Source organism: Pseudomonas sp. MT92 (assembly GCF_058792515.1).
On record NZ_JBXAFA010000001.1, the window covers coordinates 503645 to 559442 of the forward strand.

Annotated in this window: 56 protein-coding genes (2 of these 56 cut by a window edge); 20 read left to right on the forward strand and 36 right to left on the reverse strand. The window is 60.0% G+C overall.

The window, feature by feature from the left end; all coding sequences use genetic code 11:
• The 5 genes from AC1Q6D_RS02385 to AC1Q6D_RS02405 form a co-directional block, all read right to left on the reverse strand.
• Window positions 1-729 carry the 5' portion of a TonB-dependent siderophore receptor gene (locus AC1Q6D_RS02385; RefSeq protein WP_103404151.1) on the reverse strand. 1701 nt of this gene lie to the left of the window's left edge, so 729 of the gene's 2430 nt are visible here — the first part of the coding sequence; its start codon is at window positions 727-729; the stop codon falls past the left edge of the window.
• 214 nt (window positions 730-943) lie between these two features.
• Window positions 944-1927 (reverse strand): FecR domain-containing protein, encoded by a 984-nt coding sequence (locus AC1Q6D_RS02390; protein WP_103404150.1) that lies wholly within the window; start codon window positions 1925-1927, stop codon window positions 944-946.
• A complete protein-coding gene (locus AC1Q6D_RS02395; protein WP_103404149.1) occupies window positions 1924-2442 on the reverse strand; it encodes an RNA polymerase sigma factor in 519 nt (172 codons plus the stop codon). Before AC1Q6D_RS02395 ends, AC1Q6D_RS02390 begins: the two co-directional genes overlap by 4 nt.
• A 185-nt stretch (window positions 2443-2627) precedes the next feature.
• Complete coding sequence (locus AC1Q6D_RS02400; protein ID WP_103404148.1) at window positions 2628-3335, reverse strand: 3'-5' exonuclease; 708 nt, start codon at window positions 3333-3335, stop codon at window positions 2628-2630.
• A complete protein-coding gene (locus AC1Q6D_RS02405; protein ID WP_103404189.1) occupies window positions 3332-5272 on the reverse strand; it encodes a putative nucleotidyltransferase substrate binding domain-containing protein in 1941 nt (646 codons plus the stop codon). The genes AC1Q6D_RS02400 and AC1Q6D_RS02405 overlap by 4 nt, the downstream gene beginning before the upstream one ends.
• Before the next feature lie 253 nt (window positions 5273-5525).
• Here AC1Q6D_RS02405 and AC1Q6D_RS02410 point away from each other — a divergent pair, with 253 nt between their 5' ends.
• Window positions 5526-6035, forward strand: coding sequence for a response regulator (locus AC1Q6D_RS02410; RefSeq protein ID WP_103404147.1), 510 nt, complete (start codon window positions 5526-5528; stop codon window positions 6033-6035).
• 42 nt (window positions 6036-6077) lie between these two features.
• Here AC1Q6D_RS02410 and AC1Q6D_RS02415 read toward each other — a convergent pair whose 3' ends face one another.
• Entirely contained in the window at window positions 6078-8255 is a 2178-nt protein-coding gene (locus AC1Q6D_RS02415; RefSeq protein WP_047534262.1) for a malate synthase G, read from the reverse strand.
• A gap of 511 nt (window positions 8256-8766) precedes the next feature.
• Here AC1Q6D_RS02415 and AC1Q6D_RS02420 point away from each other — a divergent pair.
• Window positions 8767-9285 carry a glycine cleavage system transcriptional repressor gene (locus AC1Q6D_RS02420; RefSeq protein ID WP_103404146.1) on the forward strand — a complete coding sequence of 173 codons (519 nt, stop codon included), beginning with the start codon at window positions 8767-8769 and terminating at the stop codon, window positions 9283-9285.
• A gap of 215 nt (window positions 9286-9500) precedes the next feature.
• Here AC1Q6D_RS02420 and rarD read toward each other — a convergent pair whose 3' ends face one another.
• The 5 genes from rarD to AC1Q6D_RS02445 form a co-directional block, all read right to left on the reverse strand.
• Entirely contained in the window at window positions 9501-10388 is an 888-nt protein-coding gene (gene rarD, locus AC1Q6D_RS02425) for an EamA family transporter RarD (protein WP_103404145.1), read from the reverse strand.
• A gap of 183 nt (window positions 10389-10571) precedes the next feature.
• Complete coding sequence (locus AC1Q6D_RS02430) at window positions 10572-11546, reverse strand: serine/threonine protein kinase (protein ID WP_103404144.1); 975 nt, start codon at window positions 11544-11546, stop codon at window positions 10572-10574.
• 179 nt (window positions 11547-11725) lie between these two features.
• Entirely contained in the window at window positions 11726-13627 is a 1902-nt protein-coding gene (locus AC1Q6D_RS02435) for a PhoX family protein (protein WP_103404143.1), read from the reverse strand.
• A 67-nt stretch (window positions 13628-13694) separates the two neighbouring features.
• A complete protein-coding gene (locus AC1Q6D_RS02440) occupies window positions 13695-14459 on the reverse strand; it encodes a TOBE domain-containing protein (protein ID WP_103404142.1) in 765 nt (254 codons plus the stop codon).
• 63 nt (window positions 14460-14522) lie between these two features.
• Entirely contained in the window at window positions 14523-15263 is a 741-nt protein-coding gene (locus tag AC1Q6D_RS02445; RefSeq protein WP_103404141.1) for a ComFC family protein, read from the reverse strand.
• 90 nt (window positions 15264-15353) lie between these two features.
• On the opposite strand from AC1Q6D_RS02445, the gene bioB reads away from it, so the two are divergent.
• The 10 genes from bioB to AC1Q6D_RS02495 all read left to right on the forward strand — a co-directional run bounded on the left by bioB (window position 15354) and on the right by AC1Q6D_RS02495 (window position 27868).
• Window positions 15354-16409, forward strand: coding sequence for a biotin synthase BioB (gene bioB / locus AC1Q6D_RS02450; RefSeq protein ID WP_047534246.1), 1056 nt, complete (start codon window positions 15354-15356; stop codon window positions 16407-16409).
• 193 nt (window positions 16410-16602) lie between these two features.
• Window positions 16603-17781, forward strand: a complete 1179-nt coding sequence (bioF, locus tag AC1Q6D_RS02455) for an 8-amino-7-oxononanoate synthase (protein WP_103404140.1) — start codon at window positions 16603-16605, stop codon at window positions 17779-17781.
• Complete coding sequence (locus AC1Q6D_RS02460) at window positions 17774-18505, forward strand: alpha/beta fold hydrolase (RefSeq protein ID WP_103404139.1); 732 nt, start codon at window positions 17774-17776, stop codon at window positions 18503-18505. Before bioF ends, AC1Q6D_RS02460 begins: the two co-directional genes overlap by 8 nt.
• Window positions 18498-19310, forward strand: coding sequence for a malonyl-ACP O-methyltransferase BioC (bioC, locus tag AC1Q6D_RS02465; RefSeq protein ID WP_103404138.1), 813 nt, complete (start codon window positions 18498-18500; stop codon window positions 19308-19310). Before AC1Q6D_RS02460 ends, bioC begins: the two co-directional genes overlap by 8 nt.
• Window positions 19307-19987, forward strand: a complete 681-nt coding sequence (gene bioD / locus AC1Q6D_RS02470) for a dethiobiotin synthase (protein ID WP_103404137.1) — start codon at window positions 19307-19309, stop codon at window positions 19985-19987. The genes bioC and bioD overlap by 4 nt, the downstream gene beginning before the upstream one ends.
• A gap of 107 nt (window positions 19988-20094) precedes the next feature.
• Complete coding sequence (locus AC1Q6D_RS02475) at window positions 20095-20391, forward strand: pyrroloquinoline quinone biosynthesis protein PqqE (RefSeq protein WP_103404136.1); 297 nt, start codon at window positions 20095-20097, stop codon at window positions 20389-20391.
• 278 nt (window positions 20392-20669) lie between these two features.
• Window positions 20670-22475 carry a phenylacyl-CoA dehydrogenase gene (locus AC1Q6D_RS02480; RefSeq protein WP_103404135.1) on the forward strand — a complete coding sequence of 602 codons (1806 nt, stop codon included), beginning with the start codon at window positions 20670-20672 and terminating at the stop codon, window positions 22473-22475.
• 251 nt (window positions 22476-22726) lie between these two features.
• A complete protein-coding gene (locus AC1Q6D_RS02485) occupies window positions 22727-24019 on the forward strand; it encodes a GGDEF domain-containing protein (protein ID WP_103404134.1) in 1293 nt (430 codons plus the stop codon).
• Between the two features lie 86 nt (window positions 24020-24105).
• Window positions 24106-25902: an acyl-CoA dehydrogenase C-terminal domain-containing protein gene (locus tag AC1Q6D_RS02490; protein ID WP_103404133.1), complete on the forward strand. Its 1797-nt coding sequence runs from the start codon at window positions 24106-24108 to the stop codon at window positions 25900-25902.
• A 187-nt stretch (window positions 25903-26089) separates the two neighbouring features.
• Window positions 26090-27868, forward strand: a complete 1779-nt coding sequence (locus AC1Q6D_RS02495) for an acyl-CoA dehydrogenase C-terminal domain-containing protein (RefSeq protein WP_103404132.1) — start codon at window positions 26090-26092, stop codon at window positions 27866-27868.
• A gap of 227 nt (window positions 27869-28095) precedes the next feature.
• Here AC1Q6D_RS02495 and AC1Q6D_RS02500 read toward each other — a convergent pair whose 3' ends face one another.
• The gene (locus AC1Q6D_RS02500; protein WP_103404131.1) at window positions 28096-29025 is read right to left on the reverse strand and encodes a LysR family transcriptional regulator; all 930 of its coding nucleotides are present in this window, start codon (window positions 29023-29025) and stop codon (window positions 28096-28098) included.
• A 169-nt stretch (window positions 29026-29194) separates the two neighbouring features.
• On the opposite strand from AC1Q6D_RS02500, the gene AC1Q6D_RS02505 reads away from it, so the two are divergent.
• The 4 genes from AC1Q6D_RS02505 to AC1Q6D_RS02520 all read left to right on the forward strand — a co-directional run bounded on the left by AC1Q6D_RS02505 (window position 29195) and on the right by AC1Q6D_RS02520 (window position 31644).
• Window positions 29195-30478, forward strand: coding sequence for an aspartate aminotransferase family protein (locus AC1Q6D_RS02505; protein ID WP_103404130.1), 1284 nt, complete (start codon window positions 29195-29197; stop codon window positions 30476-30478).
• Between the two features lie 253 nt (window positions 30479-30731).
• Window positions 30732-31088: a type II toxin-antitoxin system RelE/ParE family toxin gene (locus tag AC1Q6D_RS02510; RefSeq protein WP_103404129.1), complete on the forward strand. Its 357-nt coding sequence runs from the start codon at window positions 30732-30734 to the stop codon at window positions 31086-31088.
• Entirely contained in the window at window positions 31081-31401 is a 321-nt protein-coding gene (locus tag AC1Q6D_RS02515; protein WP_090466753.1) for a helix-turn-helix domain-containing protein, read from the forward strand. The genes AC1Q6D_RS02510 and AC1Q6D_RS02515 overlap by 8 nt, the downstream gene beginning before the upstream one ends.
• An 84-nt stretch (window positions 31402-31485) precedes the next feature.
• Window positions 31486-31644: a YqaE/Pmp3 family membrane protein gene (locus tag AC1Q6D_RS02520; protein WP_003228885.1), complete on the forward strand. Its 159-nt coding sequence runs from the start codon at window positions 31486-31488 to the stop codon at window positions 31642-31644.
• Between the two features lie 49 nt (window positions 31645-31693).
• Here the strand turns inward: AC1Q6D_RS02520 and AC1Q6D_RS02525 are convergent, their stop codons facing one another.
• From AC1Q6D_RS02525 to AC1Q6D_RS02570, 10 genes are all read right to left on the reverse strand, one after another.
• Complete coding sequence (locus AC1Q6D_RS02525; RefSeq protein ID WP_103404128.1) at window positions 31694-33517, reverse strand: alpha/beta hydrolase family protein; 1824 nt, start codon at window positions 33515-33517, stop codon at window positions 31694-31696.
• On the reverse strand, window positions 33483-34622 hold the full coding sequence (gene pqqE / locus AC1Q6D_RS02530; RefSeq protein ID WP_259334686.1) for a pyrroloquinoline quinone biosynthesis protein PqqE: 1140 nt from the start codon (window positions 34620-34622) through the stop codon (window positions 33483-33485). The genes AC1Q6D_RS02525 and pqqE overlap by 35 nt, the downstream gene beginning before the upstream one ends.
• Window positions 34615-34890, reverse strand: coding sequence for a pyrroloquinoline quinone biosynthesis peptide chaperone PqqD (gene pqqD / locus AC1Q6D_RS02535; protein ID WP_047534197.1), 276 nt, complete (start codon window positions 34888-34890; stop codon window positions 34615-34617). Before pqqD ends, pqqE begins: the two co-directional genes overlap by 8 nt.
• Window positions 34887-35639 (reverse strand): pyrroloquinoline-quinone synthase PqqC, encoded by a 753-nt coding sequence (pqqC, locus tag AC1Q6D_RS02540; RefSeq protein ID WP_103404126.1) that lies wholly within the window; start codon window positions 35637-35639, stop codon window positions 34887-34889. The genes pqqD and pqqC overlap by 4 nt, the downstream gene beginning before the upstream one ends.
• Window positions 35640-35778: 139 nt before the next feature.
• Window positions 35779-36690: a pyrroloquinoline quinone biosynthesis protein PqqB gene (gene pqqB / locus AC1Q6D_RS02545; protein WP_103404125.1), complete on the reverse strand. Its 912-nt coding sequence runs from the start codon at window positions 36688-36690 to the stop codon at window positions 35779-35781.
• Between the two features lie 86 nt (window positions 36691-36776).
• Window positions 36777-36851 carry a pyrroloquinoline quinone precursor peptide PqqA gene (gene pqqA / locus AC1Q6D_RS02550; RefSeq protein WP_009045898.1) on the reverse strand — a complete coding sequence of 25 codons (75 nt, stop codon included), beginning with the start codon at window positions 36849-36851 and terminating at the stop codon, window positions 36777-36779.
• 154 nt (window positions 36852-37005) lie between these two features.
• The gene (pqqF, locus tag AC1Q6D_RS02555) at window positions 37006-39423 is read right to left on the reverse strand and encodes a pyrroloquinoline quinone biosynthesis protein PqqF (RefSeq protein WP_103404124.1); all 2418 of its coding nucleotides are present in this window, start codon (window positions 39421-39423) and stop codon (window positions 37006-37008) included.
• A gap of 38 nt (window positions 39424-39461) precedes the next feature.
• Window positions 39462-40256, reverse strand: coding sequence for a carbon-nitrogen hydrolase family protein (locus AC1Q6D_RS02560; RefSeq protein ID WP_103404123.1), 795 nt, complete (start codon window positions 40254-40256; stop codon window positions 39462-39464).
• Window positions 40257-40268: 12 nt separating this feature from the next.
• Window positions 40269-41951, reverse strand: coding sequence for a flavin monoamine oxidase family protein (locus AC1Q6D_RS02565; RefSeq protein ID WP_047534184.1), 1683 nt, complete (start codon window positions 41949-41951; stop codon window positions 40269-40271).
• A 221-nt stretch (window positions 41952-42172) separates the two neighbouring features.
• On the reverse strand, window positions 42173-42634 hold the full coding sequence (locus AC1Q6D_RS02570) for an Lrp/AsnC family transcriptional regulator (protein WP_007980298.1): 462 nt from the start codon (window positions 42632-42634) through the stop codon (window positions 42173-42175).
• Between the two features lie 175 nt (window positions 42635-42809).
• On the opposite strand from AC1Q6D_RS02570, the gene AC1Q6D_RS02575 reads away from it, so the two are divergent.
• Entirely contained in the window at window positions 42810-45164 is a 2355-nt protein-coding gene (locus AC1Q6D_RS02575) for a glucose/quinate/shikimate family membrane-bound PQQ-dependent dehydrogenase (protein ID WP_103404122.1), read from the forward strand.
• 113 nt (window positions 45165-45277) lie between these two features.
• Entirely contained in the window at window positions 45278-45892 is a 615-nt protein-coding gene (locus AC1Q6D_RS02580; protein ID WP_103404121.1) for a peptidase M41, read from the forward strand.
• 278 nt (window positions 45893-46170) lie between these two features.
• On the opposite strand, the gene AC1Q6D_RS02585 is transcribed toward AC1Q6D_RS02580, so the two are convergent.
• Window positions 46171-46497, reverse strand: coding sequence for a helix-turn-helix domain-containing protein (locus tag AC1Q6D_RS02585; RefSeq protein ID WP_103404120.1), 327 nt, complete (start codon window positions 46495-46497; stop codon window positions 46171-46173).
• Between the two features lie 8 nt (window positions 46498-46505).
• The gene (locus AC1Q6D_RS02590; protein ID WP_103404119.1) at window positions 46506-46847 is read right to left on the reverse strand and encodes a type II toxin-antitoxin system RelE/ParE family toxin; all 342 of its coding nucleotides are present in this window, start codon (window positions 46845-46847) and stop codon (window positions 46506-46508) included.
• Window positions 46848-47071: 224 nt separating this feature from the next.
• Between AC1Q6D_RS02590 and AC1Q6D_RS02595 the strand changes: the two genes are divergently transcribed.
• Both AC1Q6D_RS02595 and AC1Q6D_RS02600 read left to right on the forward strand, forming a co-directional pair.
• Window positions 47072-47335, forward strand: coding sequence for a hypothetical protein (locus tag AC1Q6D_RS02595; RefSeq protein WP_103404118.1), 264 nt, complete (start codon window positions 47072-47074; stop codon window positions 47333-47335).
• The gene (locus AC1Q6D_RS02600) at window positions 47332-47640 is read left to right on the forward strand and encodes a hypothetical protein (RefSeq protein WP_103404117.1); all 309 of its coding nucleotides are present in this window, start codon (window positions 47332-47334) and stop codon (window positions 47638-47640) included. Before AC1Q6D_RS02595 ends, AC1Q6D_RS02600 begins: the two co-directional genes overlap by 4 nt.
• 29 nt (window positions 47641-47669) lie before the next feature.
• Here the strand turns inward: AC1Q6D_RS02600 and AC1Q6D_RS02605 are convergent, their stop codons facing one another.
• From AC1Q6D_RS02605 to AC1Q6D_RS02660, 12 genes are all read right to left on the reverse strand, one after another.
• Window positions 47670-48329, reverse strand: coding sequence for a patatin-like phospholipase domain-containing protein (locus tag AC1Q6D_RS02605; RefSeq protein WP_103404116.1), 660 nt, complete (start codon window positions 48327-48329; stop codon window positions 47670-47672).
• 1 nt (window position 48330) lies between these two features.
• Window positions 48331-48513 (reverse strand): hypothetical protein, encoded by a 183-nt coding sequence (locus AC1Q6D_RS02610; protein WP_103404115.1) that lies wholly within the window; start codon window positions 48511-48513, stop codon window positions 48331-48333.
• A 2-nt stretch (window positions 48514-48515) separates the two neighbouring features.
• The gene (locus tag AC1Q6D_RS02615; protein WP_103404114.1) at window positions 48516-48959 is read right to left on the reverse strand and encodes a hypothetical protein; all 444 of its coding nucleotides are present in this window, start codon (window positions 48957-48959) and stop codon (window positions 48516-48518) included.
• A 442-nt stretch (window positions 48960-49401) separates the two neighbouring features.
• Complete coding sequence (locus AC1Q6D_RS02620) at window positions 49402-50385, reverse strand: hypothetical protein (RefSeq protein WP_103404112.1); 984 nt, start codon at window positions 50383-50385, stop codon at window positions 49402-49404.
• Window positions 50382-50726 carry a hypothetical protein gene (locus AC1Q6D_RS02625; RefSeq protein WP_103404111.1) on the reverse strand — a complete coding sequence of 115 codons (345 nt, stop codon included), beginning with the start codon at window positions 50724-50726 and terminating at the stop codon, window positions 50382-50384. The genes AC1Q6D_RS02620 and AC1Q6D_RS02625 overlap by 4 nt, the downstream gene beginning before the upstream one ends.
• A complete protein-coding gene (locus tag AC1Q6D_RS02630; RefSeq protein ID WP_103404110.1) occupies window positions 50727-51215 on the reverse strand; it encodes a hypothetical protein in 489 nt (162 codons plus the stop codon).
• Window positions 51212-51682 (reverse strand): hypothetical protein, encoded by a 471-nt coding sequence (locus tag AC1Q6D_RS02635; protein WP_103404109.1) that lies wholly within the window; start codon window positions 51680-51682, stop codon window positions 51212-51214. The genes AC1Q6D_RS02630 and AC1Q6D_RS02635 overlap by 4 nt, the downstream gene beginning before the upstream one ends.
• Before the next feature lie 98 nt (window positions 51683-51780).
• Window positions 51781-52146: a hypothetical protein gene (locus AC1Q6D_RS02640; RefSeq protein ID WP_103404108.1), complete on the reverse strand. Its 366-nt coding sequence runs from the start codon at window positions 52144-52146 to the stop codon at window positions 51781-51783.
• Between the two features lie 430 nt (window positions 52147-52576).
• Complete coding sequence (locus AC1Q6D_RS02645; RefSeq protein ID WP_103404107.1) at window positions 52577-52867, reverse strand: hypothetical protein; 291 nt, start codon at window positions 52865-52867, stop codon at window positions 52577-52579.
• Window positions 52868-52990: 123 nt separating this feature from the next.
• A complete protein-coding gene (locus tag AC1Q6D_RS02650; protein WP_103404106.1) occupies window positions 52991-55435 on the reverse strand; it encodes a phage/plasmid primase, P4 family in 2445 nt (814 codons plus the stop codon).
• A gap of 35 nt (window positions 55436-55470) precedes the next feature.
• Window positions 55471-55668 (reverse strand): hypothetical protein, encoded by a 198-nt coding sequence (locus tag AC1Q6D_RS02655; protein ID WP_103404105.1) that lies wholly within the window; start codon window positions 55666-55668, stop codon window positions 55471-55473.
• A gap of 68 nt (window positions 55669-55736) precedes the next feature.
• Window positions 55737-55798, reverse strand: partial view of a hypothetical protein gene (locus AC1Q6D_RS02660; RefSeq protein ID WP_103404104.1) — the end only. The gene runs 469 nt beyond the window's last position; only the last 62 of its 531 coding nucleotides appear in the window; the start codon falls outside the window, past its right edge — the gene reads right to left on this strand; it ends in the stop codon at window positions 55737-55739.

Consider the following 55798-nt stretch of genomic DNA (forward strand, 5'->3'; position numbering starts at 1 on the left):
GGCTGGGCCACGCAACAGGGCCAGGCGGTCGAGGTTCCAGGTTTCCTGTTTTGGGTTGGCGTATACGCCATTAGGCAGTGGCAGGCCGTCGAGGAATTGGGTGGGTTCGAAACCACGTACACGCAACCAGTCTGCACGGGTGTCGCTGCCGTAACTGCTGGCGGTGATGCCCGGCATATAGCGCACGGCATCGTCGAGGCTGTGAACGTTGCGATCGTCCATCTGCTCGCGAGTGGCAACCGAAATCGAGCGCGGCACTTCGGCCAGAGCGGTGTCGGTCTTGGTCCCGGCGGCGGTGCGCTTGGCCAGGTAGCCTTGCACCGGTCCCCAGGCGCTTTCAGTGTCTTGTGTGCCGATCACACTGGTCGCCGGCAGGGCCAAGGCGCCCTCGGGCACGGCCGCCAGGCTGTAGGTGCCGTTGCCGCTCTGCTCCAGTTGCAGGCCGCTGCCGCGCAAGGCTTCACGCAGGGCGCCAGGGGCGTCGAACGGGCCTTTGACCGGTGCCGAGGTCTTGCCTGCCGCCAGCGACGGATTGAGCGTCAACGCCAGGCCGGCCTGGCTGGCGATCTGGTTCAACGTGCTGGCCAGGGGGGCGGCCGGCAGGTTGTAGGCGCGAACGCTGGAGGCTTGTTCAGCGGCAATCAGTTGGCTACTGGCCAGGGGGGCGCAAAGCGCAATGGCAACCGCCAGCAAACGGGGGCGCAACAAGGTGTCTGGTGAACGGGACATACGGCGGCTCCTGAAAGGGAATACTTCTCAATTGCCTAGGTGCCGAGCGAAAACTGAAAAGTGATAGGGCGGGATGAAAATAATTTCGATTCAGTTATTTCGAGGTCATCGCGGACCAGCAGGAGCCGGTTTGCCCAGCTATGCCCTTTAAGGCCCCGCGTTTATCCAATGAGCATGGCGTTATCGTTAACGACCATCGCTGGCAGGCCAGCTCCTACAGGGGATTGCGCTTGGCCTCAGTCTTCGCCGCCACCGTCACCCACCACGAGGTGTGCTGCTCAATCTGCACCGGCAGGGTCGGCAGCAATGCGTTCAGCGCCAGATTGGTGTCCTTGAGCGGGAAGCTGCCGGTGATCCGCAGGTCGGCCACCTCCGGCGTCACACCCAGATGCCCACGGCGATAGCGGCCGAGTTCGTGCACCAGGTCTCCCAGCCGCGCGTTGTCCACCACCAGCATGCCGCGTGTCCAGGCATCGGCGCCCTGGCCGAGCGCAGCCACCGGGCCCAGGCTGTCGTTGCGTATCAGCACTTGCTGGCCTTCGCGCAGGATCTGCTCTTGCGGGCTCGACTCAGGGTGTGCGGCCACCGCCGACTGCAGCACGCTCAGGCGCGTCCCTTCTGCTTCGCGCTTGACCAGAAAACGCGTGCCCAGGGCGCGCATGCTGCCTTCGCGGGTTTCGACGATAAACGGTCGGGCATCGCCATGGGCGGTTTCGACCAGGATCTCGCCTTCCTGAAGAATGACCCGGCGCTGCTTCTCGTCGAAGCGAACGTCCACGGCGCTGTGGGTGTTGAGGTTGATCAGCGTGCCGTCGGCCAGGCGCAGGGTGCGTTGTTCGCCGGTGGCGGTGCGCTGGTCCGCCAGCCAATAGTCGAGCGGCAGGTAACGATCTGCGGTGAACAGCGCCAGGCCCACCACCGCGACGACGCTGGCCAGGCCGCTGCCAAGCTTGCGCACGCGTCGGCGAAGGCTGTCGCGCGATTGCAGCAGGGCGGTGCGGGCCGGGCCGCTGGCGACGCTGAAACGCTGGTCGAGCATGCCCAACTGGCGCCAGGCGCGAGCGTGTTCTTCGTGGGCGGCATGCCATTTGGAGAACGCTTCGCGCTCGACCGGGTTGCCGGAATCCAGCGACAGCTGCCAGGCAATCGCGGCGTCCAGTACCTGTGCCGATACCGGCCTGGAACTGATCGGGTTCATGTCGGCTCGCCGTACAGCGCGATGTAGCACTGCCGAATGCCCTGGGCCAGGTACTGGCGTACCCGTGGCACCGATACGCCCAGGCGTTCGGCGATTTGCGCGTGATTGAGGCCGTCGAGACGGTTGTAGAGAAACGCCGCCCGCGCCTTGCTCGACAGTTTGCCGAGCAGGCGATCGATGTTTTTCAGGTCTTCAAGGATCATTTGCTGTTCTTCCACCGAGGGTTGCTCGGCTTCGGGGATCAGCATCAGTTCGTTGAGGTAAGCCTGTTCCAGTGCGGCTCTGCGGAAGTGGTCAAACAGCAGGCCTTTGGCAATGGCCACCAGAAAGGCCCGTGGCTCGCGCGGTTCCTTCAATTGCTCACGGCCGAGCAAACGCACGAACGTGTCCTGACTCAGGTCTTCGGCCCGTTGCGGGCAGGCCACGTTGCGCCGAAGCCAGGCCAACAGCCAACCGCGATGGTCGCGATATAACGCACCGACGAGCTCATTTTGGGGGCTTGGGACTGACGTCACGTAGCATTACCGATTGGGAAGCGTTAACTAACGAGAATGGTTCGCGATTGTGTCAGAGGCGGGGGAGATAAAGCAATCGGCGTTGGTCGGGAGACCGCGTCATCGTTCATCGCGGGCAAGCCACGCTCCCACAGGGATTGTGCATAACCTTGTGGGAGCGATGAGGCCGGAACAGAGGCCGAAGATCAGAAGGACGGTGTGTGCTGCCGGCGCTTCCACTGATTCAGGCGCTGCTGCAGATTCAACGGGCTGTGAATCTGCTGCTGCCGTGCCCGGCTGAACAGGATCAGCGCCAATTCGGCGGTCGCCAGGGCATCGGCGCTGGCGTTGTGGCGCTCGAAGACTTCGAGCTTGAACCAGTCGATCCACTCGTCCAGCCCGGCCTCGCGGATGTTGGCTTGCGGGCACAACAGCGGGGCGATGTCCGCCACATCCAGAAAGGGATGCTGCAATTTGTAGCCCAGATGATCTTTCAAGGCGCGGCCGAGCATGTGTTGGTCGAACGGCGCATGAAAGGCCAGGATCGGACTGTCACCGACGTACTCCATGAATTCGACCAATGCCAGCGCCGGGTCACTGCCGGCGGCAATCGCGCTGGGGCCGATGCCGTGGATCAATACGCTGGGACCGAGTTTGACTTCGGTGCATTGCAGGGTGCGTTCGAACTGTTGGCTGAAATCGATCGCGCCGTCCTCGATCACCACGGCGCCGATGGACAGCACGCGGTCCTTGTTCAGGTTCAGCCCGGTGGTTTCCAGGTCCAGCACGACCCAGCGCTGTTCGCGCAGGCTGCATTCACTCAGCCCGGTCGCTGTTGGCAAGCGTTGCAGGCGTAGTTGCAGCTCCCCGGACAGGATCGGGCCGGCCGGGCGCAACCATGAAAACAGGCTCATAGCTGATACCGCAGGGTCAGGCTGCTTTGCAGGCGTTGGGCCTGGCGCAGGGATTCACGCAGGATGCGTCGGTCCAGATGATTGAGGCTGTCCGGGTCCACGCGGTTGGAGTAGGGCAGGTTTTCCCGGGTCTGGCGTTGATGTTGCTGCATGCGGGTTTGCTGGATGAAGTGATACGCCTCTTCATACGCTGCACCGTCCAGGGCGTCGATGACCTCCTTGTCGACCAACTGGCGAAAGCGCTCCAGCGTGTTGTTCGCTTCGACGCCGTTGGCCAGGGCCAGCAAACGTGCAGCATCGACGAACGGGGTCAGGCCCTGGACCTTCAGGTCGAGGGTGGCCTTCTCGCCATTTTTCCGGGCCAGTACAAACTCACGGAAACGGCCCACGGGCGGACGATTGCGCAAGGCGTTCTCGGCCATCATGCGCTGGAACAAGCGGTTGTCGCCGACTTGATCGAGAATTGCGCGGCGCAACTGTTCGCAGCCTTGCTCGCTGCCCCAGACCACGCGCAAATCGAAATAGATACTCGAACCGAGCAGGTTCTCCGGCGTTGCCTCGCGGATAAACGCTGCAAAACGCCGAGCCCATTCGGTTCGGGACAAACACAGCTCGGGGTTGCCGGCCATGATGTTGCCCTTGCACAGGGTGAAGCCGCACAGGGCCAGGCTCTGGTTGATCTGCTGGGCGATGGGCAGCAACTTGCCGCGAATTTCAGCGGCGTGGGCGGCGTCCCGCGCTTCAAAAATGATGCCGTTGTCCTGATCCGTGTGCAGGGTTTGCTCGCGGCGGCCTTCGCTGCCGAAACACAGCCAACTGAACGGCACGCCGGGGTCGCCTTTCTCGGCCAGGGTCAACTCGATCACCCGGCACACGGTGTGGTCGTTGAGCAGGGTGATGATGTGGGTGATCTGGGTCGAAGACGCGCCGTGGGCCAGCATGCGCTCCACCAGTTGACCAATCTCGCCGCGCAGGGTGACCAGGTTTTCCACGCGCTGGGCGCTGCGAATGGTGCGCGCCAGGTGCACCAGGTCGACCCGTTGCAGGGAAAACAGGTCACGTTCCGAGACCACACCGCACAGGCGCTGGTTCTTGACCAGGCAGACGTGGGCGATGTGGCGCTCGGTCATGGCAATGGCGGCGTCAAAGGCGCTGTGATCCGGCGACAGGAAAAACGGCGCATGGGTCATGTGCCGTTCGATGGTTTCGTTGAAGTCATTCGTGCCGTTGGCCACGACCTGACGCAAGTCACGCAGGGTGAAAATCCCCAGCGGCGCCTTTTGCGCATCGACCACCACAATGCTGCCCACCTGCTGTTCATGCATCAGGGTCACGGCTTCGCGCAGCGGTGTCTCCGGGCTGCAGGTCACCGGATGGCGCATGGCCAATTCGCCGAGGCGGGTGTTGAGCGAGTATTGGGTGCCGAGGGTTTCCACGGCCTTTTGCTGGACCTGCTGGTTGACCTGATCCAAAAGGCTACTGACGCCGCGTAGGGCAAAGTCGCGGAAGGTGCTGGAAATGGCGAACAGTTTGATGAACGCGAGCTTGTTCAGCTGTAGGCAAAAAGTGTCTTCGGCGGCGAGATGCTCGGTGCGGGTCGCCCGCTCGCCCAGCAACGCGGCGAGGGGAAAACACTCGCCGGTGGTGATTTCGAAGGTCGTTTCAGTGCCGCCCTTGGCCGTGTGCGGACGTTCGCCCACGACCCGGCCCTGCTTGACGATGTAAAAGTGCTCAACCGGGCCATCGGCAGGCTTGATGATGCTCTCGCCGGGCGCATAAAAACGCAGCTGACACTGCTCAACCAGGTACGCCAGGTGCGCGTGTTCCATTTGATTGAAGGGCGGGAAGCGCTGAAGGAATTGCAAGGTGCCCTGGATGTTCTGCAACACCGCGGTTTTCCCTGCCTGTGTGAAGGCGTCCGCTTTACTCATAACCATAACCGCAGTCTTGTTGGATTTTTTGTCGTCGGATGACTCGGCCATGGTCGGCCCCTGCGGTCCGGGTGCCCATTGGACGTAAGTCTAGGTAGGTGATGTGTGTGAGGGAATGTCGGAAAAGCCTTACGCAATTGTGCGAAAAACCTCTCGGCATCCCTATTGGAAAAATATCCGACGAAGTGCACATTGAAGGTCTGCTTAGCGATGTCTGACCACTGTGCTAGGGAATTGAACTGAACATGTAGAGAAAGCCATGTCCGACCACGATATTTTGAGTGACGCCGAGCGCGAGGCGCTCAGTGCCGTCATGCTGGAACCTGACCTGCCGCCGCAGCGCGTGCTGATCGTCGATGACGATAAAGACGCCCGGGAATTGCTGTCAGAGATTCTGGCGCTGGACGGGATTCGCTGCCTGACCGCCGCCAGTGGCGAGACCGCACTCAAAATGCTGGCAGAGAAACCGGCGATTGGCCTGGTGATCACCGATCTGCGAATGGGCCACATAGACGGCCTGGATCTGATCCGCCGGGTGCGTGAGTCGGAGCGGGCGGCGATGCCGATCATCATCGTCTCGGGGGATGCCGACGTGAAAGACGCCATTGCGGCGATGCATTTGAGTGTGGTGGATTTCCTGCTCAAGCCGATTGATAGCGGTCAGTTGCTGGCGCTGGTGAAGCATGAGTTGGGGATGGAGTCTGAGGTCAGACCTGTCAGCGCCGCTCGCTCCCACAGGGAACCGCATTTGCAAAAGAAAAAGCCCTGATCGTTCGATCAGGGCTTTTTCATGTCCGGCGAAAACGCTCAGTTACAGGCCATTGGCAGCCTTGAACTCGCGACGACGACGGTGCAGGACCGGCTCGGTGTAGCCGTTTGGCTGCTGGGTACCTTCGATCACCAGTTCGACGGCTGCCTGGAAGGCGATGTTGCTGTCGAAGTTCGGTGCCAGCGGACGGTACAGCGCATCCCCGGCATTCTGACGGTCCACCACCGGCGCCATGCGCTTGAGGCTTTCCATCACTTGCTCTTGAGTGACGATACCGTGACGCAGCCAGTTGGCGATGTGCTGGCTGGAAATACGTAGCGTCGCACGGTCTTCCATCAGGCCGATGTCGTTGATGTCCGGCACTTTCGAACAGCCGACGCCCTGGTCGATCCAGCGCACCACGTAACCGAGAATGCCCTGGGCGTTGTTGTCCAGTTCGTTCTTGATCTGCTCGGCAGTCCACTGCGGATTGACCGCCAGCGGGATGGTCAGGATGTCGTCCACCGAGGCGTGAGCACGTTTGGCCAGTTCGGCCTGGCGGGCGAACACGTCAACCTTGTGGTAGTGCAGCGCGTGCAAGGCAGCGGCGGTCGGCGAAGGGACCCAGGCGGTGTTGGCGCCGGCCAGTGGATGAGCGATTTTCTGTTCGAGCATCGCGGCCATCAGGTCCGGCATGGCCCACATGCCTTTACCGATTTGTGCGCGACCTTGCAGGCCGGTGCTCAAGCCGATATCGACGTTGGAGTTCTCGTAGGCGCCAATCCATTTTTCCGCCTTCATGTCGGCCTTGCGCACCATCGGGCCGGCTTCCATGGAGGTGTGGATTTCGTCGCCGGTGCGGTCGAGGAAGCCGGTGTTGATGAACACCACGCGCTCACTGGCAGCCTTGATGCAGGCCTTGAGGTTGATCGTGGTACGACGCTCCTCGTCCATGATCCCGACTTTGAGGGTGTTGCGTGGCAGGGCCAGCACGTCTTCGATGCGACCGAACAGCTCGTTGGTGAACGCCGCTTCTTCCGGGCCGTGCATCTTCGGTTTAACGATGTAGATCGAACCGGTGCGGGTGTTCTTGCGCGACGTGTTGCCGTTCAGGTTGTGCAGCGCGGCCAGGCAAGTGACCAGGCCATCGAGGATACCTTCCGGCACTTCGTTGCCGTCTTTATCGAGGATCGCGTCGATGGTCATCAGGTGACCGACGTTGCGCACGAACAGCAACGAACGGCCATGCAGGCTCAGTTCACTGCCATCGACGGCGGTGTAGGTGCGGTCGGCGTTCATGGTGCGGGTAAACGTCTGACCACCCTTGGCGACTTCTTCCGACAGATCGCCCTTCATCAGGCCGAGCCAGTTGCGGTAGATCACCACTTTGTCATCGGCATCGACTGCAGCGACCGAGTCTTCGCAGTCCATGATGGTGGTCAGCGCCGCTTCCATCAGGATGTCTTTGACACCGGCGGCATCGGTCTGGCCGACCGGGGTGCTGGCATCGACCTGGATTTCGAAATGCAGGCCGTTGTTTTTCAGCAGGATCGCGGTGGGTGCCGAGGCAGCGCCCTGGAAGCCGATCAGTTGGGCATCGTTGCGCAGGCCGGTGTTGCTGCCGCCTTTGAGGGCGACCACCAGTTTGCCGTCAACGATTGTGTAGCGGGTAGAGTCGACATGGGAGCCGGCCGCCAATGGCGCCGCTTCGTCGAGGAAGGCGCGGGCGAAGGCGATGACCTTGTCGCCGCGAACCTTGTTGTAGCCTTTGCCTTTTTCCGCGCCGTCAGCTTCGCTGATCGCGTCGGTGCCGTAGAGCGCGTCATACAGCGAACCCCAGCGGGCGTTCGAAGCATTGAGTGCGAAACGGGCGTTCATGACTGGCACCACGAGTTGCGGGCCGGCCATACGGGCGATTTCATCATCGACGTTTTGCGTCGTTGCCTGGAAATCGGCCGCTTCTGGCAGCAGATAACCGATGTCTTGCAGGAAGGCTTTATAGGCCACGGCATCGTGTGGTTGACCGGCACGGGATTGGTGCCAGCCATCGATACGAGCCTGGAAATCATCGCGTTTGGCGAGTAGGGCTTTGTTCTTCGGCGCCAGGTCGTGAATGACCTTGTCGGCACCGGCCCAGAACGTGTCGGCGGTGAGGCCGGAACCGGGAATGGCTTCGTTGTTCACGAAGTCGAACAGGACTTTGGCGACCTGCAGGCCACCGACTTGAACGTGTTCAGTCATTGCTTGCCTCACTCTGCTCAGCTATTTCGCTTTTCAGCTCTTCAATTTAACAATGAAGCCTTTGGCATTTAAACCACAAACCCTGGGACCAGTACATGCCATTTCTGACGGCTGGGTGGGGACCCATCAACGGCGCGGAGACCGTGCTGACGGGGCTTTCAGGGATGCGACTGCGCCTGAGGCAGACATCGATCCAACGTTATGTAGTGCGCGCTGCGGCATACTACATGATGAATTGCGGTTGTGAAAATTAGACTAATTACGTCGTTCTGCGACCCCATGACGCATTGCAGTCACGTCGAGGATCGGGATGTTCTCAAAAAAGCATGAGATTGTTCCAGTTAAATATAAAAAGTTGTACACATAATCTTTGGTGGCCCGGCGATGGGGCTTTGTTTTCTGTGGCGAGGGAGCCAGCTCCCTCGCCACAGAACAGCAGTGCCAAGCCGATTCCGGCGCCTTGCCTATACTTGGTTTTCTATAACAAAAGTCATGACCAGAGGGCTGCGCCATGGACCACCTCGTACTCACTGTTTTCGCTCCAGACAAGCCAGGGCAGGTCGAGCGCATCGCCCAATGCATTGCCGAGCACGGCGGCAACTGGCTGGAAAGCCGCATGTCGCGCATGGCCGGGCAATTTGCCGGGATCCTTCGGGTCGGCGTACCGGCAGAGGCCTACGATGAACTGGTCGATGCCCTGCAAGGTCTGTCCGCCCAAGGCATTCGCGTCTTGATTGCCGAAAGCGGCATTGAGCAATCGTGCACCTGGAAACCCATCGCCATGGAGTTGGTCGGCAATGACCGGCCGGGAATCGTGCGTGATATCACCCGACTGTTGAGTGAGCAGGGCGTGAACCTGGAACGGCTGGTGACTGAAGTGCGGCCGGCGCCGATGAGCAGTGAGCCGCTGTTCCACGCCGAAGCGATTCTCGCGGTCCCCTTGACCTTGTCCCTGGATGTACTGCAATCGCGCCTGGAAACCCTGGCCGACGATCTGATGGTGGAATTGGTGCTGCGCAGTGACCCTTGATCCGGTTATCCAAGTTAAACGTGCACCTGCCTGTGGATAACCTGTAGAGACAGCCCGCCAGGCCATGCTGGCCGGGGCTCTTCTGGAATTGATCAAAAAACCAGCAGTTTCAGCGACTTGCGCACATTCGCCGGGGATCAGGTTGTGGATAACCTTGGGAAGAAACGACGCAGGCCACGGTAGACGTGGCCTGCATAGATTTGTGCGTTTTTTGATCAGCTTCGGCGGCGCAGGCTGACCCAGGCATCGACGCTGTAAACGGCCAGGCCGGCCCAGATAAAGATGAATGCCAGTAACGTGCTCGACGACAGGTGTTCGCCAAACAGCAGCACGGCTTGCAACAACACCAATGTCGGCGCCAGGTACTGGAGGAATCCCAACGTGGTGTAGGGCAAATGCCTTGCAGCGGCGTTGAAGCAGACCAGCGGCACCAGCGTCACCGGGCCGGCAGCGACCAGCCACCAGGCTTCGGACGTCGTCCAGAATTCAGGTTGAGCGCTTACAGCCGTCGGATTGAACAGCAACCAGGCGACGGCAATCGGCACCAGCATCCAGGTTTCCACCACCAGCCCCGGCAAGGCCTTGACCGGTGCCTGTTTGCGGATCAACCCGTAGCAACCGAAGGTCAGGGCCAGCACCAGCGACACCCACGGCAGGCTCCCGACCTGCCACACCTGCTGCGCCACGCCGACCGTCGCCAGCCCCACGGCGATCCACTGCATGCGCCGCAATCGTTCGCCGAGGATCAGCATGCCCAGCAGCACATTCACCAGTGGGTTGATGTAGTAACCCAGGCTGGCTTCAAGCATGCGTCCGTTGTTCACCGACCAGACGTAGGTCAGCCAGTTGGCGGCGATCAGCGTGCCGCTCAGGGCCAGGATCGCCAGCCGTTTCGGGTTCTCCCGCAGCTCGCGCCACCAGCCCGGATGTTTCCAGACCATCAGCAGCAAAGTGCCGAACAGCGCCGACCACAACACGCGGTGGATGATGATCTCCGCGGCTGGCACGTTGGCGATGGCTTTGAAATAGAGCGGGAAAATTCCCCAGATGATGTAGGCACTCAGGCCCAGGATGTACCCCCGGCGGAGGTTGGCAGCTTGCATGCAGAATCCTTGCTTAGGCAGCTAACAAAAAGGGGATTGTAAGGAGATTTTTCCCGATGTGCTGATCCTTGTGGGCGCGAGCCTGCTCGCGATGAACTCAAAGGCGCCGCGGGGTATCAGGTTCCCCGCGTTATCGTTCACGACCCTCGCGAGCAGGCTCGCTCCTACAGGGGGCGCTGCTGTTTAGAAGAGTTTCAGCGGCTCTTCGTTGAGGGCCGCCAATTGTTCACGCAACGCCAGCACCTGGTCGCCCCAATACCTTTCGGTCCCGAACCACGGGAAACTGCGCGGGAAGGCCGGGTCGTCCCAGCGGCGGGCGAGCCAGGCGCTGTAGTGCATCAGGCGCAAGGCGCGCAGCGGTTCGATCAAGGCCAGTTCGCGCGGGTTGAAATCGTGGAACTCGTTGTAACCGTCCATCAATTCCGACAACTGCCCCAGGCAATCCTGGCGATCCCCCGCCAGCATCATCCAGATGTCCTGCACCGCAGGGCCCATGCGGCAGTCATCGAGGTCGACGATGTGGAACATTTCGTCGCGGCACATCATGTTGCCGGGGTGGCAGTCGCCGTGCATGCGGATGTTCTGGTGCGGGGTGGCGTCGTAGACCTCTTCCACGCGCTTGAGAAGATCGCGGGCCACTGACTCGTAAGCGGGCAACAGGCTGCGGGGGACGAAGTTGCCTTCGAGCAAGGTTGTCAGCGAGTCGTAACCGAAGTTCTTCACACCCAGGGCTTCACGGTGCTGGAACGGTTTGGTCGCGCCCACCGCGTGCAGGCGCCCGAGCAATTGCCCGAGGCGATACAGCTGATCGAGGTTGCCCGGCTCCGGCGCGCGACCGCCACGGCGGGGGAACAGGGTGAAACGAAAGCCGTTGTGTTCGTGCAGGGTTTCACCGTTATGGATCAGCGGCGCGACGACGGGCACCTCGACATCGGCGAGTTCGAAGGTGAACTGGTGTTCTTCGAGAATCGCTTCGTTGGTCCAGCGCTGCGGACGGTAGAACTTGGCGATCAGCGGCTCGGAGTCTTCGATGCCGACTTGATAGACGCGGTTCTCATAACTGTTGAGCGCCAGAATGCGCGCGTCGCTGAGAAAGCCGATGCTTTCGACGGCATCGAGCACGAGGTCTGGGGTGAGGGTTTCAAACGGATGGGCCATGCTGACTCCTGCGCGCAGCAGGCTGCCGCGTCCGGCCAAGCATGGTAGCGCAGACGGGGCTTCTTTAGTGACTGGGCTTGAGATGTGTGTGGTTTGGGCTGACATCACCGCGAGCAAGTTCTCCCCCACAGGTTCGGTGTTGACCATGTGGGAGCGAGCCTGCTCGCGATGACGCCGGATCAGGCGCCGACGATTCCGCCATCCTCGCGGGTAATCGCCATCACCGAAGAGCGCGGCTTGCCGTTCGGCAAATGCTCGGGGAAGGTCGATCCACCGTTTTCGCCAGGATGCTGAATCCCGACGAACAGCGTCTTCTGATCCGGCGAGAAGCTGATCCCTGTTACCTCGCACCCAATCGGACCGACCATGAAGCGGCGAATCTCACCCGTCTTCGGGTCGGCGCAGAGCATCTGGTTGTTGCCCATGCCGGCAAAGTCGCCGGCATTGCTCATGTCGCCGTCGGTCAGAATCCACAAGCGCCCGGCCTTGTCGAAACCCAATCCGTCCGGGCTGTTGAACATGTTCTGGGCGGTGATGTTCGACGACCCGCCTTTTGGCGTCCCGGCGTGCACCTGCGGGTTGCCCGCGACCACGAACAAGTCCCAGGCGAACGTGTTCGCGCCATGGTCGTCGTGGTCGGTGCGCCAGCGCAGGATTTGCCCGTAGACGTTCTTCTCCCGCGGGTTCGGACCGCCTACCGGTTGGCCGTCTTCACCGCGTTTGGCGTTGTTGGTCAACGTGCAGTAAACCTGGCCGTCCATGGGGCTGACGACGATCCACTCCGGGCGATCCATGCGCGTGGCTTTGACCACGCTGGCGGCCAGGCGCGCATGAATCAACACCTCAGCCTGATCGGCAAAACCGCTGCTGGCGTCGATGCCGTTCTTGCCGTGGGTCAGTTCGATCCATTCACCCTGGCCCTTGGGGTGATCAGCGTTCCCGTCACCGGCGTCGAAACGCGCCACGTACAAGGTGCCGTGGTCCAGCAGATCGCGGTTGGCCTTGGGGTTGTTGTGGTTGATTTTGTCGCGGCTGACGAATTTGTAGATGAACTCGCCGCGTTCGTCGTCGCCCATGTACACCACGGCGCGACCGTCACCGGTTTCCGCCAGGGCCGCGTTTTCATGTTTGAAACGGCCCAGCGCGGTGCGTTTGACCGGGGTCGATTTCGGGTCGAACGGGTCGATCTCCACCACCCAGCCGTGACGGTTGAGTTCGTTGGGGTTCTTGGCCAGGTCGAAGCGCTCGTTGTGCGGGTGCCAGCTGATGTCTTTACTGGTCGCCACCGCGCCGTAGCGCTTCTGTGCGGCATCGAATGTCTGTTCGGCGTTGCTGCTGCCGAAGCAGTCGGTGAAGTTCTCTTCGCAGGTCAGATACGTGCCCCAGGGCGTCTTGCCGTTGGCGCAGTTCTGGAATGTCCCGAGGACGTTCTTGCCGTGTGGATCGGCGCTGGTTTTCAACAGATCGTGGCCAGCGGCCGGGCCGCTCAGGCTGATCGGCGAATTGCCGTGGATGCGTCGGTTGTAGTGCGAGCCCTGGACGAACTGCCAGTGACCGTTCTTGCGCTGCACCTCGATCACCGACACGCCTTCGCAGGCCAGTGCCTTGCGCACGTCTTGCGCCGACTGCGGCATGCCGCCGTGGGGATAGAGGTAGCGGTAGTTGGTGTATTCGTTGTTGATCGCCATCAGCGCCCGGTCTTTTTCACCGGGGAATTCGAACAGGCTCATGCCGTCGTTGTTGTCGCCGAACTGCACTTCCTGATGTTCGGCCGTGCCGTTGCCGCTCGGGTCGAAGGCCGGGCCGTTTTTCTGCAGCGGTTGGCCCCAGCTGATCAGTACCGATGATTTGTAGCCTGGCGGCAGGGTGATCGCGTCGCTGGTGGCGGCGGGGATGCTGTCGAAACCCAGTAACTGGCTGGTGCCGGCGCTGACGCTGGCGGCCAGTACGCTGCGGCTCAGCAGGTTGCCACCCAGAAACATCGCAGCACCGCACAGGGCGCCTGCGCTGATGAAACCGCGACGGCTGAAGCCGACCATTTGTTCGAGGTCGGTGGGTTGGTTGTCTTTTAATAGGCTCACATCAGGCTCCCTGCGAATTTTGCAGTCACCTTAATGATGGGCGATGAAGCTTTTGTTGCAGTTGTCCTTACAACGGTGTGCCGAGCAGGACGTTGGACGGCGAGAACTGTACGCGTACCGGTTTGCCGACGCTCAGCTGGCGTGATTGCAAATGCCGGGACCCGGCCAGTGCGCAGAGTGTCAGGCCGTTGGGCAGGCCGATGCGCACTTCGCATGGGCCGTCCTCGGCGTCGAGAATTTCCTCGATCACGCCTGCCAGGCAATTGTTTCCGGCTGTTGCCTCGTCGTCGCCGCCCAGCACTTCGAGCCAACCGGCCTTGATCAGGGCCACGACTTCGGTACCGGTTTGCAGGTCCAGGCGCAGGGTGCTGTCGTGAGTGATTTGCGCATCGAGGCTCAAGCCAGCGGCCAATTCGAGGCGAATCCGGTCGTTGTAGCCCTGGGTTTCAATGGTCGCGACCTTACCGTGCAACTGATTGCGTGCGCTGGTCCGGAGCATCAGCCGGCCAAGCAGGTCGAGGTCGCTGGCGTCCTCGGCGGCCTCCAGTACCTGGGCCTGCAGCGCCTGCAGCTTCTTATAGAGGCGCAACACGCGCTCGCCTTCGGCGGACAGTTTGGCGCCGCCACCACCCTTGCCGCCGACACTGCGTTCCACCAACGGTTTCTGCGCGAGGTTGTTCAGCTCGTCGATGGCATCCCAAGCAGCTTTGTAGCTCAGCCCCGCGCTTTTCGCCGCGCGGGTGATCGAACCTTGCTCGGCGATGTGTTGCAGCAAGGCGATGCGTTGCGGGCGGCGGACAATGTGCTGGGACAACAACGTAGGCAAGGACATGGCAAGACGCTTTGGGCTGTGACGAGGGTGAGGACGTTGGCGGCTCGGGGCCCGGGAGTCAAGTCACGGCGACTCGCCAGGCTTGGGCGTGCGCGCCAGGCAATAAACATCGACGCGGGAGGCCCCGGCCTCCATCAGCAGGCGGGCCAGAGCGTGCGCCGTGGCGCCGGTGGTCAGTACGTCATCCACCAGCGCCAGATGGCGTCCCTCTGGGGCAGCATCGGCGGCCAGGGCGAAGGCCTTGCGCAGGTTTTTCTTGCGAGCCTCGGCATTCAGGTCTTGTTGAGCGTCCGTGTCCCGGGGTCTCAGGAGCAACCGTTCATCGGAAGGGATCTCGAGGCGAATGCTGAGCCAGCGCGCCAGCATGGCCGCCTGATTGAAACCCCGTTGGCGCAGGCGTCGGGCGGCCAGGGGCACCGGTACCAGCGTGTCGGGTCGAGGCAGGTCATTGTCGAAGCGATGTTGCAGCGATTGGGCAAGAAGTTCGCCGAGCAGGTGGCCAAATGGCCATTTGGCGCTGTGCTTGAAGCGGGTAATCAGGCTGTCGATCGGGAAGCTGTAAGTCCAGGGCGCGATCACCTGTTCGAAGGCCGGCGGCTGGTTCAGGCATTGGCCGCACGTCAGGCCGGCAGCGGGCAAGGGCAGGGCGCAGGTCTGACAATGATCGCCGAGCCAGGGCAGCTCGGTTTCGCAGGCCATGCAGATGGGCGTGACGCCATCAGTCCGCTCATCACACAGCAAACAGGTCTGTTTGTTTTTTAACCAGTTGTAAACCGGCCCTTTGTGTCGTGGTTGACAGCGCATCGCTCTTCCTTAAATATGCCGAAACATCTGTGATGCGCCTGCGGGGTTCCGTTCCCGGCGCTTGCCAAGCATAAAACAAAGGAAACACCCATGAGCGCCAGCACCTCTGCAACCCTGCGTCATGACTGGTCTTTGGCCGAAGTCAAAGCACTCTTCGTTCAGCCATTCAATGACCTGTTGTTTCAGGCTCAGACGGTGCACCGCGCGCATTTCGACGCCAACCGCGTCCAGGTATCGACCCTGCTGTCGATCAAAACCGGCGCCTGCCCGGAAGATTGCAAATATTGTCCGCAGTCCGGTCACTACAACACCGGCCTGGAAAAAGAAAAACTGATGGAGGTGCAGAAGGTCCTCGAAGAGGCTGCTCGCGCCAAGGCCATCGGTTCGACCCGTTTCTGCATGGGCGCGGCGTGGAAACACCCGTCGGCCAAAGACATGCCTTACGTGTTGAAGATGGTCGAAGGCGTAAAAGCCCTGGGCCTGGAAACCTGCATGACCCTCGGTCGCCTGGATCAGGAACAGACCGAAGCGCTGGCCAAGGCTGGCCTCGACTATTACAACCACAACCTCGATACGTCGCCTGAGTTCTACGGCAGCATCATCACCACCCGCACCTATAGCGAGCGCCTGCAAACCCTGGCGTACGTACGTGATTCGGGGATGAAAATCTGCTCCGGCGGCATTCTCGGCATGGGCGAGTCCCTTGATGACCGCGCCAACCTGCTGATCCAGCTGGCCAACCTGCCGGAGCATCCGGAGTCGGTGCCGATCAACATGCTGGTGAAAGTCGCCGGAACGCCGCTGGAAAATGCCGACGACGTCGACCCGTTCGACTTCATCCGCATGCTCGCCGTTGCGCGGATCCTGATGCCGAAATCCCACGTGCGCCTGTCCGCCGGCCGCGAAGCCATGAACGAGCAGATGCAGGCCCTGGCGTTCTTTGCCGGCGCCAACTCGATTTTCTATGGCGAGAAATTGCTGACCACCGCCAACCCGCAGGCCGACAAGGACATGCAGCTGTTCTCGCGTCTGGGCATCCTGCCGGAAGCCCGTGAAGAGCACTCGGACGAAGTTCATCAGGCCGCCATCGAGCAGGCGCTGGTGGAGCAGAAGAGCAGCGAGCAGTTCTATAACGCGGCGGTTTGATGACTGCACCTGTTCCATTGCTGGAATGCAAAATACTGTGGGAGCGAGCCTGTCGAATCGTCGCACCGGCGCGATGGTCGTCAACGATGACGCGGAAAATCTGATACCCCGCGGCGTCCTCAAGCCCATCGCGAGCAAGCTCGCTCCCACACGGAACCGCGATTGCTTCTGAAACCTGACCATCGAGGCCTGCATGTCTTTCGATCTCGCCGCACGCCTTGCTGCCCGTCGTGCCGACAATCTCTATCGTCAGCGTCCGCTGCTTGAAAGCCCGCAAGGCCCGCAAGTGGTGGTCGATGGTCAGCCGTTGCTGGCGTTCTGTAACAACGATTACCTGGGCCTGGCCAATCACCCGCAAGTGATCGAGGCCTGGCGCGCTGGCGCGTCGAAGTGGGGCGTCGGCGGCGGGGCCTCGCATCTGGTGATCGGTCACAGCGGCCCCCATCACGCGCTGGAAGAAGCGCTGGCCGACCTGACCGGTCGTCCACGCGCCTTGCTGTTCACCACCGGCTACATGGCCAACCTCGGCGCAGTGACGGCGTTGGTGGGGCAGGGCGATACCGTGCTCGAAGACCGGCTCAATCACGCGTCGTTGCTGGATGCCGGGCTGTTATCCGGCGCGCGCTTCAACCGCTATCTGCATAACGATGCGGTGAGCCTGGCCAAGCGCCTCGAGAAGGCGACCGGCAATACGCTGGTGGTCACCGACGGCGTGTTCAGCATGGACGGCGACATCGCCGACTTGCCGGCGCTGGCCCGGGAAGCCAAGGCCAAAGGCGCCTGGCTGATGGTCGATGACGCCCATGGTTTCGGTCCGCTGGGGGCCAACGGTGGTGGCATCGTCGAACATTTCGGCCTGAGCCAGGACGAGGTGCCGGTGCTGGTTGGCACCCTTGGCAAGGCGTTTGGCACCGCAGGCGCCTTTGTCGCTGGCAGTGAGGAGCTGATCGAAAGCCTGATCCAGTTCGCCCGCCCCTACATCTACACCACCAGCCAGCCTCCGGCCCTGGCCTGCGCCACCCTGAAAAGCCTGGAGCTGCTGCGCAGCGAGCACTGGCGGCGTGAGCATCTGAAAACGCTGATCAGCCAATTCCGCCGAGGTGCCGAGCAGATCGGCCTGGAGTTGATGGACAGCTTCACGCCGATCCAGCCGATCATGGTCGGCGACGCCGGGCGCGCGGTGCGTCTGTCGCAGATGTTGCGCGAGCGCGGCCTGATGGTGACCGCGATCCGCCCACCGACCGTGCCCGCCGGCAGCGCCCGGTTGCGCGTGACCCTGACCGCCGCCCATAGCGAGGCGCAGGTGCAGCTATTGTTAGAAGGACTGGCCGATTGTTTTCAGCAACTGGGACCGGAGCCAAGCCATGCGTGATCGACTGATTCTGCTGCCCGGCTGGGGGCTCGGCGTTTCACCGCTGGAACCCTTGGCAGCGGCGTTGCAGGGCCTGGACGAGCACCTGCGTGTGGAGATCGAGCCGCTGCCGGAGCTGGAGTCGAGCGATCTTGAAGAGTGGCTCGACGAACTCGACTCGACGCTGCCCCAGGACGCCTGGCTCGGCGGTTGGTCCCTGGGTGGCATGCTGGCTTGCGAATTGGCGGCGCGTCGCGGTGATCGTTGCTGCGGCTTGCTGACCCTGGCGAGCAACCCGTCCTTTGTCGCCCATGAACAGTGGCCGAGTGCGATGCCCGGCGAAACCTTCGATGCGTTTCTGGCAGGCTGTGCCGCCGACCCACGGATGACGTTGAAACGCTTTTCACTGCTCTGCGCGCAAGGTGCCGAAGACCCGCGCGGCTTGTCGCGTTTGTTGCTCGGTGGCGCGCCCCATACAGCGGTGCCGGTGTTGATGAGTGGCCTGGAGTTGCTCGCACAACTGGACACACGGCCAGCGTTGCAGGCGTTTCGCGGCCCGCAGTTGCATCTGTTCGCCGGCCTCGACGGGCTGGTGCCGGCCGAAGCGGCGGGCGACTTGCTGGCGTTGCTGCCGGATATCGAAATCGGTCTGATTGAACAGGCCAGCCACGCGTTTCTTCTGGAAGACCCCCACGGTGTGGCGGGGGCGATCCAGGCCTTTTTGCATGAGTCCGGTGATGACTGATTTATCCCTTCCCGTTCCACCCGGCGGTTTGCCCGACAAGCGCCAGGTCGCGGCGTCCTTTTCCCGTGCGGCGGCGAGCTACGACAGTGTGGCTGAGTTGCAGCGTGACGTCGGCAGCCAGTTGCTGTGTCGTTTGCCGGATGATTTCGTGCCGGGGCGTTGGCTGGATCTCGGGTGTGGCACCGGGCATTTCAGCCGTGCGCTGGGCGAGCGGTTTCCCGCCAGTCACGGCGTGGCGCTGGATATTGCCGAGGGCATGCTCAAGCATGCCCGGCCGTTGGGCGGCGCCACGCATTTCATCGCGGGCGATGCCGAGCGTTTGCCGCTACAGGATTCGACCTGCGACCTGATCTACTCCAGCCTGGCAGTGCAGTGGTGCGAGGACTTCGCGTCGGTGCTCGGCGAGGCCAGGCGCGTGCTGAAGCCGGGCGGTGTTTTCGCATTTGCTAGTCTGTGCGTGGGCACGTTGTTTGAATTGCGCGACAGCTGGCGGCAGGTGGACGGCATGGTCCACGTCAACCGCTTCCGCGAGTTCGCGGTTTATCAACGCTTGTGCGCGGCCAGTGGTTTGCAGGCGATCAGCCTGGAAACCCGGCCCCATGTGCTGCATTACCCCGATGTGCGCAGCCTGACCCATGAGCTCAAGGCGCTGGGGGCGCATAATCTGAATCCTGGTCGGCCGGGCGGTTTGACCGGCCGGGCGCGGATTCTGGGTTTGATTGAGGCTTATGAGCAGTTTCGTCAGGCCCAGGGACTGCCGGCGACTTATCAAGTGGTGTATGCCGTTTTGGAGAAACCCTTATGAGTGCAGCCTATTTCATCACCGGCACCGACACCGATGTCGGCAAGACCACGGTAGCCGCCGGGTTGCTGCATGCGGCGCGTTCGGCGGGCCTGAGCACCGCGGCGGGCAAGCCGGTTGCTTCCGGTTGCGAGGTCACCCCCAAGGGCTTGCGCAATGCCGATGCATTGGCGCTGCTGGCGGAGTGTTCACTGCCGTTGACTTATGCACAGGTCAACCCGGTGGCGTTCGAACCGGCCATCGCTCCGCACCTGGCCGCCCGAGAGGCGGGCGTGGCGTTGACGGTGCAGTCCCTGTTGACGCCGATGCGGCAGATACTCGACAGGCAGGCCGACTTCACCCTGATCGAAGGCGCCGGTGGCTGGCGCGTGCCGTTGGCCGACCAGGCCAATTTGTCCGACCTGGCGATAGCGCTGGACCTGCCGGTGATTCTGGTGGTTGGCGTGCGCCTGGGCTGCATCAGCCATGCGTTGCTGACGGCCGAGGCGATTGCCCGGGACGGTTTGCAACTGGCAGGCTGGGTGGCCAACATCATCGATCCGAAAACCTCGCGGCTGGAAGAAAACCTGGCGACCCTCGCCGAACGAATCCCGGCGCCGTGCCTGGGACGTGTGCCGAAACTCAAGGTGGTGACGGCTGAAGCGGTGGCGGAGCATCTTCAGCTGGATCTGCTTGACTAGGCTTTGCCTATGACAAGGCACTGTGCCATTAGTGTTTTTGTCGGGTGTTTTGCAACCGGCTCTGGTTCAATGCGCACTCTTGATCCTTTGCAAAGACGGGTTCTCCCATGGAAATCTCAGGAAGCACCGCTTTTTATGCCGGTCTGAGCACTATTCAGACAGGGCAGAACCGTGTCGACCAGGCCGCCAGTCAGATCGCCAACACGACGATCGAGCGTTCGGTGACCAGCCAATCGTCAGAAGCTCAAGTCGATCGGTTGCGTTCGGTCGATCGTAGTCAGCAATCGGACCTGGCCAGCAACGTGGTCGAGCTGTCCCAAGGCAAATTTCAGGTGGAGCTGGGGGCCAGGGTGGCCAAGGCATCCGATGAAATGCTCGGTACGCTGATCGATACGTTCGCCTGATTCCTCGCTGAATCTGCACCTGAGACGCCGCGACCATTCGCGGCGTTTTGCTGTGTAAGTCCTTCTTGCCAAAAATAATCTTTCCGATACGGCGTGTTGCTCGGTCAACGGCGTTGCGCATCGGTGCGTCCGCCATTCCCGAACAGTGATGACGAACGGCAAAAGATCGGCGCTTGACAAGATTTGGGCGTAAACGTATGTTTCAAACAACTGTTTGACCGTCATAACAAATCGATACGGTCGCTCATTCCCGGTTACATCAGCAGAGGTTTATCGCTATGCCTGACTACAAGGCCCCCTTGCGTGATATTCGCTTCGTTCGTGACGAACTGCTTGGCTACGAAGCGCACTATCAGAGCCTTCCGGCTTGCGCAGACGCAACTCCGGACATGGTTGACGCCATTCTCGAAGAAGGCGCCAAGTTTTGTGAGCAGGTGCTGGCTCCGCTGAACCGCGTGGGTGACATCGAAGGCTGCACCTGGAGCGAGTCCGGCGTTAAAACCCCGACCGGTTTCAAAGAAGCCTACAAGCAATTCGTCGAAGGCGGCTGGCCTAGCCTGGCCCACGACGTGGAACACGGCGGCCAAGGCCTGCCGGAGTCCCTGGGTCTGGCGGTGAGCGAAATGGTCGGCGAAGCCAACTGGTCGTGGGGCATGTACCCAGGCCTGTCCCATGGCGCGATGAACACCATCTCGGAGCACGGCACCCCAGAGCAACAACACGCCTACCTGACCAAACTGGTGTCCGGCGAATGGACGGGCACCATGTGCCTGACCGAACCGCACTGCGGCACCGACCTGGGCATGCTGCGCACCAAGGCCGAGCCTCAGGCCGACGGTACCTACAAAGTGTCCGGCACCAAGATCTTCATCTCGGCCGGTGAACACGACATGGCCGACAACATCGTCCACATCGTGCTGGCCCGCCTGCCGGATGCACCGGCTGGCACCAAAGGCATCTCGCTGTTCATCGTGCCGAAATTCCTGCCGAACGAAGACGGTTCGATCGGCGCGCGTAACGCGGTGTCCTGTGGCTCCCTGGAACACAAGATGGGCATCCACGGCAACGCCACGTGCGTGATGAACTTCGACGCGGCCACCGGTTTCCTGATCGGCCCGGCGAACAAAGGCCTGAACTGCATGTTCACCTTCATGAACACCGCACGCCTGGGTACCGCGCTGCAAGGTCTGGCCCACGCCGAAATCGGTTTCCAGGGCGGCCTGAAATACGCTCGTGATCGCCTGCAAATGCGCTCGCTGACTGGCCCGAAAGCGCCGGACAAAGCCGCTGACCCGATCATCGTGCACCCTGATGTGCGTCGCATGCTGTTGACCATGAAGGCCTTCGCCGAAGGCAACCGTGCGATGGTGTACTTCACCGCCAAACAGGTCGACATCGTCAAGTACGGTGTGGACGAAGAAGAGAAGAAGAAAGCCGACGCTCTGCTGGCCTTCATGACGCCAATCGCCAAAGCCTTCATGACCGAAGTCGGTTTCGAATCGGCCAACCACGGCGTGCAAATCTACGGCGGCCACGGTTTCATCGCCGAGTGGGGCATGGAGCAGAACGTTCGCGACAGCCGCATTTCGATGTTGTACGAAGGCACCACCGGTATCCAGGCACTCGACCTGCTGGGCCGTAAAGTGCTGATGACTCAAGGCGAGGCTCTGAAAGGCTTCACCAAGATCGTCCACAAGTTCTGCCAGAACAACGAAGGCAACGAAGCGGTCAAAGAGTTCGTCGCACCGCTGGCTGCACTGAACAAGGAATGGGGCGAGCTGACCATGAAGGTCGGTATGGCCGCCATGAAGGATCGCGAAGAAGTCGGCGCGGCCTCCGTGGACTACCTGATGTACTCCGGTTACGCCTGCCTGGCCTACTTCTGGGCCGACATGGCGCGTCTGGCTGCGGAAAAACTGGCTGCCGGCACCACCGAACAGGCGTTCTACACCGCCAAGTTGCAGACTGCGCGTTTCTACTTCCAGCGCATCCTGCCGCGTACCCGCACTCACGTGGCAACCATGCTGTCGGGCGCCAATAACCTGATGGACATGAAAGAAGAAGACTTCGCGCTGGGCTACTAAGCCTTAACGCTGTCGTGCAAAGAGCCGCCATTCCTTCGGGACTGGCGGTTTTTTTTCGGCAATGCTCAAGCGCCAGCGGGACTCGTCCAGCGTGTCGGGGCTTCCCCTGCGTCACTGGCAGACCGTTCGTCGCCAGTGACGCTCTTTTTTACAAAAATACCTCAGTAATTCACTCAGCAATCCGGAGATTTTGCCGTTAAAGTGGTGGGCACATTGCCATCTTTTTTGATTTGACGGTCGGAGCTTTACCCTTGCCGCGTTCTTCCGCTGTACGTTTCAGTCATTTCCTGCCGTCATTACTGCTGTTGTTCGCGGGACTTGCGGCTGCTTACGTCAAGGATCTGAACGTCTTCTTCACTTCGCTGTTCAACGTGCTGCCAACCCTGGTGCTGTTGCTCGGCGGTTCTTACTGCGCGGTTTACCGGCGTCAGCGTGAACTGTTTCTGATGGTCACGGTGTACATCGCCTACTACCTGCTCGACACCCAGACCGACTACTACCGCGATAACGGCAAGGTGCGCGATGACGCGGCTGTGGTCTTCCACTTGTGTTGCTTGCTATTGCCGTTGTTATTCGGCGTATTCGCCGCCTGGCAGGAGCGTACGCATCTGTTCCAGGACATGGTGGCGCGCTTCGCCGTGTTGCTGGCCGTGGGCAGCGTGGCGTTGGGGCTGGAGCAAAGTTACCCGCATGCGCTGTTGATCTGGCTGTCGGAGATCCGCTGGCCGGCGTTGCACGGTGCCTGGATGAGCCTGATCCAGTTGTCCTACCCGGTGTTCATCGGTTCGTTCCTGCTGCTGGTGTATCAGTACTGGCGCAATCCGCGACCGCTGCACGCCGCGCAATTGGTGGGCTTGCTCGGACTGTTCTGGATGTTGCCGAAAACCTTCATCCTGCCATTCACCCTGAACATCATGTGCAGCCAGGTGATGCTGATGATCGCCGCCGCCGTTGCGCACGAGGCCTATCAGATGGCGTTCCGCGATGAACTCACCGGTCTGCCGGGGCGTCGTGCCTTGAACGAGCGCATGCAGCGACTGGGGCGCAACTACGTGCTGGCCATGAGCGATGTCGACCACTTCAAGAAATTCAACGATACCCACGGCCATGATGTCGGTGACCAGGTGCTGCGACTGGTCGCCAGCAAACTGTCGAAAATCGGTGGGGGTGGCAAGGCGTATCGCTATGGCGGTGAGGAGTTTGCCCTGGTGTTCGCCGGCAAGACCCTCGAAGAGTGCATGCCGCACCTGGAGGTCATCCGCGAATCCATCGCCACCTATAACATTCATCTGCGTAACCAGGACAGCCGTCCGCAGGACGATAGTCAGGGACGCCAGCGCCGTTCGGGCTCCAATGCTTCGAGCGTGTCGGTCACGGTGAGCATCGGCGTCGCCGAGCGCATTGAACAACGCACCCCTGAAGAAGTGCTCAAATCTGCGGATCAGGCGCTCTACAGCGCCAAGGGTGCCGGCCGAAACTGTGTCATGGCATTCGGTCAGACTCGTCGTGGCGCGGTGCGCATGGACGCCGCTGCGGTTGAGTGATGATGGCGCATTCAGCGTCTGGACTGTGATTGTGAGGCGTGGTCGGCAGCAGTAGGTTTGAATCATCTGCTGCCGGAGAAATGACCATGCCCGAGTACAAAGCTCCCCTGCGCGACATGCGCTTTCTGATCGACCACGTCTTCGACTTTCACAGCAATTACGCCGCACTGGGGGCCACTGACGCCAGTGCGGACATGGTCAGTGCGATTCTTGAAGAGGGCGCGAAGTTCTGCGAGAACGTGCTGTCGCCACTCAACCGCAGCGGTGACGAAGAGGGCTGCCATTTCGACAATGGCGTAGTGACTACCCCGAAAGGCTTCAAGCAGGCTTTCGCCCAGTATGTGGAAGGCGGCTGGCATGGCCTGGCGGCTGACCCGGCCTACGGTGGCCAGGGTCTGCCGAGCTCTCTGGGGCTGGTCATCAGCGAAATGGTGGCGTCGAGCAACACGTCCTGGGGCATGTACCCCGGCCTGACTCACGGCGCCATGTCAGCGATCCACGCCCATGGCACCGACGAACAGAAACAGACCTACCTGCGCAAACTCACCGCGGGCCAATGGACCGGCACCATGTGCCTGACCGAAGCCCATTGCGGCACGGACCTGGGCATCATCAAGACCCGCGCCGTGCCCCAGGCCGATGGCAGTTACGCGATCTCCGGCAGCAAGATCTTCATCTCCGCCGGCGAACACGACATGAGCGACAACATCGTTCATCTGGTGCTGGCGAAGCTGCCGGACGCACCAGCCGGCACCAAGGGCATTTCGCTGTTCATCGTGCCCAAATTCCTGCCCGATGCCGCCGGTGAGGTTGGCGAGCGCAACGGTGTTTCCTGCGGCTCCATCGAACACAAAATGGGCATCAAGGCGTCGGCCACCTGTGTGCTGAACTTCGACGGCGCCAAAGGTTTCCTGATCGGCGAGCCGAACAAGGGCCTGAACTGCATGTTCACCATGATGAACCATGCGCGCCTGGGCACCGGGATGCAGGGCTTGTGCCTGGGCGAGGCGAGTTTCCAGGGCGCGATCAAGTACGCCAACGAGCGTTTGCAGATGCGCGCGCTCACCGGCCCCAAAGCACCGGACAAAGCGGCCGACCCGATCATCGTCCATCCGGACGTGCGCCGGATGCTGCTGACCATGAAGGCCTTCAACGAAGGCAATCGCGCACTGACGTACTTCACGGCGCAATTGCTGGATGTTGCACACCTGAGCGCAGACCAAACCGCACGCCAGGACGCTGAAGACTTGCTGGCGTTCCTGACGCCGATCTGCAAGGCCTTCATGACCGACACCGGCCTGGAAGTGACCAACCTCGGCATGCAGGTGTTCGGTGGTCATGGCTTCATTCGTGAATGGGGCATGGAGCAACTGGTACGCGATTGCCGCATCGCGCCGATCTACGAGGGCACCAATGGCATTCAGGCACTGGACCTGCTGGGGCGCAAGGTCCTGGGCAGCCAGGGCAAGTTGTTGCGCGGCTTTACCAAGATCGTGCATAAGTTTTGCGCGGCGAACGCCGAACATCCGCAGTTGGCCAGCTATGTGGCGCAACTCAATGGCCTGAACCAGCAGTGGGGCGAATTGACGACCAGGGTCGGCATGGCGGCGATGAAGAATCCGGATGAAGTGGGTGCCGCTTCGGTGGATTACCTGATGTACAGCGGCTACATCATCCTTGGCTATTTGTGGCTGCGCATGGCACTGGTGGCCCAGGCACGGCTGGAAGCGGGCGGTGGCGATGCGGATTTCTGCAAGGCCAAACTGGCGACCAGCGAGTTTTACTTCAAGCGCCTGTTGCCCCGTACAGTCGCTCATCGGTCGGCGATCGAGGCGGGCAGCGACTGCCTGATGCAGCTGCCGGCGGAGTTGTTTGCGCTTTAATCTTTAAAACCAGTGACAAAGGAGCCCGCGTAATTGCGGGTTTTTTTATGACTGCGCGGTCGATGACCAAACATTACAAAATGGTCACCGCCTGACCCTATGTGTCACAAAAGTTGTTGGGTTACACTCGGACACAACGAAAATACTCCCCCTACGATTCACCCGTTTAGATCTTGCGAGGTTTGCCATGGCTGACTACAAAGCGCCCCTGCGCGATATGCGTTTCGTCCTCAATGAAGTGTTCGAGGTCGCCAAACTCTGGGCCGAGCTGCCTGCGTTGGCCGAAACCGTCGACGCGGAAACGGTCGAGGCCATCCTGGAAGAAGCCGGCAAGGTCACCAGCAAAAGCATTGCGCCCCTGAGCCGTGCCGCGGATGAAGAAGGTTGCCACTGGGCGGACGGTGCCGTTACCACGCCGGCCGGTTTCCCGCAGGCTTATCAGACTTACGCCGAGGGCGGCTGGGTCGGCGTGGGCGGTGATCCGGCCTACGGCGGCATGGGCATGCCCAAGGCCGTTTCGGCTCAGGTCGAAGAAATGGTCAACTCTGCCAGCCTGGCGTTCGGTTTGTACCCGATGCTGACGGCCGGTGCCTGTCTGTCGATCAACGCCCACGCCAGCGAAGAACTGAAAGCCGCCTACCTGCCGAACATGTACGCCGGTGTCTGGGCCGGTTCCATGTGCCTGACCGAGCCGCATGCCGGTACCGACCTGGGCATCATCCGCACCAAGGCCGAACCTCAGGCCGACGGTTCCTACAAGGTCAGCGGCACCAAGATCTTCATCACCGGCGGCGAACATGACCTGACCGAGAACATCATTCACCTGGTGCTGGCCAAACTGCCGGATGCCCCGGCGGGTCCGAAGGGCATCTCGCTGTTCCTGGTGCCGAAGTTCATGGTCAATGCCGATGGCAGCCTGGGCGCGCGCAACCCGGCCAACTGCGGTTCGATCGAACACAAGATGGGCATCCAGGCGTCCGCGACCTGTGTGATGAACTTCGACCAAGCCGTGGGTTATCTGGTGGGCGAGCCGAACAAAGGCCTGGCAGCCATGTTCACCATGATGAACTACGAGCGTCTGGGTGTCGGCATTCAAGGCCTGGCGACGGGCGAGCGTTCCTACCAGAACGCCATCGAATACGCCCGTGACCGCCTGCAAAGCCGTTCGCCGACCGGCGCGCAGAACAAGGACAAAGTGGCCGACCCGATCATCGTCCACCCGGACGTGCGTCGCATGCTGTTGACCATGAAAGCATCGAACGAAGGCGGCCGCGCTTTCTCGACTTACGTGGCCATGCAACTGGACACTGCCAAGTTCAGTGAAGACGCCACGACCCGCAAGCGTGCGGAGGACCTGGTGGCGTTGCTGACGCCGGTGGCCAAGGCGTTCCTGACCGATCTGGGTCTGGAAACCACCGTACATGGCCAGCAGATTTTCGGCGGCCACGGCTACATCCGCGAATGGGGCCAGGAGCAGCTGGTGCGCGACGTGCGCATCACCCAGATCTACGAAGGCACCAACGGCATTCAGGCGCTGGACCTGGTCGGGCGCAAGATCGTCGGCAGCGGCGGGGCGTTCTACAAACTGTTCGCTGACGAGATTCGTCATTTCACCGCCACGGCCAGCGCCGACCTGGTGGAGTTCACCAAGCCGCTGAACGATGCCGTGACGACCCTCGATGAGCTGACGGCGTGGTTGCTGGATCGGGCAAAAAACAACCCGAATGAAATCGGCGCCGCGTCGGTCGAATACCTGCAAGTGTTTGGCTACACGGCCTACGCCTACATGTGGGCACTGATGGCCAAGGCTGCTTTCGGCAAAGAATCGCAGGACGATTTCTACGCCAGCAAGTTGGGCACGGCACGTTTCTACTTCGCCCGGCTGCTGCCGCGAATTCATTCGTTGAGTGCGTCGGTGAAGGCTGGCAGCGAGTCGCTGTTCCTGCTGGATGCAGCGCAATTCTGAAGGTGTTGCGTCATGTAAGCATTCTCTTACACGACGTGCTGCACTTCTCCCATAGAAGCAGATTGGATCCACGGCTAATCTACTTCACATGGACGTAGCGCAGGAAGCGCAAAGCTACAACACGGACACGTAGGATTCTGCCAGGACGGCGGAGTGAAATGGATGTCAGGGAAACAGTCTGCAAAGCCCCGCTTCGGCGGGGTTTTCTTATGCCCGCAAAAAAGTACTCAGCTCAGTCCATCCAGTGCCGGTGGGGTGTTCAAGCGCTCATCCGGTCGATTTATCACTTCCTCCAGCAATGTTCGCAACAATGCCATCGAGGCCTGTTGCCGTTGCACATCCCGACACACCAGTCCGATTTTCAGCGGTACCCGGGGTTCACTCAGGGGTTTCCATAATAGGTCCTTGCTGCCGTGGGCTTTTTGCGAGCGCCCAGGCAATACCGTCGCCAATCGCGTGTGCGGCAGGCTGTCGAGAATCCCCGCCATGTTGTTCAGCTCGGCTTGTACCTGAGGGCGTCTCCCCATGCTGGCCAGTTGCGTTTGCCAGATCTGCCGTACTTGAAACTCCTCGCCCAGCAGCAGCATGGGCAGCTCGGCGGCCTGGCTCATGGATACTTTCTTGAATTCCCGCAGCGGATGGTCCGCCGGGATGACCAGCGTCAGCTCATCTTCGTACAGCATCACGCCGTGCAAACCAGGCTGCCGGGGCGGCAGGTAGCTGATGCCGATGTCCAGCGAGCCATTGAGCAGGCGTCGCTCGACTTCCAGGCCGGTCAACTCATAGATCTGCACCACCAGATGCGGTTGCGCCTTGCGCACCCGTTCGAGCATCTGCGGCACCAGGCTGGTATGCACGGTCTGCAAAACGCCAATCGCCAGTGTGCGCAGCGCTTGCCCCTTGAAATTGCCCAGCGCCTCCCGCGCCCGTTGCAAGCCATCAAGCAGGGGCAAGGCGTGGTTGTACAGGGTATGTGCCGCCAGCGTCGGCAACAGTCGTTTGCTGCTGCGTTCGAACAGGGTCACGTCCAGCGATTGTTCGAGTTGCCGGATCTGCTGGGACAGCGCCGGTTGAGAGATGGACAGCCGCTCGGCAGCACGGCCCACATGGCCCTCTTCGTAGACCGCGACGAAATAACGCAGTTGTTTAAAATCCATAAGTAATACTTATCGAAAATGTTGAGAAATCGAAATGGCCAAAGGCCTTGCCTGAGCCTAGTCTAACCGTATTCACAAGGCTTACAGGGCCACAAAGCGCGATGATTACCGTTTGCTTCGATGGTGTTGACATAGGTAAGGCAAAAAATCCAAAACGGAGATTGAACGGATGAATTTGTTCAATCTGCGTCGTCACTCACCGAGCCTTGATGATCTAGTGGCGCACGCTTCCTTTCAGTCCAGGGGCGACAACCTTTCCAGTGAGTGCCTGATGCCCAGTGTCGAACGACCGAAACAGGTTTTTGTCCGCGGCCAGGGCTCTTGGTTGTGGGACAACGATGACCGGGCTTATCTGGATTTCTCCCAAGGTGGTGGCGCCAACAGCCTTGGACACAGCCCCAAGGCACTGGTCAATGCCATCGCGACGCAGGCACAAACACTGATCAACCCCGGTTTCGGTTTGCATAACCGCGGCATGCTGAACCTCGCTGAGCGCCTGTGTGTCAGCACCGGCAGCGACCAGGCCTACCTGCTCAACAGTGGCAGCGAAGCCTGTGAGGCGGCGATCAAGCTGGCGCGCAAATGGGGCCAACAGCATCGCGGCGGCGCTTCGCGGATCATCGTCGCCAATAACGGCTGTCATGGTCGCAGTCTGGCGACGATCTCCGCGTCAGACAGTTCGATGCAGGTCAACCGGTTCGAGCCGCAGCTGCCGGGCTTCAGCCACGTTCCGTTCAACGATCTTCCAGCGCTGCACGCGGCCGTGGATGAGCGCACCGTCGCCATCATGCTCGAGCCGATCCAGAGCGAAGCCGGCGTGATACCGGCGACCGCGCATTACCTCAAAGGCGTCGAGCGCCTGTGTCGTGAACTCGGCATCCTGTTGATCCTCGACGAAGTGCAAACCGGCATCGGGCGCTGCGGCACTTTGCTTGCCGAACAGTCCTACAGCGTGCGGGCGGATATCGTTGTGCTCGGCAAAGGGCTGGGCGGTGGCGTGCCCGTGGCGGCGTTGCTGGCGCGGGGCAAGGCCTGTTGTTTTGAAACCGGTGAAATCACCGGTACTCATCACGGCAATGCCTTGATGACAGCGGCGGGGCTCTCCGTGCTCGACAGCGTGCACGACAAGGGATTTCTCGAGCATGTCGGGCAAAGTGCCCAGCATCTGCGTGAAGGGCTGCAGCGTCTGGCGCGTCGTTATGGACACGGCGAGTTACGCGGACAAGGCCTGCTCTGGGGTCTGACCTTGTCCGATGATTCCGCCGACGCCGTGGTCAAGGCTGCGCTTTACGAGGGCCTGTTGCTCAACGCCCCGCAACCTGACTGCCTGCGCTTCACACCGGCGTTGAATGTCAGCAAAGCCAACATCGACGAAATGCTCCTGCGACTGGCCCGTGCCTTCTCCCGTGTACGCACTGCCCAGTTGCAGTGCCGCAAAGGAATCGCCGTCTGATCAGATACACCCTGCACGAATCCCCGAACCGTCTCGCGGTATAACGCACGCCCCACGCTGGATTTTTTTGGCGTGGGGCGTTTTTTTTGTGGCTGGGTTTTGCCAGGCGTGTTCCGGCGCTTGAGGGATGCTTGGGTTAATGGTTTTTTAGTCGGGCGTCGGCAAGGAGTGTCGATGCCAGCGAAACTATGTGTTGGGAAGCTGGTTTTGAGTTCTATACCACTGGGTGGTATGTTTTGCGGAAGGGATGCCGATGTCAGTAAGGTTATTCAAGACAAAACGGTTCGCGATGCTTGCCGGGAAGGCGTGGATCAGCGATGAGGAGCTTCGGGAGGCATTCGTCGAAACGCTCAATGGGCAGGCGGACAATCTCGGCGGCGGGGTCTGGAAAAAACGCTTGAACGCCAATCGCCATCGCTCGATTATCCTGGCTAAAGGTGGCCGTAATTGGGTTTATCAGTTTCTTTATGCCAAGAAAGACCTCAGTAATATTGGCCCCCGGCAATTGGTCGATTTACGCGAGTTAGCCAAGACTTACGGAGGGCTGACCGAGTTGGAAGTCCAGCGTTTGCTGGATATGCAGGAGTTTGTGGAGATACCTTATGAGTAAAAAATTCAAAAGTGAAATAGCGGAATCAATCCACGAATCGGCCAGCGCCTTGTACACCATCGGTGCAATCAGCAAGGCGACCATGCGTGAATTCGATGAGTCATGCCTCGCTACCGTACCGGACGCAATTCCCGCGGAGCAGATCAAAGCGCTGCGCGAACGCAACAATGTCAGTCAGCCGGTATTCGCACGGTACTTGAACACCAGCGCTTCAACGGTCAAGCAATGGGAGGCGGGGGCCAAACACCCCAGCGGCATGGCGTTGAAGTTGCTGAGTATCGTGCAGAAGCATGGCCTGGAGATCCTGGCTTGAGAAACGGGGCTGAACCCTGACCAGCGGCGCAGGTCGATTGTGTGTGAGGCTCGCATGAGCCGACTTCAATCAGGAGCTGGCCCCATGGATTTCATTCGTATCATCATCGCCATTCTGTTGCCGCCGCTGGGCGTGTTTCTGCAAGTCGGGTTTGGCGGCGCGTTCTGGCTGAACATTCTGCTGACGTTGTGCGGTTACATTCCAGGCATCGTGCATGCGGTTTACATCATCGCCAAGCGTTGAGTTTGCGGCGTATCAGACATCGCGATCAGCGACTGGAGCACCGCCGATTTCAGCCGGCGTGCTCCATCACCCGTCGATAAAACAACCATTCCTGTTCCAGCGCATGGGCCTGATTGCCCGCCTTGCGAAAGCCATGGCGTTCGTCAGCGTAGTAATGGGCTTCGACGGCAATGCCGTTGTTCTGTAGCGCTGTGACCATCTCGCGGGTTTGCTCCGGCACCACCACCGCATCCAGTTCGCCCTGAAAGAAGATCACGGGCACGCTGATGTTGCTCGCATGCAGTAATGGCGTCCGTGCGGTATAGCGCTCGGAGTCTTGCACCGGATCACCGATCAGCCAGTCCAGATAATCCCCCTCGAACTTGTGGGTCGCCCGGCCCAGGGCGACAGGATCGCTGACCCCGTAGAGGCTGGCGCCGGCGCGGAAGACCTTGTGGAACGCCAGTGCGCACAGCGTGGTGTAACCGCCGGCACTGCCGCCACGAATGAACGCTCTGTCGCCGTCGATCAATCCACGTTCGGCGAGGTGACTGGCCACTGCGCAAGCGTCTTCGACGTCGACGTCGCCCCAGCTCAAATGCAGGGCCTGGCGATAGGCTCGCCCATAGCCGCTGCTGCCGCGGTAGTTGAGATCGGCCACGGCGAAACCCCGTTGCGCCCAGTACTGAATGCGCGGATCGAGCATCGGATAGCACGCCGATGTCGGGCCGCCGTGGATGAACACCACCAGCGGCGGTTTGGCCTCGCCCGTCATCGCCGGGTAGAAGAAGCCATGAGCTTCGCCCGAACCACTCGGGTAACGCAGGGTTTGTGGAAGGCTGATCTGCTCGGCAGGTAGTGGTGTGATGCCGCCGGCGAGTGTGTTCACCTCACGGGTCTGGCGGTCGATGGCGATCACCGCTGACGAACTGATCGGCGATGCCGCGATGCAGTAGATGAACTGGTTATCCACAGCGAGATGGCGGAAGCGGCTGTATTCGCCCGTGAAGTCCTCGTTGTTGTCGCCACACACCGCCAATCGGCCAAAACCACCTTCCGTCCAAGTGGCCAGATAGCCGGCCCCGCCCAGCGGCAGCCAGGTGCAGCCACCGAGTTGCCAGGGCGCGGGACCATGATCGGCAGCGGCACTGGGTAACGGGCTCAATCCCTCGCTGGATTCCACCCAGGGTTGCCAGAAACCGCCGCGATCGGTCAGGCAATACAAGCGCCCGCTGTCGTCAAATCGTGGTTGTTGCAGAGACTCTTGAGCGTCGTCACCGGCGACGCAACAGGGCGGTGAAAACCCGCCATCGCGCTGGCGTTCGGCGACCATCAAGCGCGTCGCCGTCCAGGGCTGATGCGGGCGATCCCACTCGACCCAGGCCAGGCGACGGGCATCCGGGCTCAGCGTGGGTGCCGCGTAAAAATCCGCACCCTCGGCCAATAAATGCCGTCCGCCGTCCGTCAGATCAATCGCCACCAGGCGATGTCGGTCGCGGTTCTCTTCTACCGCCAGCACTTGACCCTGGGCGAACTGAAGATCGCCATAACGGCACACTCCTGATGTCAGCACTTCGGGTTCGCCCTGCAACGATTGCCGATACAGTTGCTGGTCGGCCTCGTTGACGAAAACGACGCCGTCGTCAGTCAGACAAAACGCGCCACCGCCATATTCGTACACCCGACTGCGCACACTGAACCCTGGTGGCGTCAGACATTTCGCCGTGCCATTGCGCCAGTGCCAGATTCGGCAGGCGCCATCTTGCGGGCGGTATTCGTTCCAGAACAGGCCGTTGGCGCCGGCCTGTAGCTCGGCAAAGTCGACACCGGCGGCGACGGCGTTGGCCGCGCTGAAGGGTTCAGCTTTTGGCGATGAGGCGTGAGTTTCGTTCATTGCGAAAGGCCAGTTGATCGATGGTCTGAGTGGCGTGCCCGGCATCTTCGCGGGCCTGGAGGATCACGCCGTGATGGTGCGATTTACTGCACACCGGGTCGGCGTTGCTTGCATCACCGGTGAGCATGAACGCCTGGCAGCGACAGCCGCCGAAGTCCTTTTCTTTCTCGTCGCAGGAGCGGCAGGGCTCAGGCATCCAGTCGTAGCCGCGAAAGCGATTGAAGCCGAACGAGTCGTACCAGATGTGCTGCATGCTGTGGTCGCGCACGTTGGGAAACTGAACCGGCAGTTGTCGGGCGCCGTGACAGGGCAGTGCGGTTCCGTCCGGGGTGACCGTCAGAAAAATACTGCCCCAGCCGTTCATGCAGGCTTTCGGGCGTTCTTCGTAATAGTCCGGGGTGACGAAAATCAGCTTGCACGGATGACCTTCGGCTTCGAGTTTTGCCCGGTATTCGTTGGTGATGCGTTCGGCGCGCACCAGTTGCTCTTTGGTCGGCAACAGGCCCACACGGTTGAGCTGTGCCCAGCCGTAGAACTGGCAAGTGGCGAGTTCGACGAAGTCCGCTTCCAGCGCAATGCACAGCTCGATGATGCGGTCGATCTGGTCGATGTTGTGCCGATGGGTCACGAAGTTGAGCACCATCGGATAGCCGTGGGCCTTCACCGCGCGGGCCATTTCGAGCTTCTGCGCGAAGGCCTTTTTCGACCCGGCCAGCAGGTTGTTCACCTGCTCGTCGCTGGCCTGGAAGCTGATCTGGATGTGATCGAGGCCGGCCTTTTTGAAGTCGCTGATCTTCTGCTCGGTCAGACCGATGCCGGAGGTGATCAGGTTGGTGTAGAAGCCCAGCTTGCGCGCCTCGGCAATCAGCTCGGCGAGGTCCTGGCGCACCAGCGGTTCGCCGCCGGAGAAACCCAGTTGCGCCGCGCCCATCTCCCGCGCCTCGCGAAATACCTTGATCCACTGCTCGGTGCTCAGCTCCTTGCCCTGTTCGGCGAAGTCGAGGGGGTTCGAGCAGTACGGGCATTGCAGCGGGCAGCGGTAGGTCAGCTCGGCGAGCAGCCACAGCGGCAGACCAACCTCAGGCTTGGGCGGCAGATCAGTCAAGGGTGATCCAGTGCTGCGCACGGGCAACCTCCATGAATTGCTCGATGTCGTCACCGAGTTCGGGCACGCCGGGGAACTGGTTGTCGAGCTCATTGATGATCGCCGCGACATCGCGCTGGCCATCGATCAAGCCACCGATCAGTGCGGCGCTTTCATTGAGTTTGATCATGCCTTCGGGGTACAGCAGCACGTGGCCTTTCTGCGCCGGTTCGTACTGGAAGCGGTAGCCGGGCCGCCAGGTCGGGGTCTTGCTGCGATCGAAACTCATAAGGTGATTCCTTTATGCCAGACCCGTTGTTCGGTCACGCTGTGATACGGCGGGCGCTTGAGTTCGTAAGCCATGCTCATGGCATCGAGCATGCTCCAAAGAATGTCCAGTTTGAACTGGAGAATTTCCAGCATGCGCTCCTGGCCCTCGCGCGTTGTGTAGTGCTGCAGGGTGATGGCCAGGCCATGCTCGACATCGCGTCGCGCCTGACCCAGGCGCGTGCGGAAATACTCGTAGCCGGCCGGGTCGATCCACGGGTAATGCTGCGGCCAGCTGTCCAGGCGCGACTGGTGGATCTGCGGCGCGAACAGTTCGGTCAACGAACTGCTGGCGGCTTCCTGCCAACGGGCGCGGCGGGCGAAGTTGACGTAGGCGTCCACGGCGAAACGCACGCCGGGCAGTACCAGTTCCTGGGAGCGCAGTTGATCCGGGTCGAGGCCGACGGCCTGACCGAGGCGCAGCCAGGCTTCGATGCCGCCGTCCTCGCCGGGCGCACCGTCATGGTCGAGCAGGCGTTGAATCCACTCGCGACGGATTTCGCGGTCCGGGCAGTTGGCAAGAATGGCGGCGTCCTTGAGCGGGATGTTCACCTGATAGTAAAAGCGATTGGCGACCCAGCCCTGAATCTGCTCGCGGGTCGCCCGGCCTTCATACATCGCCACGTGGTAAGGGTGATGGATGTGGTAGTAGGCACCCTTGGCGCGCAGGGCGGCTTCGAATTCGGCGGGGGACATCGGGGTGTCGGTCATTGCGGTTCTCCGGGGGCAACCGATGGATTCTGTGGTGTCTGCACCGGCCTCATCACCAGCAGGCTGGCTCCCACAGTGATCGCGTTCCCTCTGTGGGAGCCAGCCCGCTGGCGATGGACCGCGCAGCGGTCTCGGCTACTTACAAAACAATACTCATGCCGTCATACGCCACTTCAACCTGGCGCCGATCCAGTTCCGCGCGTTGCGGCGAATCTTCATCGAGAATCGGGTTGGTGTTGTTGATGTGGATAAGGACTTTGCGCTGCGTGGGCAGTTGCTCCAGCACTTCGAGCATGCCGCCGGGGCCGTTCTGTGCCAGGTGACCCATCTCCCGCCCGGTGCGGGTGCCGACGCCACGGCGCTGCATTTCGTCGTCGTCCCACAGCGTGCCGTCCACCAGCAGGCAATCGCTGCCGGCCATGATCTCCAGCAACGGCGCATCGACCTTGCCCAGGCCCGGTGCGTAGAACAGTTTGCCGCCCGTGTTGAGGTCTTCGACGATCAGGCCGATGTTGTCGCCCGGGTGCGGGTCGAAGCGATGGGGCGAGTAGGGCGGCGCGGCGCTGCGCAGCGGCAGCGGGGTGAAGCGCAGGTTGGGGCAAGCCGGGATGCTGAAGCTCTGGTCGAGTTCGATGCGGTTCCAGGTCAGGCCGCCGTTCCAGTGGCTCAGCATGTTGAACAGCGGGAAGCCGCTGCTCAGGTCTTCGTGGACCATGTCCGTGCACCAGACCTGATGCGGGCAACCTTCGCGCAGCATGAGCAGGCCGGTGGTGTGGTCGATCTGGCTGTCCATCAGAATGATCGCGCTGATCCCGGTGTCACGCAGTGCGCGGCCCGGTTGCATCGGCGCGAAACCCTGAAGTTGGGCGCGAATGTCCGGCGAGGTGTTGCACAGCACCCAATTGACCCCGTCATCGGAAATTGCGATGGACGACTGGGTACGTGCCTTGGCATTCAGGCTACCGTCACGAAAACCTGCGCAGTTCGCGCAGTTGCAGTTCCACTGGGGGAAACCGCCACCGGCGGCGGATCCCAGGATCTGGACAAACATGGAGGCTCCCATCACTCAACAGCTGAAAATAAAAACGCCTCGGCGAACCGAGGCGTTGAACCGCATGTTCTGCCTGGCGGCAGGACTCAACGGCTGGCGAAGTACATGGTGACTTCAAAGCCGATACGCAGGTCGGTGTAAGCAGGTTTGGACCAGGACATGGAGCGCTCCTTCAGGTGATGGGACAGTTGAGATCTATACATATAGTCCACCTCCAGCGGGAGATGTTCAGATAGTTAGGCAGCTATGTTACTTAAAATTTCACAATAATTGGCCGCAAATGTTCGAGAAAGTTAATTGCGGCCCCAGTAACGATCATTTTGTCACTTGCCAGGGCGAACCGGGGCAACTCCCGTTGGACAGGCAGCGCCAGCCGCCTTCGGCCTGTTTCAGGCGTTGGGCAGCGGCGATGAGTGTCGGTCGATCAAGCAGCAGAATTGCCTGGGGCAGTTGACTCAGATAATCCGACGAGCGGCCCGCCAGTTTGCCCTGCCACAGCAGTTCGGCCGCTTGGGCGTCGGGCAACACGGTACTGGCGAACTGGTCGGCCAGGGTCTGGCGCAGGGCGATGAAACTCTCGTCATCGATGTCCCGGATCATCGGCGGTAACCCGTCCAGGAACTGCTCGATGTGTTGCAGCAGGTCGACCGGCTCGACACTGGGTGATTGCACACCGAATAGCAGTCCGGTCTGCCCGTGCATCTGGCGCAAGGCACTGAACACCGCATAGCCGAGTTGCAATTCCACCCGCAGGCGCTGGTAGAACGGCGTCTGGCAGACGTGTGCCAGCAGGCGCCACGCGGCTTCGTCAGCGATCGCGTTCGCGGATGGGCAAAACAGCAACAACGCGTGTTCGCTGGTGCCGGTATCGATGGTGCTCCACAGAGGTTGCGACTGGCTCGATGGCGGCGGTGTCAGCTGACTGTCCGGCGTGCCGGGGATGCGGCTCAATGCCACGCCCATGGCCGCTTGGGTCTGCGCCGACAAGCCTATCGCCAAGCCATCCCAGCGGGCGCCTGACCAGAGTTGTTGCAGATCATCAGAGCGTGCGCAGGGCGCGAGGCAGCAACCGGGCAGCGCCTTGAGCAGCTGCCGAATGGGCATCAACGCTGATTCATCCTGCGAACCGGCGATTTCAGGTTTCGCCAGCGCTTTCAGCACATGCTCCAGTACAACGGGCATCGGCTCCTGCAGTCCGGTCATCTTCAGCAACCATTCAGTGCCCGAGGCGGTGAACGAGACATCCACACCCGCCTGCCGCGCCTCTTCGCGCAATGGTTGCAGATGATTGTCCAGACCCGATTGCAGGAGAGTGCTCGGTGCCGCATCAAGACGCCAACGCAGATACACGGCCCCTTGTGCACCGCTGTCCGACAACGCCTGGCTGAACTGCATGGGCGAGCGTTCGCGACGAGTGCGCGAGCGATCCTGGGCAAAGGTGCGCAAGCCACGGTGGGCGCTGGTCTGGCCACGAATCAGGCCGGCGTTGGGGGCGGGCGCGTCGGAGCGCAGGAAGGGATTGGGTGTCGGCAGTTGCCATTGACCGCTGAAGTTATCCACAGCGCCGATTTGATTCAGCACATGCCTGAGGGCTGTCGCCCCCTGTTCGGATAACCCGGCTTCGCGTTGTTCGCTGTCCAGTCGGGCCAGTTGCAGGGCTGTGGCGACGTGCTGCTGGCATTGCAGCAGGGCGGCGTATTCGGTGCTCAACGCGCTCCAGTCTTGCCGGGCGAAAAAGCCCAGCCAATCCAGCAACTGCTCGCGAATCGCCGTTGAAGGTGCACCGGCACTCAGCGTGAATTCAATATGCAACAAGGCTTGCCCGGCAAATTGATACAGCGGCGCCGCTTTCAGGTGAGTGGCCCAGCCCCGGTCGCGTAAACCGGCCAGCAGCCCGCCGGGCTTGGCGCTGTTGAGCCAATGGCACAGGAACGCCAATGCGTCAGCCGATGAGTCGGGCAGTGCTTCGAGGGCGAACAACTGATGCAGGCGATGGGCGTCCACCTGTTGATAACGGTTGTCGGCAGTGCTCATCAGAGGCGCAGGCGCTTGTTGCGCGATCGTGCTGCCCGCAGGTATCGCATCAGCAAAAGCCTGGGCCAGCGCTGTCAGCTCTTCGAGACTTTGCGGGCCCGCCAGGCTCAGCGTCATCTGCCCGGCTTGATAAAAGCGCTGATAAAAATCCTGCAAGGCGTGCTGAAACTCCGGCTGCGATATCGGAAGGCTGTCGCGGTTGCCGGCGTGAAAGCCGCGCAATGGATGCGTTTCACTCAGCCCGTTGAACAGCGCCAGTTGCTGTTGGGCCGTGGCGTCCTGGGACCAGGCGATAAACTCGGCCTGCAGCACTTCTCTTTCGCGCTGCTGATCGTCCGGATTCATGCGCGGGTGAGCGAGCATGTCTGACAGACGCTCCAGCCCACCGGCCAATGCCTGCGTCGGCAATTCGAAGAAGTAGTCGGTGGTGCGCTCATTGGTGCGCGCGTTGACCTGCCCGCCATGACCCTGGACGTAGGCCATCAACCCCTGGCCCGCAGGAAAACGCTCGGTGTGCAAAAACAGCAGATGCTCGAGAAAGTGTGCCAGGCCGGGCCAGGCCAGCGGCACATCGTGGCTGCCCGCGGCGACTCGCAACGCCGCTGCACAGCGCTTCAAATCCGGCGCATGACGCAGCGTCACCCGCAGACCGTTGGCCAGGGTTTCAGAAGGGGGGCGAGGGTGATTCAGCGCAGGCATGGGCACTTCCAGAACAGTGAAGTGCCAATGCTAGCGGATTAGTGCTTGTTCAGCGCGTCGTAAAGCTCGGGGCGGCGATCGAGGAGGTAGCGATTGGCGGCGCGGGAATCGACCATCAACTGACGATCCAGCTCACCGACGATCAATGCCTCATCAAGGCCGGCCTGGGCGATGCGGCTGCCGTCCGGTGCGGCGATGCTGCTCTGGCCGCAGTAGTGGATGTCGCCTTCGTGCCCGCAATAGTTGGCGTAGGCCACGTAACACTGGTTTTCAAAGGCGCGGGCGCGGACGGTGACATCCGCGATGAAATCGAAGGGAATCATGTTCGCCGTCGGCACCAGGATCAGCTCGGCGCCTTCGAGGGCCAGGCGCCGGGCATTTTCCGGGAACTCCAGGTCGTAGCAGATCAGGAAACCGAGCTTCCAGCCGTTGAGCTCAACGACCGGAAAATCGTTGGTGCCGGGGCTGAACATCGAGCGGTCGAGGTCGCCGAACAGGTGCGTCTTGCGGTAGTTGCACAGGCGTTCGCCATTGGCGTCGATCAACTGCACGGCGTTGTAGATCTGCCCGTCCTCGGTGCGCTCGGGATAGCCATACAAGATGGCGATCCCGGCCGCCTTGGCGATGCGCGCGACCTGTTGCGCCGACTCACCGTTGTACACCTCCGCCAGCACGCTGACGGCATCGACGCCAATGTTGTAGCCAGTCAGGAACATCTCCGGCAGCACCAGCAAATCGGCGCCTTTAGCCTCCAGCGCAAGCTGGTGCAAGCGTTGCAGGTTGCCGGCAACCTCCAGGGGCAACGGTGGACATTGGTAAAGGGCTACGCGCATTTCGGATTCCTCTTACTCGGGCAGGGCGATCGGTCCGATCTCGTTGAACACATCACCTGGACCCGGATTCTCGGCGTGAGTTGCACCGCCGAAGTGTTTCATGATGCCCCATACCGCGTTGAGCGACGTCTGCACGGCGCCTTCGACCCAGGCCGGCGTCCACGAAACATCGTCACCGGCAATGAAGATCCCGCGCTGTTCTGCTGGCATGTCTTCTTGCATGAAGTGCGCGTACATGCGCTGGTTGTAGCGGTAGTGGCCGGGCAGGGCGCCTTTGAAGGCACCGAGGAAGTGCGGGTCGGCTTCCCAGGACACAGTGATTGGATCGCCGATGATGCGCGCGGCGATGTCGACTTTCGGGTAGATCTTTTTCAGTGCATCCAGCGCCAGCTTCACGCGTTTTTCCACCGGGTGCGGGAGCATTTTCAGCGCATCGCTCATCCACGAGTACGACAGGCAAATCACCCCCGGCTTGTCGTCGCCGTTGTCGAACAGGTAGGTGCCACGGGTCAGGCGATCGGTGAGGGTCATGCTCATCAGGTCGCGACCGGTTTCCGGGTCCTTGTCCTTCCAGAACGGACGGTCAACCATCACGAAGGTCTTCGACGATTGCATGTAGCGAGTACGGTCCAGGGCCATCCACATCTTTTGCGAGAACAGAGTTTCGTCGCATTCGATCTGGGTGGTCAGCAGCCAGCTCTGGCAGGTGGTCAGCACTGCGGCATATTCGCGGGTGTCGCCGTTGTTGTCGGTCACCGCAAAACGGCCGCCGGGGGCGTGGGCGATTTTTTTCACGCCGGAGCGCGGGGCGCCCCGGTGCAACGATTTAAGGCTGGTGCCTTCAGGCCAGTGCACGCAACGTTCCGGCACATGACGCCAGATGCCTTGCGGTACTTGCTCGACACCACCGACCACCAGGTGCTGGTGGTCGTCGCAGTTGGTCATGACCACGCGGAAGATTTCCAGCATCGAGTTCGGGAAGTCCGAGTCCCAGCCGCCGGTGCCGAAGCCGACCTGGCCGAACACTTCACGGTGGTGGAACGACAACTTGGCAAACGCTTTGGACGTGGCGACGAAGTCGTAGAACGTGCGGTCGTCCCACAGCGGCACCAGGGTATTCCACAGTTCCTTGAGGCGTGGCACATCGCGGTCACGAATGGCCTGCTGGATTTCGCCGAAGCGCGAGCCGTCTTCCAAGGCGTCGGCCCAGGCGTCAGCCACTTCCTGGAACAGTGCAGGAAGATCCGCCAGTTTCTGTGCGTAATGGGTTTGGCCTTCCAGGTCGATCACGGTGCTGCCGGAGGCAGGCGTCAGCGGGTTAGGGAAGGGTTTGGTCTCAAGACCGAGTTTGTCGACGTAGTGGTAGAACGCGGTGGACGACACCGGGAAGCGCATGCCGCCCAGTTCGGCGACGATGCCATCGGTCCCGTTGAAGGTCTGTGAGCGCAGGCGGCCGCCCATCTTCGACGCTTCGTAAACCACCGGCTTGAGGCCGAGTTTCATCAGTTCATAAGCCGCCACCAGCCCGGCGATGCCGGCGCCAACGATTGCCACTTCGGCACCATGGTTATGCTCGGGAATGCTGCCCAGCCCGGCCGGGTGTTCGATCCAGTCGTCGAAGGCGAAAGGAAAATCCGGGCCGAAAATGGTGACTGGTTTCTTACCGTCTGCAGGGTGGCGATTGTTCTTGTTCATGGCTGACCTTACTGGCGACCGGACGCAGGGTGCGCGTCTGAGTATAGGAAAAGATGCCGGCCATTCTAGAGAGCGTGGAACACGTTAATAAGACGCAAAGTGTCGTCGTTTTGACAGATTAATGATCAATATGACGATTGTGCTGTGCACACTGTCCGTTGTGGGAGCGGACGTGCCCGCGAAGAGGTCCGATCAGATAACGACTATCTACGGGTGGAACCTCAAACCGGCTGCCCCCGATCAATCTTGCTGCTCAAGATGATTGAGGTCGTGGTCTTCTCCACCCCGTCGACACTGCCGATCTGATCCAGCAACTGGTCCAGCTGCTCCGGCGAATCGGTCCGCAGCCACGCCACATAATCAAATTCGCCACTGACGGCACACAACTGCTGCACCTGTGCCATCGCACTCAGGCGTCGCAGCACTTCCTTGCCGGAGCGCGGCTGCACGGTAATCCCCACGTACGCCTGCAATCCGCCGTCGACCACACGCTGACCCAGGCGAACGCCATAACCGGTAATCACTTTGGCTTTTTCCAGGCGTGCCAATCGCGAAGTGACCGTGGTGCGCGCGATGCCCAGTTGCCGGGCAAGCATGGCCACGCTTTCGCGGGCGTTGATCTGCAGGGCCGCGATCAGCTGGCGGTCGATTTCATCAAGAACGGGCGGGCGAGTGTCAGGCAAAGGTTGTCTCCAACGGGACAGAGCATTGGGCACGCATGTTACCGCCACATCTCATCGAGCGGATGTTTGATCTAGGCTCACTACCGTTCATGCCATTTTCACCTGCGACAATTTGCCATAAGTAACTAGGTAGTACATTATTCCGCGCTTGTCACAAATGGGGATAATTTCCGACATGAATAATTCTGGGGCTGCCGCCGGCAGCAAATGGTTGCTGGCGGGGCTGGGTGTCCTGATTGCACTGATCGGGCTCGGCCTGGCGGGGGGTGGTGGCTACCTGATTTCACTCGGTGGCAGCGGGTATTTCCTGCTGATGGGCCTGGCGATGCTGGTCTCCGGCTTGATGATTGCCCGCCGTAAACCGGCAGGTGCCTGGCTGTATGGTCTGGCGCTGATCCTGACCGCGATCTGGGCCGTGTGGGATGCCGGCCTCGAGTATTGGCCGCTGGTCTCGCGCGTGCTGACCTTTGCCGTGATCGGCCTGGTCGTGGCGCTGATCTATCCGACGCTGGTGCGTGCCTCGGGCGCGTCCGCAGGGCGTGGCGCCTATGGGCTGGCCGGTATTCTGGCCGTCGGTGTCGTCGCCACCCTGGCCTATATGTTTGTGCCGACCCACGTGGTCAAGGCCACCACCGAACCGGCCGTCACGCCGGTCGCACCGGGCACTGAGCAGAAAGACTGGGCGCACTGGGGCAACACCACCGCCGGCAACCGCTTTGCCGCGCTGGACCAGATCAACAAGGGCAACATCGACAAATTGCAGGTGGCCTGGACCTTCCGGACCGGCGACATCCCGCAAAGCACCGGCGCTGGTGCCGAAGACCAGAACACCCCGCTGCAAATCGGTGACACGGTCTACACCTGCACCGCCTACGGCAAAGTCTTCGCCCTGGATGCCGACACCGGCGCCCAGCGCTGGAAGTTCGACCCGCAAGGCTCCGCGCCGAACTGGCAGCGTTGCCGTGGCCTGGGCTATTCCGAAGCCCCGGCACCTGCAGGTGCTCAGCCAACGGCCTGTACGAAACGTCTGTTCCTGCCGACCGGCGATGCGCGTTTGATCGCCATCAATGCCGAAACCGGCAAGCCTTGCGAAGCGTTCGGCAACCAAGGCACGGTCGACCTGAAAACCGACATGGGTGAAGTGAAGCCAGGCTACTACCAGCAGACTTCGACGCCATTGGTCGCCGGAGACGTGGTGATTGTCGGTGGTCGCGTGGCCGACAACTATTCCACCGGCGAACCGCCAGGCGTGGTTCGTGCCTACGACGTGCGCAGCGGCGAACTGGTGTGGGCGTGGGATCCGGGCAACCCGAACACCACCAAACGCCCGCCAGCGGGTGAGACGTATACCCGTGGCACGCCGAACGTGTGGTCGGCCATGTCCTACGACGCCAAGCTCGGCCTGGTCTACTTGCCAACCGGCAACGCCACCCCGGACTTCTTCGGCGGCCAGCGTACCGAGTTCGACGACAAGTGGAACTCCTCCATCGTCGCCGTCGACGTGAAGACCGGTCAGGTGCGCTGGCACTTCCAGACCACTCACCACGATCTGTGGGACTTCGACCTGCCGGCACAACCGCTGCTGTACGACGTGCCGGACGATAAGGGCGTTATGCAGCCGGCGCTGGCCCAAGTCACCAAACAGGGCGAGATCTTCCTGCTCAACCGCGCAACCGGCGTGCCGATCGCGCGCGTTGAAGAGCGCCCGGTACCCCAGGGCCATGTGCCTGGCGAACGCTACTCGCCGACCCAGCCGTTCTCGGTGGACATGCCTTCGATCGGCAACAAGACCCTGACCGAATCCGACATGTGGGGCGCCACGCCGTTTGACCAGTTGATGTGCCGCATCCAGTTCAAGGGCATGCGCCACGAAGGCGTCTACACCCCGCCGGGTATGGACCGCGCGCTGCAATTCCCGGGCTCGTTGGGTGGCATGAACTGGGGCAGCGTCTCGGTGGATCCGCACACGAACTACATGTTCGTCAACGACATGCGCCTGGGCCTGGCCAACTACATGATCCCGCGCGACAAGATCGGCGCCGGGGCCAGCGGCATCGAAATGGGTGTGGTGCCGCAGGAAGGCACGCCATTCGGTGCCATGCGCGAACGCTTCCTCTCGGCGGTCGGCATTCCGTGCCAGAAGCCACCGTTCGGCACCATGTCCGCCATCGACCTCAAGACCCACAAACTGATGTGGCAAGTGCCGGTCGGCACCGTGCAAGACACCGGCCCGCTGGGCATCCGCATGCACCTGCCGATCCCGATTGGCATGCCGACCCTCGGCGCTTCGCTCGCGACCCAGTCCGGCCTGCTGTTCTTCGCCGGCACCCAGGATTTCTACCTGCGTGCTTTCGATACCGGCAACGGCAATGAGATCTGGAAGTCGCGCCTGCCAGTGGGCAGTCAGTCCGGGCCGATGACCTACGTTTCGCCGAAGACGGGTAAGCAGTACATCCTGCTCACCGTAGGCGGTGCACGTCAGTCGACGGACCGTGGGGACTATGTGATTGCGTATGCGTTGCCCAAATAAGGGCTGACGTTTGACTCGGAAAAGCCGCGCCATTGCGCGGCTTTTTTCTGGGCGAAAGAACGTCTGTGGAGATCGGCTAGGATTGATGCAGTCGAGAGTGCGAGGCGAAGGACATGACGACAAAACTGCCTGCCGCAGTAAGGGACCGTGCATTGCAGATCGCCCATCACGAAATGGGCCACTACGTCGTGGCCCGTGCGTTGGGCCTTGAAACAGGCGGCGTCACCCTGACTGTGACCATGGACTTGCGGCACAAAGGGGGCGCAACCATCAATCTGGTGCGGCCCCTTTCGTCGATGGACGCCATGAGGGCCTATCTGGAAGCCCGGATCATCATGCTTTTCGCGGGCGCGATGGCCCAGACGTTACCTTCAGCACCTGTCGGCGTAAAACGCGTCGACCTGTCGGACGCTGCAGCCATCCTCAACGGGGCACACGGTGCTGAGCAGGACGACGCAAAAATCAGGGAGCTGCGGCACCTGCTGCGCAACATCACCTATCCCGATACCGGTCTTGCTTCATCCGACCGCATCGCGACCGAACTGAAAGCGATCAATGATTGCCTGTGGCTGCGGGCTCAAGAAATGGTCGAGGCTTTGGCTGAGACTATTACAGGATTGGGCGCTGCGGTGGTGGATCGTATGGTTCTAGTGGAGCAGTGGGGGAGGCCTGCGGATACGTATGAAGTGGTGTTGACGGGCGAGAAGCTCGAGAGCTTTGCCCGTTGAGCGATAAAAACGCCCAGACACGAAAAAGCCGCGCATTGCGCGGCTTTCTTGTTTGGTGGGCCCACACGGACTTGAACCGTGGACCAAAGGATTATGAGTCCTAAAAATGGTCACCAGAACGCCACGCAACTACGCGCAAAGCGTGCTAAATCAAAGGTTAGCCGTAGTTGCGTGGAGTTGCAATGGAGTTGCTTGGCGTTGCTTTACGTACCTCACGACGTACCTCGGGATGGGGCTTGCAGCGATGCACGCCCTTGGCGTTTCTGGTCGGGGCAGGTTCAGGCACAGACAACTTCTGGCTTCGTCTCAGGTTTTTGCGTCTTGTCCGGCACGAGCCGGACCTCAACACTTTGCCCAAGAGCGCGAGCAGCGTTCGCCAGAGTGGCTATGGTCATGCCAGCATCTTCGGCGTCCAGAACGCGAGTCACCACCGTTCTGCTGGTATGCATACGTTTGGCCAGTGCTACTACGGTCATGTGCTGCGCCTTCATCGCTTCCTGGATCTGCCAGGTAATAACCTTTTTGAGTGCGGCAGCAGAGGTCTCTTCCAAGAGACCCTGCTCAGTCAGGAAGTCGTCGAAATCGGAGCCAATATGTTTGTTCATGGGTTTCCTCACAGTGCGGCTTTGCGTTTCTTTGCCGTGGCCAAGTCAGCGCTGGGTATCTTCTGTGACTTCTTGATGAAGGCATGCAGAAGCACCATGTCGCGTCCCTCCACAGTGAAGATTGTTCTGGCTATACCGGCAGGGATGTGGGTGCGCACTTCCCACAGCCCATCATCCAGCTTACGAACGACCGGCATGCCCATAGGCCAGCCAATTTGCACGGTCTTGATATCAGTGCCAATGAGCCGCCGAACCTCTCTATCTTGAAGGCACAGCCATTCCCTCACAGGTTCGTTCCCTGAGGTAGTGCAGAAGAAGCGAACATTCAGCCTCGGCGGCAGCTTTTCCATCCGGCGCAGTGTACTTATTTAGGGTCATTGTTCAACCAATGGTTGCACAAGCTGTGGCATATGCATGCCCAGTGTGGATTTGGCCGACGAGTGGTCTGCACCTATCGCATTCCTCATGACGCATTGCGACCCGTGGTATGAAACCGACTACACTGATCCATGCGCCGATTTATTCCCACTTGCCGGGCGCTTGATAAATGCAGGCTAAACAGGAGTGCCCCGTCATGCCAGTCCTACACATCGATGCACAAGCTCGCCAACAAATTCGCCAAGCCCTTCTTGAAAGCTGCCACTGTGATGTCTATGCCCTGATCCTACTCCCGGAGGGCGACAGCCTGCTGATGCTGGCCCATGCTGGTAATGTTGCTTTCTGCCTGATCGACGACCGGGGAGACGACCTGTTCGACCCACACCTGATGCAAGATGTCGGCGCTTTGGTGCTGGCCGACCTTGAACGGAATCGGGAGCTGATGCGGGAGGAGTCATGAAAGACTCTACAAAAAAAGAAATTCGGCGCTGCGTGATAATCGTCGTGGGCTGCATCGCGGCCTACACCGTGCCCAGCATGAAAGGAATTGCGGGATTACTGGCAGATGCGGCACTGGGGGTTGTTTATGTCGCACTGGCAGTTTGGTGGTTTTTGCCCACCGATGATGAAATGGAAGAGCGAAATCCGGGTTACAAGCAGAGAAAAAAAGAAAAATCCGTGTTGCGACGGGAAGAGCCAGAGCCGGAACCACTTTCTCCCGAGCTGACTGAGCTAGCTGAGAAGATTAGGAAAAAACTCAAATAACAGAAAGGCCGTCGCAAAGACGGCCTTTTTTATAGCAAATCCCGGCCACGGCGGCTCAGCCTTCGACAGAGTTCACTACCGGATGGCTTGCTGTTTGATTGGCGTTCAACCAGACCGCTGCCACCTTGTTCGGCAGTACCGCCAGCGTAGGACTCGATGGTTGCCTCACGCGTCTCGCGAATCGCGGCATTGTCGCGGCGCTGCTCCGGCGTTAGCGGCAGTTCAGATGCCCAGCGTTCGCGCTCGGGATCGGGGGGGAATATGTCGGGTGCATCGGCGGGTGCCCGCCAAGGCACACCCTGATACATTCGCCGGGGCGGCTCATCTGGCACGCGCTCAACCAGTGGCGCGTCCTCGCTGATTGAGGGATCGCCATACACCGCAGAATTTAAAACAAACGCGATGCGGCAAGCGGCCTCACGGTCGCTGATGTTGTTAAAATTAAACTTTTGATTGAGGGTGCCGCCCATTGGTTCGTCGTCCTTTTGCGGCGCCGGGAACAAACGCGACAAGCCCTGCCGTAAAAATTCTGCCGGATTATCCTTGGCGAACTTCAGCAACCAAGTGACACCACCCAGCCGCTCGTAAACTTCAAGCAGATCGCCAGCCATGCCTGCCGTTATGAGTTTCCGCTGACCGGCATCCAGTGATCCTTTCTGGCGTCCGCCTGTTTTGGTCCGTGTGGCCATGTCATTCATCCAACCTGACGACGATGCCGACGAGCTGCCCGCCGTCATACTTGAATTCTACGCTGGCGGGCGTTGCCTGCACGGGCCGGGGCAATTCCTTTAACCACAAATTCAGCGCGGTGACGGCGGCTCGCGCTTCTTGGGCTTGGTCGCGACGGTCTTTGCTTGAAAATGTCAGGATCATGATTACCTCGACTCGTTGTATTCGCGGGCTTCAGGTTTGAACGGGATGTCGAGAGCAGGCAGTACAGGAATTTCATCCACCTGACGCATGCCCAGCAGGGACCCGGTGGCATCACGCATCGCCTCAAATTTAACGCCGTTGACCTCGATCCAGCGCGCCAGACCGGCACCGTCCCTATGGATCAGGGCCGACATGTTTTTAGCCGGTGCAGTCTTTTGTACAGGGGGTAATTGTTTAAAGTCAGTGACAAGCTTTGGCCGATTAAAATCATCAAGCAGCCGTTGCACTTTGGGTGACTGCTGCATGGCTTCACCGACCCGGCGCGAAACTTCATCCGCGATCAGCTGTTCAATCGCTACACCAAGGCCATGGCCACCTTCTGGTACAGGTGCTTGCTCGGGCTGAAAGTTCATTCGGCGCTGTAATATCGCTAGTTTAGGGGACATAATTTGGCCTCCTCGATTTTTTAACTTTCAGTGATTATGTAGATCCCACCGAAACACTCGCGTGCAGGCCGCCGCCCCAACCCGTGGATGTACTTATGGAAGTAACACGGTGCCACGTTACGGCCGACGTCCCTGATGTCGCAACACAGCAGGCGGAAACTAAGTCGCCCACCCTCATGCCCACGGAAGCGCTAGTTGGAGAGCCGACCCCACAGCCGGCAAAGAAATTTGCTGCCTCGATATCAGAATGCACATGGGTACTAGAATAGGCCCACAGGCTTCCACCTGAGGCAAAGCCGAAGTCTAAAATTTTTCTAACAGGATTTGATGATGAGTATGCCACTTTAGTTACTCCTTTACGGTTTTAACTTGTTGACGTTTTTCCCGTTTGATTTTACGGGCTTGTTTTTGATCGACCTTCTTTTATTTTTTATGTTGCATGTTAACCACCATCGCGGATGCGGATAAGTTCGCGGTAACGACTTTGCATGCGCTCATCCGCCAACCAAGCCTTTCTGTGATTTTTCATCACGTCGTGCATCATGTTGATTTCGTCTGCTAACGCTGCACCACCTTTGGGAATATTGTTAACTCCCACTGCTTGCCCCCACAGCCCAAGAATTACAGTAGGATCATTAAGTGCATGGAGCCCATTATTTAAAAATCGATCAAAGTGCTGCTTTTCCTCAGCGCTTAACGATTTCAAGTAATTATCCACCATCCGGCGATTGGCTTCGTAAGCGTTACCCCATTGATCCCGCAATATGCCTTCGGTGCGTGGCCTCATCTTTTCGTTATAATCGTACAAGGCATTATAAGTCGCGGTATCTAAGTCATCAGGCTTACCGGAATTAGGCGCGCTTCCTTCTGTTCTCGACCCCTCAGGTTGAGAATTAGTTTGCTGCGCATTTAAACGTTTCGCGGCTTCTGTCACCCACCATGCCGCATCCTGAACAAATTTCGCAGGGAATTTATTGTCGTGCGCGTAATTCGCAAAAGCTTGAAATACAGGGTCGTTCGTGTGTTCGTACAAATTATAGGAGTGGCGCTTCGCAGTAGGTTGAGGCGGATTGGTGATTGCGTTAATCAGCCACTGCGCGGCCTTCTGTGATCGAGTAATGTCGTGCCCAAGCTTCAAGAAGTCACTGACAAAAACGCTGCCCAGTTGGGTGAAAGCCTCGGTCATTTTCTCGATGGTTACACCGGCTGGTAAGGTTTGCCCAAACACTTTCTGGCCCCCGCCAGTGTACTGCCGGGAAAAAGTGTCGAGCCCCTGCGGGGCAGGTTCACCGGGGGCCCAGTCAGGGGCCGGCGCCAGCGTTCCGGGGCTGTAGGGGGCGATGTCGTTAACGGGCTCGATGCTTAGCCCGTGATGATCGAGCCCGTGCACGCCGCGTTGATAGTGATCCAGATCGTTGCCGCTCATTTTTTAACCCCCGGGCCGAACACGGCCAAATAACCATCGCGAGGAGTCGTAACTTCAATGCCGACCCGGTTGAGCGCCGACGTTATACCGGGCAAGTGCGATTTAACTTCGGCGGCACTTTCACCGGTCATGGGAAGTTCGGCTACTTCGAGGATTCGTTCAATCAGCGCCGGTTCTTCAGCCACGTAAAAACCGAATCGTTCCATGTTCGTGATCTGGTACAAGGCGCCGATAATTTTTTGACTGATAGACATGGTTTTATTCCCAAGAATATGGCGGGTGATATGGGCGGCGTTGGGCATAAGTTGTACAGCAGCGAGTAACGCCGTCATAATGTCCATTTAAATTAAGCTCTCTTTAGCTTTGGCTGGGGCCGCATCGGCCCGTGCTACCTGATTACGCATGACGAGCCAAGGTTTTTGGCAATACTTGTGCAACATGGAGTTATGCACGGGTAATCCGGCGATATCTTTTTCGGGGGTCAATTCAATATGCGCCAAACGCCGCGCATCTTGTCCGCACCAGCGGCAGCAAGTATTCGATGGCGGGAAATGTTCCAGGCGGTAACGCATGGCTTCTATAGTTGGTGGGGTGGCCAATGAAACCAGGGACCAGTCGCCAATTGTGTTGTGCCAAAGACCTACATCGTGTTTTAACAGTTCAACTTGGGTTTCTTCTTTTCGCATATAGTGAGTGATGGTTTCCAGATCAGGCGCCGCTGCCCCGATGGAGTGGGCGACGAAAGTGGCCATTTTGTTGATATCGCCGCGATAGGAAATGAATCGGATTGCAACTTCTTGAATCGCGCGGTTAATGATTGGGTCGCTCATTTCGTTAAACTCGCGTGGTTCAGAAGCTCTTGGAGGCAAGCCTCTTGGCTGATAGCCAGGGTCACGATAGCGATACCGTCTGAGCATCTAATGGCCGACCATCCAGTTTCGGGGCCGGTCCAAACGATTTTGTGATTAGACGGCAGACGTTCGCCCACCGCACACATCAGGGCCGGCAACTGGTTACTGTAAAGTTTGTGCACTTCACAATATCCATGACCGGCTTGCAGGACCAAGTAGCGGCTATAGATGGTCCGCCCCGTATCAATGAGGATGAGTTCGTCATACGGTTGAAACAAGTGCGCAACCGTGGCATAGAAGGAGCTTTCACTGAGCCTTTCTGCCGGGGTTCCCGCCGGATAGACAATGCGGAACTCGTTACCCGCTGATTCCCGCAACTTAACGTCCTTGGCGGACAACGAATATGGGGGGCGGTATTGCTCCGTTGAAACATCGGAACGAGACATTTATTGGTTACTCCAAACAGTGGGTTTGTTGGAGTAATTGCAGCACTTCACGGGATTGTTGTTAATGGTGCTGGAGTGAATAGGCTGCCGTTCTAAAGTTAGATATGCAGGGTATTTAAGTAAGTGTCGATGTAGCGCCAGCCTGGGACATATTCGCCATGGATCTGCTTCTGCGCCCACTCGGCACGGCTGCGCCTGGACTTCCACAAGGGTAGGCGGAGCTGCGGGCGATGGTCGTGCACCAGATCTTCAATCGCGGCTTCCAAGCGCATGGTGCGGTAGGCGCGGCCATTACGAGCGCGGTCCTGCATGGCCTGAAGCTTGTGAGGATCTGGTGCAGATTGTTGAGCCTGGAGCCTTTGCAGTTCGTCTTCGTTATGCAGCACCATCCTCAACAGATCCGGGGGCAAGCGGCGGGCGAGCGCCTGATCGAATGCAGTAGTAGATTCACTTGTGATTTTCATACCTGATCCCCTTCACAAAGTGCTGGCGAAAGCCATTGAATACCCGGTGGCCCTTAGGCTCCCAGGGAAAGTCCCTGTACGGCTCATGTCCCAAGTCGAGAATCGTCCTTAGCGGCTTTGTCGTAACCTTGATATTCACTTGCACCACCTCCCACGCCGTTGCAGGCGCCGTTTTCTCGCCATACCCGCTACATTGGGGCGGGTCACGTTTTTCGCGTTCCTAGGGCTGCCAGAAGCAAGATTCCGTATCCCACGTACCTCAAAAACGTACCTCGCGGCTATCTAGGCCACGCCAGCTGGGCTTGACTCACGGATTCGATATCCGTTTCGGGTCATTTCCGTAGCCCATAAACTCACGATTGCAGCGCAAAGGGGCGGGCTTGCGCATCGTGTCGAAATTCTAATTGTGTGTCTGGAGATACCATTCTCATCAAAGCAAAGAGTCTTTTTTTACCAGACGCATAAATAATTCTACGAAGGATTCGCCGGGGTTGAGGGCGGCCCTTACAGCAGCAAGGTCGTCAGGGCTGAACCAAAGGGTTCTGGTTGACCAGCCCTGGCTACGGCGGCGGTTGTTAAGCGCGCGCATCCTGGCAGCCATTTTGGTTCTCGGCTTCGGCGCGGCAATGAGCCAGTCACCTGTCGCGAGCATGCGCTCGGCATCATCTGAACTGAGGACCGTTTGCACCGCGCTTTGCCGCACCAGCCGGTAGGTTTTCATCATCTTTCACCGTTGGGGGTAAAACCCCGTTTTGTGACTTTGTGACAAAGTTTCGGCATTTTTTGTATTACCCCTTAGAGATTGAGTTCTCGTGGAGGTGATATATAAAAAGCTGTTATTTAGTCACAAAGTCACATTTTCGCTTTCAACGGCGGTTTTCAGCCCTGAAAAGCACCGGTATTGCTTTTTCGTACCGTAGAAGTCGATCCACCTTTTTTCTTTCCTGATGCCGGGTCTTTTTTCGACTGCCGCGATGAAATTGGTTTTTCCCAGTGGGAAATAACCACTTTCCCTGCACCAGTTCTGATAGTCCTTGAACATTGGGTCACAGGGTTCCCACTCCCTGGTGTAGTTCGTCCCTTGTTCACTGAGGAACTGGCCGACGCGATCCTGCTCGCTGCGATACTCGGCGCTCGCGATCAACACAACATCAGGGGGCCTGAGCCCGGTCTGGAACCACGTCACCGCACCGCGCACTATCCAGGTCAGAATGCCGGTGACTTCCGCCTTCAACGCCTCACCTAGACGGTCATCGCGCAAGTGATGGGCAAGCCCCTGATCCACTTCGATAGCGGTGCCAAACGTCACTCCGTATGGAATCAGCATGACCCGGCGCCAGATGCCCGTGTCCTGGCCACGGATCTGTGGTTTATGGTTGGTCAACAAGTTGAGGGTATGGGTTGGTGAAAACTCAAAGAAGTCCTGGCGCATATGACGCGCCTTCAGCTTGTCGCTACCGGTCGCGTGCTTGATCCGGTCTTCATTGAGCGCACAACCTTCCCCGGATTCGTGCGCGGCCACCATGCGCATACCGAACAGGTCGGCAACTTCCGCTGGATGACGGTTTTGCCCGCCGACCATCAACAGGTTTGGCGCAGCCGTGCCCGCATAAGGGCCGAGTGCATTGCTGATCATGTCCAGCAGCAGCGATTTGCCGTTGGCGCCGTCACCATGATGTACAGCGAATTTCTGCTCGCTGGTCACGCCGTTAGCGTTATAGCCAAACCACCGTTGCAGGAACTCGGCAAGCGGCTTACGCACAATGCCCACCTCGCCGGTAATTTCAGCCAGGGTTTTTTCAAACAGTGGCGCCCGCGCTTTCGGGTCATAGGTGATAGAGATGCAGCGGGTAATCAAGTCATCCTTATTGTGTGTGCGCAATTCGCCGGTGCGCAGGTCGACAGTGCCATTCGCCACATTGAGCGCGAAAGGGTCGCGGTCGAGACTATCGGCGGGCACCGACACCAGCCGGCGCAACAGGTTGAAGGCCGCGTTCAGGCGATCCAGCATTTCGGATTTTGCGCCCCACTTGCGCAAGGCCTTGGCAATCTCTTGGTTTTTCGTCTTTTCTTCGTCGCTGGCGTAGGGCTTGTTTTCCCAATCTGTGGCTTCGGCACCGATCATGCTGGATAGGGTGCATGCCATCCGAAACGCGGCGGGTTCATCCTCTCTCCAGTGCGTGCCGTCCCACACCCGCCACTTACCCGCCGCATGGATGACACTTCCGCCAACCGCCTTCTGTAGACGCACCGCGTTGGCTTGATCGGTGATCAGGTGCTTGGCTTCCAGCGGTTCAACCCCAGCGGGTTTTTTCGGATTGTCCATATGAGTTTTCCTCGATCCACTGCCAAGCTCCTCAAGCCGTCCCCTAGTGCTTTCCTTGTAGGCTCTGGTTATTTCCTCGCTGGCAAATTTTGCTGCGTCGGGATGCTTGCTGAAGTAGTCCAGCAAGGCAGCATTGGCCAAGGCGGAAGCCTTGATATCCTCCATGGCATAACGCGCTGGGGCGTCGATGAGCGCACCCAACAGACTGTGCACGACTTCGCTGCGTTGGCCTTTCGGTATCTCACCTTTGAGCAACTGGCGGTGCTTGGGATTGAAACAGCTCAGGGATTCCAACTCGAAGGCAGTGCCATTGCCGAAATTGAAGTTGACCGCGCTGGCCTTGGCTCCTTCGGCTTGCTTCAACAACCCTGCCAGCAGCGTCAGCGCGGCGTCATCGAGTTTGCTGATAGGCAACCCATTGACGGCTACGCCGGTCACCGTGGCGTACTGTGGCGCGTCACCCGTGTAGATCTCGACGTGGTGGCAACCAGGGAATGCTATGTGGCCCGCGTTGGCATACTTGGCCGCCCATTCGTCAGGCACCAGTGCATAGGCATGTAACCCGGTGCCGGAGGGTGACGCTTCCCAATAGGTGGGGATCTGGTTCATCAGGGCGAATGCCGGGAGTGCGTCGGCAGCGCCGACAGGATCGAGAACCTTTTCCTCGTACACCCCCGTGTAAGCACCGACGATCCCATCCGCGTCAATGATGATCAGGCGCTGGCCATCGATCACAGTGCTGTTAACGACAACCATGCCGACACCGGTCAGCCGGTTATCGAGGATCTCGTTATCCTGGTATTGAGCGACCAGCTGTTGCGCCTCGGCCCGCGTCATCCAGTGTTCGGGTACGCTTTTAGACAGCCTGCCAAAACCGTTATTTGGTGTTTTGTTGGCGTGCGGCATCCAGATGGGAAGAGCTGACAGCCCTTGGAAAATATCAGGTGCAAGTTGCGCGTTCATACATAACCCCCGTGTTGCGGTGTAGCAGTCGTGGGTTATGCCTTCTTACTACGCAAGAAGGCGATGAATGCTTCAAGGTCGAACAAAAATTCCTTACCGGGACGCAACACGGCGCCATACTCGGCCAAGCCGTTGGCTTCACGATTGCGCAAGAGATAGCCGAGAGTTTCTGGCTTCAGGCCCGGCACTTCGACCAGTAATTGCTTGCGGGAAATGATGGTAGGGGTAGTCATGGTGTGAGACTCCATTTTGCTGGAGTCTCAATAGTATTCGCGGGGAATTTCTGACCCGACGCTCACCCCTAGGAATCGAGGGTGTCGCGTCGAACGCGATCCAGACGAAGACGCATCGCGTCGGGCGTCA

Excerpts from the sequence above, each read along its gene's own strand:
- AC1Q6D_RS02390 (WP_103404150.1), bottom strand. The coding sequence starts at position 1,927 with ATGAACCCGATCAGTTCCAGGCCGGTATCGGCACAGGTACTGGACGCC.
- AC1Q6D_RS02400 (WP_103404148.1), bottom strand. The coding sequence starts at position 3,335 with ATGAGCCTGTTTTCATGGTTGCGCCCGGCCGGCCCGATCCTGTCCGGG.
- AC1Q6D_RS02405 (WP_103404189.1), bottom strand. The coding sequence starts at position 5,272 with ATGGTTATGAGTAAAGCGGACGCCTTCACACAGGCAGGGAAAACCGCG.
- AC1Q6D_RS02410 (WP_103404147.1), top strand. The coding sequence starts at position 5,526 with ATGTCCGACCACGATATTTTGAGTGACGCCGAGCGCGAGGCGCTCAGT.
- AC1Q6D_RS02415 (WP_047534262.1), bottom strand. The coding sequence starts at position 8,255 with ATGACTGAACACGTTCAAGTCGGTGGCCTGCAGGTCGCCAAAGTCCTG.
- AC1Q6D_RS02420 (WP_103404146.1), top strand. The coding sequence starts at position 8,767 with ATGGACCACCTCGTACTCACTGTTTTCGCTCCAGACAAGCCAGGGCAG.
- rarD (WP_103404145.1), bottom strand. The coding sequence starts at position 10,388 with ATGCAAGCTGCCAACCTCCGCCGGGGGTACATCCTGGGCCTGAGTGCC.
- AC1Q6D_RS02430 (WP_103404144.1), bottom strand. The coding sequence starts at position 11,546 with ATGGCCCATCCGTTTGAAACCCTCACCCCAGACCTCGTGCTCGATGCC.
- AC1Q6D_RS02440 (WP_103404142.1), bottom strand. The coding sequence starts at position 14,459 with ATGTCCTTGCCTACGTTGTTGTCCCAGCACATTGTCCGCCGCCCGCAA.
- AC1Q6D_RS02445 (WP_103404141.1), bottom strand. The coding sequence starts at position 15,263 with ATGCGCTGTCAACCACGACACAAAGGGCCGGTTTACAACTGGTTAAAA.
- bioB (WP_047534246.1), top strand. The coding sequence starts at position 15,354 with ATGAGCGCCAGCACCTCTGCAACCCTGCGTCATGACTGGTCTTTGGCC.
- bioF (WP_103404140.1), top strand. The coding sequence starts at position 16,603 with ATGTCTTTCGATCTCGCCGCACGCCTTGCTGCCCGTCGTGCCGACAAT.
- AC1Q6D_RS02460 (WP_103404139.1), top strand. The coding sequence starts at position 17,774 with ATGCGTGATCGACTGATTCTGCTGCCCGGCTGGGGGCTCGGCGTTTCA.
- bioC (WP_103404138.1), top strand. The coding sequence starts at position 18,498 with ATGACTGATTTATCCCTTCCCGTTCCACCCGGCGGTTTGCCCGACAAG.
- bioD (WP_103404137.1), top strand. The coding sequence starts at position 19,307 with ATGAGTGCAGCCTATTTCATCACCGGCACCGACACCGATGTCGGCAAG.
- AC1Q6D_RS02475 (WP_103404136.1), top strand. The coding sequence starts at position 20,095 with ATGGAAATCTCAGGAAGCACCGCTTTTTATGCCGGTCTGAGCACTATT.
- AC1Q6D_RS02480 (WP_103404135.1), top strand. The coding sequence starts at position 20,670 with ATGCCTGACTACAAGGCCCCCTTGCGTGATATTCGCTTCGTTCGTGAC.
- AC1Q6D_RS02490 (WP_103404133.1), top strand. The coding sequence starts at position 24,106 with ATGCCCGAGTACAAAGCTCCCCTGCGCGACATGCGCTTTCTGATCGAC.
- AC1Q6D_RS02495 (WP_103404132.1), top strand. The coding sequence starts at position 26,090 with ATGGCTGACTACAAAGCGCCCCTGCGCGATATGCGTTTCGTCCTCAAT.
- AC1Q6D_RS02500 (WP_103404131.1), bottom strand. The coding sequence starts at position 29,025 with ATGGATTTTAAACAACTGCGTTATTTCGTCGCGGTCTACGAAGAGGGC.
- AC1Q6D_RS02505 (WP_103404130.1), top strand. The coding sequence starts at position 29,195 with ATGAATTTGTTCAATCTGCGTCGTCACTCACCGAGCCTTGATGATCTA.
- AC1Q6D_RS02510 (WP_103404129.1), top strand. The coding sequence starts at position 30,732 with ATGTCAGTAAGGTTATTCAAGACAAAACGGTTCGCGATGCTTGCCGGG.
- AC1Q6D_RS02515 (WP_090466753.1), top strand. The coding sequence starts at position 31,081 with ATGAGTAAAAAATTCAAAAGTGAAATAGCGGAATCAATCCACGAATCG.
- AC1Q6D_RS02520 (WP_003228885.1), top strand. The coding sequence starts at position 31,486 with ATGGATTTCATTCGTATCATCATCGCCATTCTGTTGCCGCCGCTGGGC.
- AC1Q6D_RS02525 (WP_103404128.1), bottom strand. The coding sequence starts at position 33,517 with ATGAACGAAACTCACGCCTCATCGCCAAAAGCTGAACCCTTCAGCGCG.
- pqqD (WP_047534197.1), bottom strand. The coding sequence starts at position 34,890 with ATGAGTTTCGATCGCAGCAAGACCCCGACCTGGCGGCCCGGCTACCGC.
- pqqC (WP_103404126.1), bottom strand. The coding sequence starts at position 35,639 with ATGACCGACACCCCGATGTCCCCCGCCGAATTCGAAGCCGCCCTGCGC.
- pqqB (WP_103404125.1), bottom strand. The coding sequence starts at position 36,690 with ATGTTTGTCCAGATCCTGGGATCCGCCGCCGGTGGCGGTTTCCCCCAG.
- pqqF (WP_103404124.1), bottom strand. The coding sequence starts at position 39,423 with ATGCCTGCGCTGAATCACCCTCGCCCCCCTTCTGAAACCCTGGCCAAC.
- AC1Q6D_RS02560 (WP_103404123.1), bottom strand. The coding sequence starts at position 40,256 with ATGCGCGTAGCCCTTTACCAATGTCCACCGTTGCCCCTGGAGGTTGCC.
- AC1Q6D_RS02565 (WP_047534184.1), bottom strand. The coding sequence starts at position 41,951 with ATGAACAAGAACAATCGCCACCCTGCAGACGGTAAGAAACCAGTCACC.
- AC1Q6D_RS02575 (WP_103404122.1), top strand. The coding sequence starts at position 42,810 with ATGAATAATTCTGGGGCTGCCGCCGGCAGCAAATGGTTGCTGGCGGGG.
- AC1Q6D_RS02580 (WP_103404121.1), top strand. The coding sequence starts at position 45,278 with ATGACGACAAAACTGCCTGCCGCAGTAAGGGACCGTGCATTGCAGATC.
- AC1Q6D_RS02585 (WP_103404120.1), bottom strand. The coding sequence starts at position 46,497 with ATGAACAAACATATTGGCTCCGATTTCGACGACTTCCTGACTGAGCAG.
- AC1Q6D_RS02590 (WP_103404119.1), bottom strand. The coding sequence starts at position 46,847 with ATGGAAAAGCTGCCGCCGAGGCTGAATGTTCGCTTCTTCTGCACTACC.
- AC1Q6D_RS02595 (WP_103404118.1), top strand. The coding sequence starts at position 47,072 with ATGCCAGTCCTACACATCGATGCACAAGCTCGCCAACAAATTCGCCAA.
- AC1Q6D_RS02600 (WP_103404117.1), top strand. The coding sequence starts at position 47,332 with ATGAAAGACTCTACAAAAAAAGAAATTCGGCGCTGCGTGATAATCGTC.
- AC1Q6D_RS02605 (WP_103404116.1), bottom strand. The coding sequence starts at position 48,329 with ATGGCCACACGGACCAAAACAGGCGGACGCCAGAAAGGATCACTGGAT.
- AC1Q6D_RS02610 (WP_103404115.1), bottom strand. The coding sequence starts at position 48,513 with ATGATCCTGACATTTTCAAGCAAAGACCGTCGCGACCAAGCCCAAGAA.
- AC1Q6D_RS02615 (WP_103404114.1), bottom strand. The coding sequence starts at position 48,959 with ATGTCCCCTAAACTAGCGATATTACAGCGCCGAATGAACTTTCAGCCC.
- AC1Q6D_RS02620 (WP_103404112.1), bottom strand. The coding sequence starts at position 50,385 with ATGAGCGGCAACGATCTGGATCACTATCAACGCGGCGTGCACGGGCTC.
- AC1Q6D_RS02625 (WP_103404111.1), bottom strand. The coding sequence starts at position 50,726 with ATGGACATTATGACGGCGTTACTCGCTGCTGTACAACTTATGCCCAAC.
- AC1Q6D_RS02630 (WP_103404110.1), bottom strand. The coding sequence starts at position 51,215 with ATGAGCGACCCAATCATTAACCGCGCGATTCAAGAAGTTGCAATCCGA.
- AC1Q6D_RS02635 (WP_103404109.1), bottom strand. The coding sequence starts at position 51,682 with ATGTCTCGTTCCGATGTTTCAACGGAGCAATACCGCCCCCCATATTCG.
- AC1Q6D_RS02640 (WP_103404108.1), bottom strand. The coding sequence starts at position 52,146 with ATGAAAATCACAAGTGAATCTACTACTGCATTCGATCAGGCGCTCGCC.
- AC1Q6D_RS02645 (WP_103404107.1), bottom strand. The coding sequence starts at position 52,867 with ATGAAAACCTACCGGCTGGTGCGGCAAAGCGCGGTGCAAACGGTCCTC.
- AC1Q6D_RS02650 (WP_103404106.1), bottom strand. The coding sequence starts at position 55,435 with ATGAACGCGCAACTTGCACCTGATATTTTCCAAGGGCTGTCAGCTCTT.
- AC1Q6D_RS02655 (WP_103404105.1), bottom strand. The coding sequence starts at position 55,668 with ATGACTACCCCTACCATCATTTCCCGCAAGCAATTACTGGTCGAAGTG.